Annotated in this window: 42 protein-coding genes and 1 tRNA gene (1 of these 43 running past the window's edge); 24 read left to right on the forward strand and 19 right to left on the reverse strand. The window is 43.5% G+C overall.

The genetic code is table 11. The features are described from left to right. Positions 1 to 203: 203 nt before the first annotated feature. On the forward strand, positions 204 to 698 hold the full coding sequence (gene rimI, locus I3249_RS04890) for a ribosomal protein S18-alanine N-acetyltransferase (RefSeq protein WP_238068927.1): 495 nt from the start codon (positions 204 to 206) through the stop codon (positions 696 to 698). A gap of 266 nt (positions 699 to 964) precedes the next feature. Here the strand turns inward: rimI and I3249_RS04895 are convergent, their stop codons facing one another. The 3 genes from I3249_RS04895 to trxB are packed head-to-tail and all read right to left on the reverse strand — an operon-like array spanning position 965 to position 3,258. Further along, the gene (locus I3249_RS04895; RefSeq protein ID WP_102078510.1) at positions 965 to 1,399 is read right to left on the reverse strand and encodes a MerR family transcriptional regulator; all 435 of its coding nucleotides are present in this window, start codon (positions 1,397 to 1,399) and stop codon (positions 965 to 967) included. A gap of 29 nt (positions 1,400 to 1,428) precedes the next feature. Next, the gene (gene aat / locus I3249_RS04900; protein ID WP_238068929.1) at positions 1,429 to 2,235 is read right to left on the reverse strand and encodes a leucyl/phenylalanyl-tRNA--protein transferase; all 807 of its coding nucleotides are present in this window, start codon (positions 2,233 to 2,235) and stop codon (positions 1,429 to 1,431) included. Further along, complete coding sequence (trxB, locus tag I3249_RS04905; RefSeq protein ID WP_057758497.1) at positions 2,236 to 3,258, reverse strand: thioredoxin-disulfide reductase; 1,023 nt, start codon at positions 3,256 to 3,258, stop codon at positions 2,236 to 2,238. A gap of 548 nt (positions 3,259 to 3,806) precedes the next feature. Here trxB and I3249_RS13115 point away from each other — a divergent pair. The 4 genes from I3249_RS13115 to I3249_RS04925 all read left to right on the forward strand — a co-directional run bounded on the left by I3249_RS13115 (position 3,807) and on the right by I3249_RS04925 (position 9,984). Then, positions 3,807 to 7,187 (forward strand): DNA translocase FtsK, encoded by a 3,381-nt coding sequence (locus tag I3249_RS13115; protein ID WP_238068930.1) that lies wholly within the window; start codon positions 3,807 to 3,809, stop codon positions 7,185 to 7,187. 309 nt (positions 7,188 to 7,496) lie between these two features. Then, the gene (locus I3249_RS04915) at positions 7,497 to 7,793 is read left to right on the forward strand and encodes an IS630 transposase-related protein (RefSeq protein ID WP_320158151.1); all 297 of its coding nucleotides are present in this window, start codon (positions 7,497 to 7,499) and stop codon (positions 7,791 to 7,793) included. Further along, entirely contained in the window at positions 7,720 to 8,286 is a 567-nt protein-coding gene (locus tag I3249_RS04920) for an IS630 family transposase (protein ID WP_238068931.1), read from the forward strand. The genes I3249_RS04915 and I3249_RS04920 overlap by 74 nt, the downstream gene beginning before the upstream one ends. A gap of 204 nt (positions 8,287 to 8,490) precedes the next feature. Further along, on the forward strand, positions 8,491 to 9,984 hold the full coding sequence (locus tag I3249_RS04925) for an amidase (RefSeq protein ID WP_238068932.1): 1,494 nt from the start codon (positions 8,491 to 8,493) through the stop codon (positions 9,982 to 9,984). Between the two features lie 31 nt (positions 9,985 to 10,015). Here I3249_RS04925 and I3249_RS04930 read toward each other — a convergent pair whose 3' ends face one another. From I3249_RS04930 to dapC, 8 genes are all read right to left on the reverse strand, one after another. Further along, entirely contained in the window at positions 10,016 to 10,906 is an 891-nt protein-coding gene (locus I3249_RS04930) for a class III extradiol ring-cleavage dioxygenase (RefSeq protein ID WP_238068933.1), read from the reverse strand. A gap of 79 nt (positions 10,907 to 10,985) precedes the next feature. After that, on the reverse strand, positions 10,986 to 11,474 hold the full coding sequence (gene rlmH, locus I3249_RS04935; protein ID WP_057758501.1) for a 23S rRNA (pseudouridine(1915)-N(3))-methyltransferase RlmH: 489 nt from the start codon (positions 11,472 to 11,474) through the stop codon (positions 10,986 to 10,988). Between the two features lie 85 nt (positions 11,475 to 11,559). Then, complete coding sequence (locus I3249_RS04940) at positions 11,560 to 12,096, reverse strand: YetF domain-containing protein (RefSeq protein ID WP_238068934.1); 537 nt, start codon at positions 12,094 to 12,096, stop codon at positions 11,560 to 11,562. Between the two features lie 185 nt (positions 12,097 to 12,281). Further along, on the reverse strand, positions 12,282 to 12,767 hold the full coding sequence (locus tag I3249_RS04945; protein ID WP_191114753.1) for an ABZJ_00895 family protein: 486 nt from the start codon (positions 12,765 to 12,767) through the stop codon (positions 12,282 to 12,284). A gap of 64 nt (positions 12,768 to 12,831) precedes the next feature. Beyond that, entirely contained in the window at positions 12,832 to 14,874 is a 2,043-nt protein-coding gene (locus I3249_RS04950; RefSeq protein ID WP_238068935.1) for a D-alanyl-D-alanine carboxypeptidase, read from the reverse strand. 151 nt (positions 14,875 to 15,025) lie between these two features. Then, complete coding sequence (locus I3249_RS04955; RefSeq protein WP_238068937.1) at positions 15,026 to 15,631, reverse strand: 3'-5' exonuclease; 606 nt, start codon at positions 15,629 to 15,631, stop codon at positions 15,026 to 15,028. An 82-nt stretch (positions 15,632 to 15,713) separates the two neighbouring features. Further along, positions 15,714 to 17,681 carry a DUF294 nucleotidyltransferase-like domain-containing protein gene (locus I3249_RS04960; protein ID WP_238068938.1) on the reverse strand — a complete coding sequence of 656 codons (1,968 nt, stop codon included), beginning with the start codon at positions 17,679 to 17,681 and terminating at the stop codon, positions 15,714 to 15,716. A gap of 153 nt (positions 17,682 to 17,834) precedes the next feature. After that, complete coding sequence (gene dapC, locus I3249_RS04965) at positions 17,835 to 19,064, reverse strand: succinyldiaminopimelate transaminase (RefSeq protein WP_238068939.1); 1,230 nt, start codon at positions 19,062 to 19,064, stop codon at positions 17,835 to 17,837. Positions 19,065 to 19,325: 261 nt separating this feature from the next. Here dapC and I3249_RS04970 point away from each other — a divergent pair, with 261 nt between their 5' ends. After that, positions 19,326 to 19,997 (forward strand): hypothetical protein, encoded by a 672-nt coding sequence (locus I3249_RS04970; protein ID WP_238068940.1) that lies wholly within the window; start codon positions 19,326 to 19,328, stop codon positions 19,995 to 19,997. A gap of 81 nt (positions 19,998 to 20,078) precedes the next feature. Here I3249_RS04970 and glnD read toward each other — a convergent pair whose 3' ends face one another. Together glnD and map are read right to left on the reverse strand one after the other, a co-directional pair. Beyond that, positions 20,079 to 22,835, reverse strand: a complete 2,757-nt coding sequence (gene glnD / locus I3249_RS04975) for a [protein-PII] uridylyltransferase (RefSeq protein ID WP_238068941.1) — start codon at positions 22,833 to 22,835, stop codon at positions 20,079 to 20,081. Between the two features lie 239 nt (positions 22,836 to 23,074). Next, a complete protein-coding gene (gene map, locus I3249_RS04980; RefSeq protein ID WP_101204961.1) occupies positions 23,075 to 23,869 on the reverse strand; it encodes a type I methionyl aminopeptidase in 795 nt (264 codons plus the stop codon). A 295-nt stretch (positions 23,870 to 24,164) separates the two neighbouring features. Here map and I3249_RS04985 point away from each other — a divergent pair, with 295 nt between their 5' ends. The 9 genes from I3249_RS04985 (at position 24,165) to I3249_RS05025 (ending at position 38,589) form a co-directional block, all read left to right on the forward strand. Then, positions 24,165 to 25,241: a triacylglycerol lipase gene (locus I3249_RS04985; RefSeq protein WP_238052054.1), complete on the forward strand. Its 1,077-nt coding sequence runs from the start codon at positions 24,165 to 24,167 to the stop codon at positions 25,239 to 25,241. A 46-nt stretch (positions 25,242 to 25,287) separates the two neighbouring features. Next, a complete protein-coding gene (locus I3249_RS04990) occupies positions 25,288 to 26,394 on the forward strand; it encodes a lipase secretion chaperone (RefSeq protein ID WP_238068942.1) in 1,107 nt (368 codons plus the stop codon). Between the two features lie 356 nt (positions 26,395 to 26,750). Next, positions 26,751 to 27,236, forward strand: a complete 486-nt coding sequence (locus I3249_RS04995) for an META domain-containing protein (RefSeq protein ID WP_238068943.1) — start codon at positions 26,751 to 26,753, stop codon at positions 27,234 to 27,236. Positions 27,237 to 27,554: 318 nt separating this feature from the next. Beyond that, entirely contained in the window at positions 27,555 to 28,526 is a 972-nt protein-coding gene (locus I3249_RS05000; protein ID WP_238068944.1) for a Xaa-Pro aminopeptidase, read from the forward strand. 142 nt (positions 28,527 to 28,668) lie between these two features. Continuing rightward, the gene (locus I3249_RS05005; protein WP_238068945.1) at positions 28,669 to 29,319 is read left to right on the forward strand and encodes a hypothetical protein; all 651 of its coding nucleotides are present in this window, start codon (positions 28,669 to 28,671) and stop codon (positions 29,317 to 29,319) included. Positions 29,320 to 29,602: 283 nt separating this feature from the next. Further along, on the forward strand, positions 29,603 to 31,678 hold the full coding sequence (locus I3249_RS05010) for a hypothetical protein (RefSeq protein WP_160023089.1): 2,076 nt from the start codon (positions 29,603 to 29,605) through the stop codon (positions 31,676 to 31,678). Between the two features lie 386 nt (positions 31,679 to 32,064). Continuing rightward, the gene (locus tag I3249_RS05015; protein WP_238068947.1) at positions 32,065 to 38,196 is read left to right on the forward strand and encodes a DNA repair ATPase; all 6,132 of its coding nucleotides are present in this window, start codon (positions 32,065 to 32,067) and stop codon (positions 38,194 to 38,196) included. A 31-nt stretch (positions 38,197 to 38,227) separates the two neighbouring features. Next, on the forward strand, positions 38,228 to 38,404 hold the full coding sequence (locus I3249_RS05020; protein WP_238068949.1) for a DUF2256 domain-containing protein: 177 nt from the start codon (positions 38,228 to 38,230) through the stop codon (positions 38,402 to 38,404). 38 nt (positions 38,405 to 38,442) lie between these two features. Beyond that, positions 38,443 to 38,589, forward strand: coding sequence for a DUF2256 domain-containing protein (locus I3249_RS05025; protein WP_238068951.1), 147 nt, complete (start codon positions 38,443 to 38,445; stop codon positions 38,587 to 38,589). A gap of 247 nt (positions 38,590 to 38,836) precedes the next feature. Here the strand turns inward: I3249_RS05025 and I3249_RS05030 are convergent, their stop codons facing one another. From I3249_RS05030 to metH, 3 genes are all read right to left on the reverse strand, one after another. Continuing rightward, positions 38,837 to 39,664: a hypothetical protein gene (locus I3249_RS05030; protein ID WP_238068953.1), complete on the reverse strand. Its 828-nt coding sequence runs from the start codon at positions 39,662 to 39,664 to the stop codon at positions 38,837 to 38,839. A gap of 561 nt (positions 39,665 to 40,225) precedes the next feature. Further along, on the reverse strand, positions 40,226 to 41,155 hold the full coding sequence (locus I3249_RS05035; protein WP_238068955.1) for a bile acid:sodium symporter family protein: 930 nt from the start codon (positions 41,153 to 41,155) through the stop codon (positions 40,226 to 40,228). Positions 41,156 to 41,353: 198 nt separating this feature from the next. After that, the gene (gene metH, locus I3249_RS05040; protein ID WP_238068957.1) at positions 41,354 to 45,157 is read right to left on the reverse strand and encodes a methionine synthase; all 3,804 of its coding nucleotides are present in this window, start codon (positions 45,155 to 45,157) and stop codon (positions 41,354 to 41,356) included. 572 nt (positions 45,158 to 45,729) lie between these two features. Between metH and I3249_RS05045 the strand changes: the two genes are divergently transcribed. Next, positions 45,730 to 46,284, forward strand: coding sequence for a fasciclin domain-containing protein (locus tag I3249_RS05045; RefSeq protein WP_057758533.1), 555 nt, complete (start codon positions 45,730 to 45,732; stop codon positions 46,282 to 46,284). A 423-nt stretch (positions 46,285 to 46,707) separates the two neighbouring features. Then, on the forward strand, positions 46,708 to 47,313 hold the full coding sequence (locus I3249_RS05050) for a fasciclin domain-containing protein (RefSeq protein WP_057758535.1): 606 nt from the start codon (positions 46,708 to 46,710) through the stop codon (positions 47,311 to 47,313). 598 nt (positions 47,314 to 47,911) lie between these two features. On the opposite strand, the gene I3249_RS05055 is transcribed toward I3249_RS05050, so the two are convergent. Then, complete coding sequence (locus I3249_RS05055; protein WP_238068958.1) at positions 47,912 to 49,459, reverse strand: alanine/glycine:cation symporter family protein; 1,548 nt, start codon at positions 49,457 to 49,459, stop codon at positions 47,912 to 47,914. Positions 49,460 to 50,414: 955 nt separating this feature from the next. Here I3249_RS05055 and I3249_RS05060 point away from each other — a divergent pair. The 4 genes from I3249_RS05060 to I3249_RS05075 all read left to right on the forward strand — a co-directional run bounded on the left by I3249_RS05060 (position 50,415) and on the right by I3249_RS05075 (position 54,151). Beyond that, entirely contained in the window at positions 50,415 to 51,047 is a 633-nt protein-coding gene (locus tag I3249_RS05060) for a LemA family protein (protein WP_057758539.1), read from the forward strand. 123 nt (positions 51,048 to 51,170) lie between these two features. Further along, positions 51,171 to 52,352 carry a TPM domain-containing protein gene (locus tag I3249_RS05065; protein ID WP_238068959.1) on the forward strand — a complete coding sequence of 394 codons (1,182 nt, stop codon included), beginning with the start codon at positions 51,171 to 51,173 and terminating at the stop codon, positions 52,350 to 52,352. 71 nt (positions 52,353 to 52,423) lie between these two features. Beyond that, positions 52,424 to 52,948: a TPM domain-containing protein gene (locus I3249_RS05070; RefSeq protein WP_101204947.1), complete on the forward strand. Its 525-nt coding sequence runs from the start codon at positions 52,424 to 52,426 to the stop codon at positions 52,946 to 52,948. A 204-nt stretch (positions 52,949 to 53,152) separates the two neighbouring features. Next, complete coding sequence (locus tag I3249_RS05075; protein ID WP_238068961.1) at positions 53,153 to 54,151, forward strand: adenosine deaminase; 999 nt, start codon at positions 53,153 to 53,155, stop codon at positions 54,149 to 54,151. 110 nt (positions 54,152 to 54,261) lie between these two features. On the opposite strand, the gene I3249_RS05080 is transcribed toward I3249_RS05075, so the two are convergent. Next, positions 54,262 to 55,062, reverse strand: coding sequence for an NAD-dependent deacylase (locus I3249_RS05080; RefSeq protein ID WP_238068962.1), 801 nt, complete (start codon positions 55,060 to 55,062; stop codon positions 54,262 to 54,264). 35 nt (positions 55,063 to 55,097) lie between these two features. On the opposite strand from I3249_RS05080, the gene I3249_RS05085 reads away from it, so the two are divergent. Continuing rightward, on the forward strand, positions 55,098 to 55,460 hold the full coding sequence (locus I3249_RS05085; RefSeq protein WP_238068964.1) for a hypothetical protein: 363 nt from the start codon (positions 55,098 to 55,100) through the stop codon (positions 55,458 to 55,460). Between the two features lie 245 nt (positions 55,461 to 55,705). Here I3249_RS05085 and I3249_RS05090 read toward each other — a convergent pair. Continuing rightward, a tRNA-Arg gene (locus tag I3249_RS05090) sits at positions 55,706 to 55,782 on the reverse strand. Positions 55,783 to 56,134: 352 nt separating this feature from the next. On the opposite strand from I3249_RS05090, the gene I3249_RS05095 reads away from it, so the two are divergent. Both I3249_RS05095 and I3249_RS05100 read left to right on the forward strand, forming a co-directional pair. Continuing rightward, positions 56,135 to 56,791 carry a c-type cytochrome gene (locus I3249_RS05095; RefSeq protein ID WP_057758606.1) on the forward strand — a complete coding sequence of 219 codons (657 nt, stop codon included), beginning with the start codon at positions 56,135 to 56,137 and terminating at the stop codon, positions 56,789 to 56,791. Between the two features lie 311 nt (positions 56,792 to 57,102). Continuing rightward, a protein-coding gene (locus tag I3249_RS05100) for an ABC transporter ATP-binding protein (RefSeq protein ID WP_101204942.1) crosses the window boundary here: on the forward strand, positions 57,103 to 57,671 show its 5' portion. Its footprint extends 394 nt past the window's final position; the window shows 569 of its 963 coding nt (coding positions 1-569); the start codon lies at positions 57,103 to 57,105; the stop codon falls past the right edge of the window.

Below are 57,671 nucleotides of genomic sequence, written 5' to 3' on the forward strand. Positions count from 1 at the left end.
ACTAATCATTAAGTCTCAGCAATGAGCTTATGAATTAGTCATAAAAAAGGCCATCCTATCTAGGGTGGCCTTTTTTTATTGAGAAATATTGATTGTATAAGTACGGGGCTACATGAATAAGCGTGTGGCAAGCTCTACACGTATCATCTAAGTATAATGTAATAATAAAAACAGCTTAATCATAATCGTGTAAAAGGAACGTCATGTTTGCGATAGAAGTATTACCAACGAATGCAGTAGAACTCGAATACGTCATTCAAACTGTCGCTAATATAGAAGCGACGGTGCAACCAGATGATGCTTGGAATCAGAAAACATTGGTTGAGTTGCTTGAGCAGGACAGTATTAGTTTACTAATTGCTTACGATCAAGCCAAAGAAGAGAGCGTCTCTCATCGTGAGATAGTTGGCTATTGTTTATATCAAACGACTTTTGAGCAAGCAGAGGTGTTGCGTATCGGAACTGATCCAGAGCACCAACGACAAGGCATTGCTTCGCAGGTACTGAATAGGCTGCATAAGCTATTACAGCTCAATCAAGTAGAGAGTCTTTTGTTAGAAGTACGTGCCGATAATGCAGCGGCGATATCGTTATACGAGCAACAAGCGTTTAGCGTCATTCATAGACGCAAAGACTATTATAAAATGCCACATAAACCAGCAGTCGATGCATTAATCATGCAGCATAATTATATTTAATGAAGTGAGTAAAGCTTAGGGCGTGTCCTCAATTCAAACGAGTGTCCTCTAAATGGGCTAAAAATAGCTAAATTTTGCCAAACATCGTCAAATAGTTGGTCAATATCTCGATATTATCTGCACTACTTTCCTCGTTTGACGGCAATTTATCTCATTTTTATCACCATTTTTAAAATGAGGACACGCCCTAATAAAAAATAAACGATTATGATAAAGGTGGCTACAACAGCTACGATATAAAAGCAGAATTAACTAAGATTTAAACTTTATTGCAAAGGAATTTTCTTTTTACAGACTTCTACATCAAGCTGATAATCACTATCTGCTTTCATTCGACCTAAAATATCCAAGCGTTCGCTCAGTAGCTCCACCATTATGCTGATATTGGCTTGTTGTTTTTTGACTTGTTCTAATTTTTGCTGAGTGAGTATGAGCTGCGAATCAATATCCAAGTGACCATCATAATAATCATTTAAGCTGTTTTTGATTTCAGTAAGGGTGAAGCCAATAGCTTGCGCACTTTTGATCAGCTCTATGCGTTCGATACACTCTGGATGAAATTCGGTATATAAACGTGAGCCTGCCTGACGCTTGCGAGATTTTAGCAGGCCTAATTGCTCGTAATGGCGAACCGTATCTTTGGTCGTATTGGCCTTTGCTGCTAGCTCTCCAATCAATAGAAACGATGTATCAAGTGCCATAATAACCTCTTATTTTTTCGCTATGATAATCATAGCTCTAGTTGCCACGGCGACTCGCTATCCAGTAGCGATACGGCTAACGATTTATGAGAGTGCTTTTGCCATGGTACAGACTGGCTGCCTGTCATGTTGTCTAACTGAGTTAAAAAATCAGTACGCGGTAAAGTAGTCGCACCCAAGCTCATCAAATGATCGTTCGGTAACTGACAGTCGACGAGTGCGACATCACTTTGTTCACATAAGCGCATCAGACCCCAAAACGCTAGCTTTGACGCATTAGACGCTCGATGAAACATTGACTCACCAAAATAGATGCCGTTTATTTTTAACCCGTATAATCCGCCAATCAGTTGACCTGCTTCGTCCCAAACTTCAATGCTATGAGCAAAGCCTTGCGCATGCAATTTGGTATAAGCTTCAATCATCTCATCATGAATCCAAGTATGCTCGCCTTCAGGCTGATTGTCATTAAGGCCATCACTGCGCGGTAAGCTACAGGCATGTATGACATCGTCAAAAGCTTGATTAAGCGTCACTTGCCAACGTTCGCGATTTGCTTGCTTACGTAGAGACTTACTCGGTTGATAGGCAGATGGGATGATCACACAACGCGGCTCGGGACACCACCAAGCAATAGGCTCATCTTCGTTAAACCAAGGAAACAGCCCTTGAGCATAGGCTGATATCAGCGTTTCGGGTGCCAGATCACCGCCCATAGCGACGATGCCAATGCCATCAGGATCGATAGAAATGGGATCAGGAAAGTCATAACGCCCAAGACTTTTTAAACTCTCAGGCGTGATGTGTTTATCGTGCTGTTGAATAAAGTTGCCCATTTAGGCTTCTTTATCTGCAGTTAAGGTTGAATCGTAAGTGTGATCACGAGCGACGGTTTCGCCCAGTGCATCCAAGTACTTTTCAGCATCCAGCGCAGCCATACAGCCTGTACCAGCAGAAGTGATGGCTTGACGGTAGACGTGATCGGCTACGTCACCTGCGGCAAACACACCTTCGATACTGGTCTGAGTGGCATTACCATTCAAGCCACTATTAACGATCAGGTAGCCATCCTTCATGTCTAATTGACCTTTGAACAAGTCAGTGTTTGGCTTATGACCAATAGCGACAAACATACCCATTGTATCTAATTGTTTGGTGCTGCCATCAATCATCGATTCGATGACGACGCCATTGACGCCCATATCATCACCGACCACTTCTTTTACTTGATGGTTCCATTCGATTTTGACATTACCATTTTTAGCTTTTTCAAATAGCTTGTCTTGCAGAATTTTTTCAGAGCGTAGGCTGTCACGGCGATGCACTAAGGTCACTTCAGACGCAATATTAGATAAGTACAAAGCTTCCTCAACCGCTGTATTACCACCACCAATCACCGCAACTTTTTGGTTTTTATAGAAGAAACCATCACAAGTGGCACAGGCTGATACACCAAGCCCTCTGAACTTAGTCTCTGATTCTAGTCCCAAGTACTGTGCAGAGGCACCAGTTGAGATAATGAGCGCATCACAAGTATAGCTACCGTTGTTACCTGTCAATTGAAAAGGACGCTCGTTTAGGTTTACTTCGTTGATATGATCGTAGACCAATTCAGTACCGAAACGCTCAGCATGCGCTTTCATCCGTTCCATTAATGCAGGACCTGTCAAATCATGCGCATCGCCTGGCCAGTTGTCGACTTCGGTAGTGGTAGTTAATTGTCCACCGACTTCCATACCAGTAACCATAACTGGCTTAAGGTTAGCGCGTGCTGCATAAACTGCTGCAGAGTAGCCAGCAGGGCCTGAGCCTAAAATAATGAGCTTTTCGTGACGTGGAGCAGTAGTGTCAGTTGCCATGAGTTGTTCCTTGCTAAATATACGAATTAAAAATGTAAGTTATAAATATAATAAAAGACGAATATCAAAAATGACTACGAATATGCTTCTTCTAATTGCTGTGTGATAATAACATAAGGGCACAGCGCACAAAGTGCAAGTTTGCTAAAACAAACACAGGTATCATTAGAATCAAAGAATAAATAGCTTTGGAATATAAGTGCGAAAAATTATGTGTATTTTATAGAATTTAGGCAATACAGTTAGCCATATTTTGCCACTCGTGTTTCGCTAACCAACTGTTTTCTTACGCAAAGTGTCTATTGATTTACTTTCTTACACGCTTTCTTGATAAGACTGTCGCCACTGTACCTATGTATTTGTTATTATAAGAAGTTATGCCAAGTGTAGTAGGAGCCAAGCGATAACGGTTGTTTCAAGGTTCTATGATCGGCACATGCCAAACAGACACTTCGCTCGGTACATTTATGTCAACACTTTATGTCAGCATGATTAGGCTTAGTCATGCATTGGCGACCATTTAGTATTAATAACAAGGCAGATCTTACGTGATATCAGCACCGCTTATTGAGTATTTAAAAAAGGGAATATTTACCCTCCTTGGGTTAATACTGGCCGTTTATCTGTTTGTCATTTTGATGACTTATACAGGCAACGATCCTAGCTGGTCGCACATTAGTAGTGATATGACCACGATTAATAACATGGGCGGCGAGGCAGGCGCATGGTTGTCCGATTTGCTTTATAGCTTTTTTGGGTTTGGTGCTTGGTGGTTTTTGGCATTTGTGGTTTATGAATCTATCTTGATTTGGTGGGAAAACAAGCCAACGTTTTGGCTCATGCGATTGGTCGCTTATGTGTTTTTGCTATTAAGTGCTAGCGCATTATTTGCACAATTGGTCTCTTTAGTTCAGCAAGTCACAAACCCTGACGCAATCGGCCTCGAAGGTGTCGCTGGTGGTATCATCGGGCTAGAGTTACAGGCGCGTTTGGCACAGCTGCTATCGCAGTGGGGGAGTGTGGTTTTCTTAGCAGTATTCGTTGTGATTACTGCTACGTTTGCCTTTAATATCCATTGGATGACGATATATCAAAAGGTTCGTGCGCTGTCGTGGCTTGGTTCAGGTGTAAAAAGTCAGGATGCTATCGACGCTACTGAACCGAGCACTGAACTACAAGCTGATACCCAGAACTTAGATGAACCGGTAGATAAAAAAGTAGAACATGAGCAGCTGCCACTGGAGTTGCAGTCCGCAAAAAATAATAGCGGTACTCAAGACGTCAGTAGTAGCGGACGTTTCGGTAGTGTATTGTCAGACTTTTTGGCAACATCAGGATTGGCAGATAGTGTCAAGGCCTCTGTCATCGCAGCAAAAGCAGCGGCGACACCTAATAGCTCAAAAGGTGAGCAGGCAAATACCGGCACAGAAACGCTTAACGCTGCTACTGATAATACAGCCAACCATACAGTCCAGCCATTAGTTTCAAACTTGACTGCACCTATTGCTCGCAAAGTTGAGCCAAGCTTTGCATGGAATGATGCCAATACGGTCGATGACTTACTTGCAAGTGAGCAAATGGCTTACAGTGCTAGTGGCATGGACAGCTCGGCTATGCCTGTACCTAACTATTCCCCAACGGGTACTAGTACCACAGCATCGTTAGAGAAAGCAGTACCTGCCACTATAGCAACTACAGTGACGGAGGCAGGTGCTCAATTAGATATACATGATAAAGAATCACTAGCTCAGCCATCAGTTGATGAGTCAGTGCACAGTGATTTGGCCAGTCAACCAGTCGTTGAACCTGCTGAGCCTAAAATCTCTACGACACATGAGATTGCAGAAGTAGATAAATTAGCAGAAGCATGGTTGGCAGAGCATGCTGATATATCAGAACATACAGAGTCTATTGTAGAAAAATCTGAAGACTCTAAGCCTGTTCAGGAAACTGTCGCAGCTGAGCCAATAGTACAAGAGAAGACTCTAGAACCTATCGTAGAAGAGCCTATTAGTTTTGTACAGGATTCAGCCAATCAGCTGTCTGATACGCCTGTAGAGTTGCCACAGACTAACAATGCATCAATAGTCTCTGAGCCTGAAGTTGCTCTGGTAACAGTAGAGACTGAGACTGCATTGTCAGATGTGTCAGATGTGTCAGATGTGTCAGATATGACACCAACCAACACGCCTCCTGCCAATCCAAAAGCAACGCCAACGGTGGAAGTGACTAGCCCAGTCTCAAATGTACAGCCTGATCAGAAAGCGCCTGTGCAACCATCTGTTAGTTTTGCTGTCCCAGAGGGCGATAGCAGCAACCATATCACTGATATGATGCCAGATGACGATAGTGATGACGACACCAATGTACCGGTCATGCCGCATATTAGTGATGACGCAGCCTTCAGTCAAAAGTCGCGCTCGATGCAAACGGCAGCTTATCGCAGCAGTCTAACGCCCATTCCAGAAGTCTCTATATTGGATAAGCCCGATCCTGATCGCAAGCCTAGCTATACTGTGGCTGAGCTTGAAAAGCTGTCTGAATTGCTAGAAATTAAGCTACAAGAATTCAATGTAAAGGCCTCTGTGGTTAATGCTATCCCTGGCCCTGTCGTCACCCGTTTCGAAGTAGAGTTGGCTGCTGGTGTGAAGGCTAGTAAAGTCACAGGTATCTCGCGTGATTTAGCGCGCTCACTATCGATGGCTTCTTTGCGTGTGGTAGAAGTGATTCCGGGCAAACCCTACATCGGTATCGAAGTGCCTAACAAGAAACGTGAAATGGTACGCTTGATTGAACTGCTCAATACCGAAACGTTCAAAGACCCTAAAGCGCAGATTAGCATGGCGATGGGTAAAGACATCGGTGGTAACCCAATCATTACTGACCTTGCACGTGCGCCGCATATGCTGGTCGCTGGTACCACAGGCTCTGGTAAATCAGTATTGGTCAACTCGATGCTGTTATCGATGCTACTCAAATATACGCCCAATGAGCTGCGTCTTATCTTGATTGATCCAAAGCAGTTAGAGCTTGCCAATTACAATGATATTCCGCATTTGCTAACGCCAGTAGTCACCGATATGACGGAAGCGGCTAGTAGCTTGTCATGGTGTGTGGCCGAGATGGAACGTCGCTATCAGTTGATGAGTTTGCTAAAGGTTCGTAAGCTCAATGAGTTTAATAAGAAAGTCATCGCGGCGGAGAAATCAGGCAATCCAATGCTCGACCCTCTATGGCGTCCAAATGACAGCGTAAGTATTAGCCAAGCACCTAAGCTAAAAACACTACCTATGATTGTCATTGTCGCGGATGAGTTTGCCGATATGATTATGCAAGTTGGTAAACAAGCCGAAGAGCTCATCACACGTTTGGCGCAAAAATCGCGCGCTGCCGGTATTCATTTAATGCTAGCGACTCAGCGTCCGTCCGTCGATGTCATTACGGGTCTGATTAAAGCCAACATCCCAGTGCGTGCAGCCCTACGAGTCAACTCAAAAGTCGATTCACGTACGATTCTAGATAGTGGCGGTGCTGAGGATATGCTAGGTAACGGTGATATGTTGTTCTTGGGACCAGGGCAGATTGAGCCGGATCGTGTACATGGTGCTTATGTCAGTGACGAAGAAGTTAACCGTGTCTGTGATGCGTGGCGTGAGCGCGGCGCCCCTGACTATATTGATAATATGGCAGGCAACTTTGAATTATCTAGCCCAGGCGGTGGTAGTACAGCCAATGCCTCTGGTGAAGATGATGATTTATATAATGATGCCGTGGCCTTTATCATGGAAACACGTAAAGTTTCTGCTTCAAGCATTCAGCGTAAATTCAGCATCGGCTACAACCGTGCTGCGCGTATTGTCGACTCTATGGAAGAAGCTGGATTGGTCAGCTCGATGGGCAAAAGTGGCAAACGTGAACTATTAATGTAGGATTAATTCTTAAGCTGATAACGAAAAAGCGAGTCATGACAATGGCTCGTTTTTTTGCTTTAAATTAAGATGACGATATGTATGTACTCTTCTAGCTGTTTATTAAACTGATATACTTTATATTAAAACAAGTATCGAGCTTCACTTATTAGAAGTGCTGTACGGTGCAGTGTATAAATATTAAGAGATCTATAGCCAAGCCCACTTAAAAGTGTTATAAACTAATAATCAAACCTAATTGTTGTCATAAAGACCATGACTTACTCACTAGATTTTCGTAGACAAGTTCTTAAAAGTATAGATGACGGTATGACCTTTGCCGGGGCAGCTGAGTTCTACAATCTCAGCCCAACCACCATACAAAACTGGAAGAGACGTGTTCATAGTAAAACAACAAGGCAAACTAAACCTTATAAAATACCAGATGACGTGCTACTTAATGATGTCAAAGAATATCCTGATGATTACCAGTATGAGCGAGCACGTCGTCTAAACTGTAGTAAAACAGGCATTTATCATGCCCTAAAGCGCCTTGGTATCAGTCAAAAAAAAGACCTTAGAGCATCCAAAAGCGTGTCCGATCAAAAGAGCGATATACCACAGTAAGCTTGATATCTTTAAACAACAAGGCTATCCCATTGTCTATATGGATGAAAGCGGCTTTGAGGCTGAAACCATTCGTTCTCATGGCTATGCACCGATTGGTAAACCCTGTATCGATAGCTACAACTGGCAAGCTTCGAGACGTACGAATGTCATCGGAGCTCTCTATGAAAAAATGCTATTTGCGCTTGATTACTTTGAACACAATATTAACAGCAGCATATTCTACGACTGGTGCAAGTTCACACTTATTCCAAGTCTTAAAACTAAATGCGTGATTGTCATGGATAATGCTCGATTTCATAAGAGTAAGCGTATTCAAAAGCTACTTAATAGACATGGTCATCGTATTTTATGGCTGCCGCCGTACAGCCCTGATCTAAACCCTATCGAGAAAAAATGGGCACAGGCTAAGTTTCTACGCCAAGGATGGATGGAGAATAATCTACCTAAACTGTTTCATGATATGGGCTGTATCGATTTTATAAAGACTTAACTATAACTATGCTGTGTTATTCCCATTAAAGTTCCATTTAGTAAAAAATGGAGCTATCTTTATCTCATGTTTGCTAGCATTTTTGACATTTGGTTATTTTATAAGTTTTTGATAAAAACTTAATATCTAGTGGTAAATATATATCCATTTTAAAAAGCAATCACTCCAAAATTTACGACAGTTACTCTCCAAGGAAGGTTAGTTATGTTTAAAGAATATACTCAGTATGATGGTCTCGCCTTAGCAGCATTGGTCAATTCAGGTGAGGTAAGCGCGAAGGAATTGCTAGATGCTGCTGTCCATCAAGCCAATCAAATCAACCCTAAGCTAAATGCTATCGTGCATCGATTTGATGAGCGTGCTTATAATGCCGCGCAGGCAGGTTTACCTTCAGGTGTATTTACTGGCGTGCCGTATTTACTAAAAGATTTATCTTTCAGCTTTGCCGATGAGCCGATTACGATGGGCAGTCGCAGTGTCAATATCATTTCAGAGAAAGACAGCGAAATCGTCAAAAGGATGAAAGCGACAGGCGTTAATACCTTTGGCAAGACTAATACTCCTGAGTTTGGTTTGATTATCACCACTGAGCCAAAAGCGCATGGTGCTACTCATAATCCTTTTAAGAAAGGCTATAGCTCTGGCGGCTCGTCAGGGGGCAGTGCAGCAGCAGTTGCGAGCGGTATCGTACCGATGGCAGGCGGCGGTGATGGTGGCGGCTCGATACGTTTTCCCTCTGCTTGGTGCGGTACGTTTGGGTTAAAGCCAAGCCGCGGACGTAATCCAATGGGCCCTAATCTTGGTGAAGGCTGGGAGGGTGCAGTGGCTGACCACGTGATTACGCGTTCAGTACGCGATAGTGCAGCGATGCTAGATGCCACTAGCGGAGCAGAGATTGGCGCCCCTTATGTTATTGCTCCGCCAGACGGCACTTTTTTGCAAGCGGCGATGCGTGCACCGCGAAAGCTAAAAATCGCTTTGCATCAGCAGCCATTGATAGCCAATACGACAGTGGACAAAGAGGTGCTAGCGGTACTTGAGCAAACGGCTAAGCAACTAGAGTCTATGGGTCATGAAGTAGTACCAGCCGAGCCAAACATCAATATCGAGCAGTTTTGGCATGACTTTATCGTTGTAGTCTGCGCGCATACTGCTTTTACGATTGATAATATCGAGCGTGAGTTTGGTGCTGATCATATTAAAAACCTAGAGCCACAAACTTACAACATGGCACTGCTTGGGCGTTCACTATCAGCGGTTGATTTAGCACACGCCAAACATGGTTGGCATTATAGCCAGTATCAGACAGGTCTATTACTAGAAGACTACGATATGATTTTGTGTCCGACTGTGCCCACGCCTGCGGTAAAGCATGGTGTGCTACCGCCCAGTCGTATGGATGAGATGATGATGCGTAGCGCCGAGGTGCTTAACAAGGGCTTTAATATGGGTAGATATGCCTTTAGCTCAGGCATGATAGAAAAGCTTAGTGCCCCTGTATTAGGTAAGATGGGTTTTACGTTATTGGGTAATGTTACGGGGTTACCCGCGATGTCAGTACCCGTTGGTATGAGCAAAAAGGGTCTGCCAATTGGTATGCAGTTAATCGGGCGTATGAATGATGAAGCGACATTATTCAGTGTGGCGGGCGAGATGGAGCGCGCAGGTTTATTTACCAAACACGCTTTTGAGAAGTAGGATTGAATTCTATGGTTTGGATTGTTAGCACTCAATCAAAGCGATAGATATCCATACCCAAGCTATGATGGGCCATACTTTGATGAACGACAGAGACGCGCTGACCAGTACCTAGTGCAAAAAACAGCGGTAGCAAGTGCTCATCACTTGGATGAATGTCCTTGTAGTCTGGATATTGCTGCCAATCGAGCGCCGTGGGAATGTCTATTTTGAGCTGCTGTAACAACCATTGCTTAAAAGTTTTGGCTGCTTGATCGATGCTGTTAGCTTCCCAGCGCAGTGCTTGCAAATTATGCGTAATGTTACCTGAGCCAATGACGAGGATTTGCTCATCACGCAGATGTGCCAACTGTGCACCTAACTGATAGCAGGCGATACTGTCATAATGCTGCGGCAGTGATATCTGTACGATAGGCACATCGGCTTCTGGATACAGATGTCTGAGCGGCGCCCACACACCATGATCACAGGCACGTACTGGATTGACACTACAAGTAATGCCACGTGCGGTCAGCTGCTGAGCAAGTGTCTCAGCTAGCGCTGGTTGGCCTGTAGCAGGATACTGAATGTCGTAAAGTTCAGGCGAAAATCCTGAGAAATCATGCCACGTCTTTGGCTGTGGATTACTACTAATCTCTAGCTTTGCTGACTGCCAATGCGCTGACATAATGACGATGGCACGTGGCTTAGGTAAGTTTTGACCGATACGTGCCAGTGCACTGGTCGTCGCAGACTGCTCAATTGCAAGCGTAGGTGCGCCATGCGAGATAAAGAGCGCTGGTAGCTTAGATGTATTCGTCGCTACATCAGATGTATTTTCCCATGCGGCAGCCGCTGTGATAGGCGTCTGCACACTATGATGGTCATCACGTTGATGAGAGGGCTTAGAGGCGTTGGGTGTCGCACGTTTTGGATATTTCATGTTGCATTTATTAGGGCGTGCGCCAGTTTTTCAATCTACTTTAGGGTTAATGTTTTAAATCAAAAAAATAGCTCAGTATTTAATTACCACGGTGATAAGGGTGATTATTGTTGATACTCATCGCGCGATATAATTGTTCCATAAGTACGACGCGTACTAGCGGATGCGGCAATGTCAGTGCTGATAGTGATAGTTTTGCATCGGCCTTTGCCAATACTTCTGGTGAGACGCCATCTGCACCGCCAATGACCAAGGCAATATCATCGCCTTGCAGCATGCCATCTGCGAGCTTATCAGCCAGTCCTTCGGTCGAAATCATCTTGCCTTTGACATCTAATACCCATAACTGCTCACGGCTTGATGCATTATGAGCGGCTAATATAGCCTGACCTTCTTGCTCACGGTACTGTGCCAAATTAGCATCTGAAGGATTTTTTGCCCGCTTGGCTGCCGCAATCTCGACAATTTCTGTGCTTAGCATCGGTTGAATGCGTTTGTAATATTCGTCAAAACCCGTCTGTACCCAGCTAGGCATTTTATTGCCAACGGTCAAAATCCTTACTTTCATAATGCTTACCATCTCGATAATTGAATTCAAGCTTACTAGGGCGTGTTCTTAGTAATTGTATCGTTCATTGTTTATTGTCTGCAATTTACATCAGAGGATTAATCGTCTCTGATACGTTGCTACTTGCGCTTTGATCGTCCGCTTGGCTTGGCTTTGGAATGACAGTCAGCTTTGCATCAGACTCAAAAACGATAGCTTCGACATCATCAAAACTATTAATCCCTTCAGAACGCATGGCACATTCGATTTCTTGACGCGTCAAGCGCTCATCACGCATGGCATCTGGCAAAAACTGCCCTTGATAAAAAACGATACGCGGCTCTGATAAAATAAAGCTACTAAATTGCGGTGAAACAGACGCATATTTGGTCACCACAAATTGCAATAGGTACAATACTAAAATAGACGAAACCCCTTCAACAAAGGGAATGTCTTTGAGCAAAATCGTACTGGCACCCAACGAGCCGATCATGACCGTCACGATCCAATCGAAGTTATTGAGCTGCGACGTCGAGCGTTTGCCAGAGATTTTGGTGACTGTCACGATCAACACGTAAACCATAACAGTCGTCAAAACAATACGACCAAGCTTGTCTATGTTGTCAAAAAAGATCATGTCCATAATGTTCGCTCCTATTATAAAGGTAAAACAAGTCATCGCTAAAACTTTACTTACTAGGGCGCGTCTTACTTTGTCTCATTTTTAGTACTATTCTTAAAATAATGACACGCTCTAAACTTAGCCTAACGGATTTTACGCATTAGCAGGGGAAAACTTTGTAGCACCTTGTAGATGATGGTTTGTACTTACGTTGATTTGCGTATAGGGTCTAATAATCGATTGATAGACCATAGACTGATTCGCGCACTGACTAGAGTAAGGACCAGCATCAGCATTAGTGATGAAAGTAGGGGCAGTGGACGCTGCATCGCCATCTCAAACAGTACCTCACGGCTTATCGTATCAAACAGCCAAAACCAGATGGCTGAAAAATAAATGACCGTCAGCATCCAGACAATCACAACCCCACCAAACATCAATTTATTAATCTCATCTCGCGCTAATGCTCGCTTCTGATGTTTGATAAATTTACTGACAGCGATATAAGCACCCACGATAATAGAAACCACCATGACCAATTGCGGATTGAGCGCAAGTTTGGTCTGTATCATCATAAATATGGTACTGGCAAGCGTGTATCCAATCGCAAAAAAACCGACATATCGAGCCAGTTTAGGCTGCACTTGTATAAGCGTCTGGGGTTTGTTGAGACTGGTTGTCTGGCGTGACATAAGCTAACCTTTATAAAGGTAAAAAATAGAGTATGGATAATAAGTCGACTTAAAGCGTTGGAAATCAACGCTGTGCTGTCCAGTCGAGCATGGCATCTAACACAGGTCTTGCGGCATAAGGATTTAATGCTTGATCAGTATTGATTATGCCGACGACAACGTAATCCTGTCCTGACAGTCCTTTAACGTAACCTGCCATTGAGGTGACGTTATTTAACGTGCCAGTTTTTATCCATGCACGGCCAGTGGCTGTTGATTCAGGCAAGCGATCGCTATGGGCGGCAATAGTGCCACTAACCCCAGCGACACCTAACGAATCGACATAAGCATCAAAATTTGGTCGACTATAAGCATAAGTCAGTAGCTCGCTTAGGTTGGCGGCAGTGATGGTACACTCACGGCAAAGTCCTGAGCCATTGGTCAAATGAGGCGGCGGTGTACTGAGATTGGTTTGCCACCATTGATTGATGGTTTGTAAGGCCGTAGGATAGTCTGTTGTAGCAGGTTTACCAAACTGATATAAGCTATCAGCCTTTTTGCTACTAGATTTATCAGCCGTTACTTTATTATCCACCTCATTATTAGTGCTGGCTTCATGACTACTTGGATTAGTGGTAGTTGTGCTAGCAGGTATTGTTTGAGTCAGCCTTCCTTTACCGTAAGCGCCTATAGATAGCGCCACTTGCTCAGCCATGACATTGTTTGAGAAGTGGTTAATGTCATGAATCTGCTCGGTTAGATTCAACGACGGATAGCTGACCATAGGCAATGGCGACATCGCGATAGCCGTAAGCCCGTGCGCTCGTTTTATCGCCTTGCTCATATCGTAAGGGGTTTCTTGCGAAATTACTTGTCCACTCAAAGTATTCCCTAATGCTTGCCATTTGGCAGCGATGACGTGTGCGGCAAACTCTTTGGCATTAGGATATGCCACGTAAAAAACATGCTCACCGCAGCTCTCTGGCAGACTGGCATTTAATACGAGCTGCGTGTTTTGCCACTGCGGCGCTAGGCTATAGCTTGCTTGCCCACAACTGGCTGCACGGGTATTGATTGTAGCAGGCAGCTGATAGTTGGCTAACCGCGGCTTATAGGTCACGCTTGCTTGGCCGTTATCTTGAGGGTAAGTTTTGATACCAATGGTGCTAAAGTTAACCAAAAACCCATCAGGGCTAGCGTTATAAGGGCGTAGAGGTGAGTTATCAAAGGCGGCAGGATCTTTACTAACATTGTTAAAAACCGTGCTGTCGATGATGATGTCACCATCGATATGACGAATACCGGATGCTTGCACTTTATACAGTAACTGCTTCAAGCGTTCGTGGGTCATTTTCGGGTCGCCACTTCCTTGAATAATCAAGTCACCATGTAGACGGTTGCCGATGACAATACCTGTGTGATACACCCGTGTATGCCACACAAAATCTGCCCCTAGAGTGTCCAAAGCGATAAAGCTAGGCACGAGTTTCATGGTGCTGGCAGGCGTCCGAGGAATATCGGACTGGTGATCTAGCAAAGGCGAAAATGAAATCTTTATAGAGGCTTTATTATTGCTCGCAGTATCTTGGGCTTTGGTGTTCTGATCAAGCGTATGCTGAGATTCATCAGGAATAACTGTTGGAATGCTCTCTACGCTCTGATAAGTATAAGGGTCATCGGTATAAGCATGTATTTTTTGCTCGTGCTTTTCAATGGTGCGCTGCTCTATGGTAACTAAGGTGTTCTGATGGCTCGGATCGCTGGTACTTGTATCCGTAGAGGCGTTAGTAACTGGGTGTTCAGATACTGTAGTAGATGCATATTGGCTGTCAGGTTCATCACTATCAATGACTTGAATAGGAGTAGGCAGACGGCTGGCAGCCTTGTAACCCACAGGTGTAATCACGATGCTGATATCCGCTTCTATTAGGTCGGCACGCGTCAAGGCTTTTTGAATAGCTGCTGGCAACACGGCTTGTGCATGTATCGGTGTGACTATAACTGCTGCCAATAACGCTAACCTAGGTAGACGTTTATTAGGTTGGTTAAGCGGTCGTAAATAACGACAAAGCGTGGTGATTTTGGTTGCAGCAGTAGAGTAATGACGGCGTTTAGAAGGGTATCGCATGAGCATCTTTCATCAGGTGGCAAAAACAGCCTATGGTAACATGAGTTGCTGTTTTCGCACACGATGTCAGCAGTACAATTTTAGCAATAACAACGCCTTTATTTAGATAACTAACTCTAACTATAGATTGAACTGCGAGCATGACTTGCTGCTAACGCACATGCAAAAAAGCCATCGCAGTCATGACAGCATCGTTATAAGCATCATGCGCGCCCAGTTCAGGAATATTGTAATGGGCTAATATGCGATTCAGATGTTGGGCTTGGCCAGAAAGCCCTTGTGTATGTCCGCTGATACGCCGACTGTACAGGTGCCGCAAATCTATGACTTCGTTTGGTAGCGAGGTTCCTATATAGCGTTTAACCAAAGGGTTCAAAAAAGCCATGTCTAGCTGTGTGCAGAATCCAACGATTGGTCGATTACCTATGAATGGTAGCAGCAGTGCCAACATGTCATCGTAACTCATGCCATGTTCAACATCGGCGGTACGCAAGCCATGAATGACAATAGTGTCGCGGTCTGGCATGACAGGAGGTCTGCAAACCAAATGCATGCCATTACCCGTGTCGATGGTATTGCCATTAATATGTATCGCTGCTACAGACAACAGGTGATGCTTTTTGGGGTTCAGTCCTGTCATTTCGCAGTCAATCGCCACCCACTGCTCAGGCGAAGGTGTTGTAAACATTGAGGCCAGCTCTGGACGCTGCAACTGCGTCTTTTGCCAAGCGCAAGATAACTGCTGTAACCAGCTCATATTAGTCGTTCATCCATATATGCTATTTTTATACTTGAGACTTTTCTGTATTTATCAAGCCTCTGTGTTAAGACGGCCACATTTATGCGATTTCTAATTGATAGTGTTGACGCAACTGATTTTTAAAGCTTTTGACTACGGCCAGACACTCTTTGAGTAGGTCACGTTCAAGTGCAGTCAAAGTCGTTGGATCTACTTGCCGAGCATGCTTATCGTCGGTTGAAAGAGCCACAGATAAGCGCTGCGCCATAAAAAACTCTAATGCTTCAAGCAAAGTATCGGCGCGCTCTTGGGTCATAGCGTCAACCTGCACCAAAGCCTTTAAACGCGCCTTGGTACTAGGCACGTCGAGCACATTGTTTTCTAAAGCTAAGGTACGGATGCCATGCACCAAGGGAAATATACCGGCTTTTTTTAGGTCGATATCAGATGATGCTGATTTACCACCCAATAAAGGGACAAACTTCTGCCACCATTGATTAACATCGCCAAACTGTAGCGCTGCCCGTGCAAACTGCCTGACAAACATAGGATCTGCCTGTTGATGAGCAAGTTCTAAGTGCTGACGTACTTGAGTAAGCAGTGACTCATCGCCGCAGACGTATTCACCATCTAGTATCGCAGACAAGTAAATACCATGCATCGGGTCGGAATTCCTAAACCATAGGCCAATTTGCGCAGTGAATTGCTTAAGTGATTGTCGCCACATAGGATTGGTCATCATAATATTGCCATCACACAGTGGGTAGCCAAGCGTTGCTAAATGGCTATTAAAAGTATCAGCAAACTGTTCTAGGTCAGGATGCGTATAGCCATCACGAATGATGAGCGCGTTGTCTTGATCGGTACGCATGATTTGCTCACCGCGCCCTTCCGAACCCATAACGATAAGGCAGGTATTGGCCATCACCTCATTAGGTATGATTAGCTGCCATAGTTTGGTAAATACCTGCGCATTTAGCGTCTGTACCATACGACTGATATTGCCAATTTTGACACCATTGTGATGCTGTGCTCGAATATAGCGCCCGATCAGCTCAACAGCGGTATCTAGGCTAGATAAGTCCTGTGCCTGTTCGATTTGAATACTAATTAGCTGCGAATGATGGCCAATATGAGCGAGCATATCACTTTGCCCAAGCACACCGACGACATCGCCACTCTTATCAATGACTGGCAGTCTATGAATACGATAGCGAGTCATGGTCAGCATCGCATCGCCAATCTCATCACTGGCTTTGATCGTGCGCAGATTAAAATTCGCATAATGCTGGCAAGGAGTAGTAGCAGGATCTTGTCTGTCACTCACCGCGCGGCAGATATCAGTATCGGTCAAAATCCCTAAGAGTAATCTTGTCTCATGTTGCGCTGTTTGTGAGCCATCTAAGTCATTCAAATCATCTAAGCCATGTAGCGGTCGGACCAGTACATGTTTTAATCCAGCTTTGGTCATGATGCGGGCCGCTTCGTACAAGCTGTCATTGGCATCGACGATATGCACTGGCAACAGATGAATATCTATCACTGGTTGTAGCATGATCTGCTGTACTTCTTGTTGGTTGGTGTAGCTGTCAGGCTCTAGCATTTTATTATGACGTCGCTGGCGCAATGCTTTTAATCGTTCGGGCAGCTTGTCTGATAGCATTTGGCGTACCAAATGATTTTGCGCGCTGATTTTATCGATAGCATCACCAGCGACTTGAAGTAGTAACGTCTCTTCATTGGCTCGGAACTGATAGGGTTGTATAGGTGTACTTTCAGGCTCTAGCTGATTGTCCTTGACCAGTGACTCAGGCAGGCGGCGGCTATCAAACCAATCATTATTATTCAGACCGTCAGCATGATTGCTACCGACATAGGACGCGACAAACTCACCATTTAGTGATTGCTCGATTTGCCCTTTGACGACGACATATAGACATTGTAGTTCTTCTGCAGGCAAGCTTTCATTTTTGGCAAGGTAGCGTATCTGGGTGTTTTTTCTAATGCTTTGACGCTCGGCTAAGCTCAGTACATCAAAGGGCGGTTGGCTAAAATCAAGATGGGGCATGGCATCATCCTTGATGGCATATTTTCGGCAGAGACTTTACTATAGCATTAATAAAACAAAAAGCCTCCAATAACCCTATTTATATTGTGGTTATTGGAGGCTTTTTGCTACTGTGCCATTTATCCTAGCTACATTAGATTTTTTTAATTAACTCTAAGCGCCTAATAGTCTGCGGATACGACTGATTGCTTCTCGGCTCTCATCGACACTCGCGACCAAAGCGATACGCACATAACCTTGTCCAGGATTATGACCATTAACTTCACGTGACAAATAGCGTCCTGCCAATGCATGAATATTGGCTTGCTCATACAACGCTTTGACAAAGATTTCATCATCATTGCCGAATTGCTCAGGTACTTTGACCCAGAAGTAAAACCCAGCATCAGGCATACGTAACTCTAGCAACTCACCAAGCTCAGACATCCATAGGGCAAACTTTTCTTGATATAGCGCTCGATTATGAGCGACGTGTTTTTCGTCTTGCCACGCAGCGATAGAGGCCAGCTGATGAGGTATCGGCATCGCACAACCTTGGTAAGTACGATATTGCAAATAAGCCTGCAAAATTTTGGCATCACCAGCCACAAATCCAGAGCGCAAACCCGGTAAGTTTGAACGTTTAGATAAAGAGTGGAACACGATACAGTTTTTGAAATCACGGCGACCAAGGGCCGCACAGGCTTGAAGCAATCCAATCGGAGCTGTATCAAAATACAGTTCGCTATAACACTCGTCACTGGCAATAATAAAACCGTACTGATCTGACAGACGAATAAGGTATTCCCAGTCATCCATTGTCATGACGGCGCCTGTTGGATTGTTTGGACTACAGACAAACAATAGCTGCGTACGCATCCAAACGTCTTTTGGCACCGCGCGATAGTCACCTTTATAGCCATTATCTGATGTACAAGGGACAAAGTAAGGCGTTGCCTGTGCCAGTATCGCTGCGCCTTCATATATCTGATAAAACGGGTTGGGCATGATAACCGTAGGCGATGTATCAGACGCTAAAGAATTGCTCTCTTTGTCAGCTACATCATGATCAACGACCGCTTGTACAAAGCTAAAAATCGCTTCTCGTGTGCCCATCACGGGTAATACTTGAGTATTGGCATCGACGTGATTAAGAAAAAACCGCTTCTCTAACCAGTGGGCGATAGTTTGGCGCAGCTCAAACATACCGTTTGTTGTTGGATAACGACTTATTTTGTCCAAGTTTTCGCGTAGGACGTCCAGCACAAATGCAGGGGGCTCATGTTTTGGCTCACCAATACCGAGCTTTATTTCACTGTAACCGTTGGCAGGCTTGCTATCAGCAAGCAAGGTTGCCATCTTTGCGAATGGATAAGGATGTAGATGCTTTAAGTTGTGATTCATAAGTGTGATAACTATAATAGACAATTAATAATAAAGTTATAAAGAAAATTTACATTAGAGCAGTGTAGCACCTCTCTAATTTTTTGTCCTTTTCTTCTTATATCGTGAATAGGCATTTACCAAACGTAAGCTATTCATTGTATGACTACCAAATAGGTAGTCGCTCAAAAGTCTTTTGAACCTTTCATAATTTATAATCTATAACAATATAAAAAATGACTACATCACAAAAGTGGTAGATCGTTTTAAGGATAGTTTGATATGTCTAGTGTGCTAAATAATGATGATCTCATCGCTAAAGATATCAATAATGAAAAACTTGATAACAGTGTGCAGCGTTCTAACCTGTATAAGCTGCTCAAAGAGCGTGAACAGAGCTGGTGGCAAGCGCGCCAACAACTGATCGAACGTCAAGAAAAGAAAATGTTTTGGTATGGTGAAAACAGCCTCATTATGTGGCTGTTATGGCAATTGGTCGGCTACGTGGTAGTGGCAATGGCCTTGATGCTGCTCAATAATATATTTGGTATCTCATTACCGCTATGGCAATACATCTCTTTGTTTGTAATACAGACCATATTTTTTGTCAGCGCACTTGCTGCTAAAGGCCAGTTGGAAAACAAACTGCAGCGCAAAATAGACAACGATGAGCTGATGCGCGAAGAGGCGCTCAATGAGATGATTATTTTGGCAGAGGATAGCCTGTATCCTGATATACATGCCAAGTCGCCTATTTCTTTAGAAGCATTAGACGATTATCTAGATGGACAGTTTCACCTAGCAAGCTTGCAATGTTTGCTACAAAAAGAAGTCGATGCTGGACGATTAATCATGGAGCAGCAGCCACTTGAAGTAGGTGTTTTGCCGCCAGATCTTGCTGACGATGAATTGAACGAACATGCTAGCGAGATAACTTATAGAAGTACGTTATAAAACGTACTTCTATGATGACTATCAGACTACTTTTGCTAGTTAATATTCAAAATAATGGCTAACCAAAACTATCTAGCCGTATCAAAAATATATTACGCTATTATGCTCTTTCTGAACGGTAAGACTGGCTAATAGCGCTTCCTTTAATGCTTCCAGTCTATCAGGTGAGAGTGGCTTATCGTTTTGATCACTGATAGAAAACATATCCTCAGCACGCTCACCTAGAGTAGTAATACGCGCAGCATGTACTTCGATTTGCTCTTGCAAGAAAACTTGCCCAACTCGCGCCAATAGCCCTGGCTGATCAAGCGTTTCTAAGCTCATGATGTGCTGGCCTGATGCTTCATTGAATTCGAAGTTAATCACCGTTTTTACTTCAAAGTGTTTTAACTGACGCGGCATACGCTTGTTCGTCAGTTTAAGTACGGTAGGGTCTTTGAATGAGTCAATTAAGCGTTGTTTTAGCTCTTGTTGGCTCTCCTCATCGACCAGCAATGTGCCACTAGGATCTAGCAATACATAAGAATCCAAAGCAAAGTCACGGGTCGCTGTGATAATGCGTGCATCTAAAACATCTAGATTCATCTGATCAAATACCGCCATGGTGACGGCAAACAGGTTCATCTGATCTTGGGTGTAAACAAATACCTGTACCGCATCAAGCGCCAATTCGCGATGCTCACGCAAAACGACCAATGGTGGACTATCAGCATTAGAAGCAAGCCCAATCGGTGGGTGATTCAAAATAGCTTCGGTATGCCATAAGATATCTTCTGCAATCTCTCGCAAGAAATACTCATCGCCCAAGTCATCCCACAGACGCAATACTTCATCGCGGTTCATGTGTTGGTTATTGACATTATCTAGCATCGTCAACGCTTGCTTACGTGTGGCACTAATCATATCTTGACGATTGGTGGGCGCATCGATATCAGCGCGCAAGATGCGCCGAGTTTGTGAGTATAGCTGTCTCATGAGGGTTGCCCGCCAGCTGTTCCATAGCTGTGGGTTGGTCGCATTCATATCAGCCACCGTCAGTACATACAGATGGTTTAGATGAGTTACATTGCCAATGAGATCAGAGAAAATAGTCACCACTTCAGGGTCTGAGATATCTTTTTTCTGTGCAGTAATTGACATGAGAAGGTGATAGCGTGTGAGCCAACCTACTAAGTTCGCATCCGCCAAGCTCATACCATGCGATAAACAAAACTCAATCGATTCAGTTTGACCAAGCTCACTATGGTCACCGCCACGGCCTTTAGCAATATCATGGAACATCGCTGCCAGTACCAAAATCTCTTTACGCTCGATACGCTGAAAGATAGAGCTGACTAGCGGAAAATCTTCTTGAAAGGTTGGATCTGTAAATCGATGCAAAATTCTAATCAAAAACAAGGTATGCGCGTCTACTGTATAACGATGGAACAAGTCATATTGCATGAGGCCAGTGACTTGCGCAAACGCAGGAATATAGTTACCCAATACCCCATAGCGATTCATGGTACGTAGACGATGAAACAGGTAGTTTTGTTCTTTTAAATTCGATAAAAACAACGCTTTGTGAGTAGGGTTGTCTCTATATATCTGATCGATGCCTCGCGCGGCAATTTTGAGTGCGCGTAAGGTGTGGGTGCGAACTTTATCGATGCCATGCTGACCCATCAATAAAAACATCTCTAAGATAGAATCTGGGTGCTGTGCAAACACTCGATGATGCGCAATGGCAATCTGGTTACCAATGCGGTTGAACCGTGCATTTATAGGCTGTTTTTTTGGACGTTCATCGTCAGGCAGCTGTGGCTCTATGATCGTTTCATAATAGTGATTGGTCAGCATCTCAGACAGCGTTGATATCTGCATCGCACAGCGATAGTAGTCGCGCATAAACCGTTCGACCGCAGCATTAGGCTGGTCATCAGGCTGGGTCTCGTAGCCCATTAGCTGAGCAATCTCACGCTGATAATCAAACAACAGCTTGTTTTCATTACGGCCCGTCAGTACATGCAAGTAATGACGAATCTGCCATAAATACCCTTCGGCAAAGCTCAACTCATCAAATTCTTTTTCGGTCAAAAAGTTCTGTTGCACTAAATCATATAGCTTGCTCACGCGAAAATAACGCTTAGTGACCCAGCCGATGATATGGATATCACGTAGCCCGCCCGGTGCTGTTTTGATATTGGGTTCAAGGTTGTACTCGGTGGCATTGTGCTGCAAATAACGCGCTTTGGATTCTTCCATTTTTACATCAAAAAAGGCGCGCGGAGACCACTGTTTGTTGACGATTTGAGCAGGCATGTCTTGCAATGCTTCGTTGCCGATTAGGAGTCGAGCCTCCAGCTGAGCACTGGCAATCGTATGATCAAGCGCAGCCTCTAGCGCATCATTGATACTACGTACAGAGAGCGCAGGCTCTAATCCTATATCCCATAGTAGAGCGACCAGTTTGTCGATCTTACTACTCGCCTCAGCACCTATTTCACCAGGAGACAGAAGCAAAATATCAATGTCTGAGTAGAGTGATAGCTCACCGCGCCCGTAGCCACCAGTTGCAAAAAACGCCAAATCAGTCTTATCTAACTCAAACCATTTAAACAACGCAATCAATAGGCTGTCGATAGCGCAAGCACGTGCTGCAACCAGTTGGCGAATATTGGTGCCGCGTTCTAGTGAGCGGCTGATATCGTCGTTGATCTGGGCCAACCATTCAGGAATGCCAAGTAGATTCTTGTCTGTCACATTTTTAGCTGACAGTGGGGATGAGTCTGTCGCCACCTCACTTGGTAGTATCGGTAAAGGCGTCAAATCAACAGAGGCGATATCACAATTAAACATGAGTGTTATCCAGTTAAGAGTTTAGAAATAGAACGTTTAAGCTGAGCGCTATTGGGCAACTAATGTGCTAATGGCTAATAAAAGTCACGAATAGCAATTATCAATAAAGGTGCTGATAAATATATCAATAGAAGTTATCAGGTCATCTGAGTATAAAGACAAAGCGCCTATAAGCACAATACTCAATATGCCCTAATTAAAGACCAAAAAAAAGACCGCCTAAGCGATCTTTGATTGTATTACTGCGTCAAAAAACTTAAATCTTCTTCGGGGCGAGTGGTAAACACTTCACAACCATTATCTGTTACGACCATGGTGTGCTCCCATTGAGCAGACAATTTGCGGTCTTTAGTAATCGCCGTCCACTCATCTGGCAAGATCTTAGTTTGCCACGTGCCTTGGTTAATCATAGGCTCAATGGTAAACGTCATGCCTGTTTTTAGCTCAAAACCAGTGCCTTTTTTGCCATAGTGCATGACTTGTGGCTCGTGGTGGAATTCATCACTGATACCATGACCACAGAACTCGCGAACGATACTAAAGCGCTCAGGTTCGACAACGGCCTGAATAGCAGCGCCGACATCACCTAGGCGAGCACCGTTTTTGACCACGCTCATACCTGCGTAAAGGGCGTCTTGGGCCACTTTGCAAATACGCTGTGCCATGATAGAGCCGTTGCCGACAATCCACATTTTTGAGGTATCGCCATAGTAACCATCTTTGATAACAGTCACGTCGATATTGATAATATCACCATCTTTTAGCAGCTTGCTTTCAGTTGGGATACCGTGACAGACAACATGGTTGACTGAGGTACAGATAGATTTTGGAAAACCATTATAGTTAAGTGGGGCAGGGATAGCCTGTTGCACATTAACAATATAGTCATGGGCGATCTGATTGAGTGCTTCGGTACTGACGCCCACTTTGACATGCTCATCGAGCATGACAAGCACATCACTAGCGAGCTTACCGGCCACACGCATTTTTTCTATGGCTTCTGGAGACTGGATAAGGGATTTTTTAGTCATCATCGTATATCTTATAATTATGGGTTCATTGTGGATAGATTATACCATAAACGTACTAGTGACACTTTCACGTTAAGTGATAGTGTACCTATTATTATCATTGATAATAATTGCTTTACAGCATGGTGAGGGCTTATATGACTCATTAGTCAGACTAATATATTCATATTTTGACAAATTAGTTGAATGTTGCAAGATATATAAGTAATGTAATTTTGCCTGCTAACGGAATTAGCAGCAATTTTTACTGTAGTTGTGCAGTAAAAATAACCAAATCAATGATAACAAGGATGTTGTTATGACGCTTTCTTTGTACATTCGTGCAGCTCTCACACCAAAGACATTGTTACCGATACTGGGTTCAATCAGTGCTGGTGTACTTCTAATGACCATGCAAACTACTTCTGCTCAAGCTGCAGGACAATACTATAATTGTGCCAATGCTAACGGTTGCAAGTTGGTGGACAGTAAATATTTCACTTCTAGTTACACTAAAACTCAATATCCGGTCGTCTTAGCACACGGGCTTGGCGGCTTCACAACGCTATTTGGAGTCATTGACTATTTTAACGGTATTCCAGAAGACTTGATGAAAGGTGGCTCAGAGGTATATACCACCAAAACGTCAGCGGTCAATAACAGCGAAGTTCGAGGTGAGCAACTGCTACAACAGGTCAAGACCATTGCCGCGATTTCAGGTGAATCTAAAGTCAATTTGTTTGGACACAGTCAGGGCGGTATAGATATCCGTTATGTCGCTGGCGTCGCGCCAAAGTACGTGGCTTCAGTAACCGCGGTATCAAGTCCAGAGCAAGGATCAAAAACCGCTGATTTTGTGAAAAATGTCCTTGAGCCAAATAATACTTCTGGACAGCCATCTAATGTCACCACCCAGCTAGTATCAGGCGTGTTTAATCTGATCGGTGGCTTTACAGATATTGGTTCTGGTATCAGTTTCAATCAAATTCAACAACAAGATGGCTGGCAAGCGCTCGTGGCTCTATCGACCGATGGTGCTGCTAAGTTCAATGCCAAATTTCCTGCAGCAATGCCAAAAAACTATTGTGGTCAACCGACTAGTACTGCGGTCAATGGCATCAAATACTATTCATTTAGCGGCGTTGGGCAAATAACGAGTGCACTTGACCCTAGCGATTATCTATTGGCCGCAACGGGCGTACCGTTTGCAGGTGAGTCTAATGATGGATTGGTATCTGCTTGCTCAAGTCGTCTTGGTTATGTGATTCGTGATAATTATAGAATGAATCATTTGGATTCCGCCGATCAAGTCTTGGGTCTGACGGCATGGGGAGAGTCTGAGCCAAAATCTATCTATCGTACCCAGGTAAACCGTCTGAAAAACGCCAACCTATAAGCTGAACTACAAAATAATAATGCTCATTGATTGAGAAATATCGTTTATGTCAAATAACTGCCGTCCAGCCTATGCAACAATTGCTATCATCGCCGTGGTTATCATTGCCACAGCGGCGGTTATTTTGTGGTTCAAGCCTAGTAACGATGTAAATTCAACTTCAACCAAACCGTCGGTCTCTGATAATGAGAGTAGCGAGTCAGTGACAACTGAGCTGGCTGCGGGACAAGTCGTGAAAGCGACAACGCCACCCAGCCAGTCTCACTTTGTCACAGGATTAGAAAATTTACCACGTTCATTAAAGGGTACCCAAATTGATGGTGAAATCATCATCGATGAAAATAAACAGTTAGTCGTCACTGAAGGTCTGCGGCGTTTGTTTGATTATTTTTTATCAGCCCTAGGTGAGGAAGAAGAAGCGGTTATATTTGCCCGTGTGGAGAATTATATTCGCCATCACACACCAGAGCCTGCCGCTAGCCAAGCGGTCACTATTTTTAATCAATATGTTGCTTACCTTAAAGCACTTCCTGAGATAGAGAAGCGTTACGGTAATCTGCAATTACAGGCGACCAAAAGTGGTGAGCTGGACTTGAATGCAGTTGCCCAGCAAAAACAAGACATCGCTAATCTACGTCAGCAGTACTTTGATAAACCAACCATTACAGCATTTTTTGGTGCAGAGGATGATTACGATAATTATAGTATAGAGATGGTCAGAATTGACCAAAATAAGCAGATGTCTGACGCACAGAAACAAGCTGCCCGTCAGGACTATATCAGTCGATTGCCAGATAATGCGACTAAAACCAATATCATACAACAAGCCAATATTAGCGAGTTGATGACTCGTACTGAACAGATGAAAGCTCGCGGTGCAACGCCCGAGGAGTTATATAATATGCGCCAAGAGCTAGTAGGCGCACCAGCAGCAGAAAGGCTGGCACAAGTAGATCAAGAAGACGCTAATTTTGACCAACGCTTCACCCAGTATGAAACTCAAAAGAATCGCTTATTAAGCCAAGGTGTCGATGCAGCTCAAGCGCAAATTCAGATAAATCAGCTTGAAAAGCAGCTATTTAATGACACTGAACGTAAGCGTCTGGATGGTTATGCGGCATTGCAACGACAGCAAGCTGTGAATAATCCCTAATTACCGTCACTAGCTACCATCAATAACCATCAATAATCATCGTTGATAGGGATGAACAGAGTTAGCAGATTGTATTTAACAGCTCATTTAGATACTGGCAAGAGCAAGTAGCTAGATATTTGCAAAGTAGTACAAAATGCATTCCGAATAACTACCCAGTTTATGATGACACCTCCCTGTGAGTCATGCACAATATTGCCATTGTTTAGAGCATTAAATAAAACAATAAATGAATCATAATAAATCTGAGCTTTTACTATGTCTATTAGAGCTTACCGCCTGTCTATTAGCGCTGATGGCTCAAGCAGATAGGATGTCTAGTAAAAGTATCAGATGCAATAAAGCGAGGAATTGATATGAAGAACATGACTAAAGTAATGATGGCCGCGACATTGGCAGTTGGTATACTTGCTGCGGGTTGTCAGACGACGAATTTGCCTGCGCCAGTTAACCAACCAATCACTGCAGATGTCTTGCAAGCGCATAACTGGCAGCTAGTTGATGCCAAACGTAGCAATGGTGATAAAGTAACGCAGCTATTTTTTGACCCAGCCAAGCCATTAACTTTAAATTTTATGAATGATAACGGTAGAGATTACGTGGCATTTATGAATACCTGTAATAACATGGGCGCTGGATATAGCGTTGCAAATGGTGAAGTCGAGATTAAAAACGGCATCAGTACTATGATGGCATGTCCTGAACCGCAAGCTAGCTTTGATACTGCTGCCTTAGCTACTGTAAAAGGTAAATATAGCCTTAGTAAGAATGCCAACAATGTGCCTATTTTGACCATTAAAAATGATGCTCAAGTCGCTTATTTTAAAGCCGTTGCGAAGTAGCTTAATGATTGAGTAAACAGTTTGACTGGTTCGTAAACTTAAACAATTGTAACTACTTTTCTAGAGTTGCTCGTCTGAAGTTACTTATTTAAAGTTACTTATTTAAAGCTACTCTTCTTGAAACGCAACATGCCTCGCTATCAAGTGGGGCATTTTTTTATCCAAAGTTTGACTCAGTTTAGGCTACACTAGAGCCATAACCCTATAATACCTTTGATATCGTAAGATATTATCTATGGCGTTGAGTCTGCAACAGTGACGATAGTTTTTTAATTATTCACAATACTTTTATCATTAGGATCTATTGGATACCGCGCTATGTTTGAAACCATAAAAGTCATTACTACGATAGCTATAGTTACCGTCCTCACTGGCTGTCAGACATTACCTAATACTTCAGTAAAAAAGCCAACCAGTACAGTCGAGACCAATCCGCTGACTGCACGTATGCCAGCGATTGATCGCCGAGGATACATTGCCTATGTAGAAGAGCAGGGCGCAGGTACGGCAAAAGTATCGACCCTCTATAGCATTCGTCCTGACGGTAGCGCTCGTCAGCTAATTGATCAGCTTAATGGCTATATCTATGCGCCAGCATGGTCGGCAGACGGACAACTGCTTGCCTATAGCAAACAAGCCCCGCGTGAGCATCCCAAAATTTATATTTATGATCGTAGTAGCAATACGCGCAACCTAGTGGTAAATGCTGAAGGCAGCAATATGTCAGCGTCATTTTCACCCGATGGTCAAGATTTGCTTTATAGCTCTACTGTCGGTGGTAATGCTGATATCTATAAGATGCGTCTGAGTAATGGTAATACCCAGCAGTTAACGACTCTGCCGAGTACAGAGGTACAGCCCAGTTATGCTGCCGATGGCAAGAGCTTTGTCTATACCAGTGATAAAGTCCGTGCTGGACGACCGCGAATTTATCGTTATGACTTCGCTACGGGCAATGCGACAACTGTATCAACAAATGGGTATGTGGCCAGTCCTCAGCTTAGCTTAGATGGTCAGCGTATGGCTTATCTAAATGGTCGCAAGGCGGCTGTCATGACCTTGACGACTGGGCAAGTGGTCAACTTGGCAGAAACAGGGCTTGATGAACCCGCACGTCTATCTCCCTCTGGCAATTATGCCGTCTATCCAACTCGCCGTTTGAATGTGGGCGGGCAAGTAGCAAGCCAAAATGGTGGTAGTCTAGTTATCCATTCGCTGTCAGGCAATATCAGCTATGCCATTAGCGGCCAAAATGGTGGAGTCGTGCGCTCACCGATATGGGGTCGTTAGAGAAGTATGTCTTATGCCGTGATATGTATATAAACTTATTTGTAAAACAACATAAGTTTATAAATATTAAGTGAAGAGCCTTAGCTTTTGTAGTAGGTTATTACACATAGAAGATTAGATTCACAAAGGGAGAACCCGCGTAATGCAAGAGGCTTTTTTCGCGTTCATCACCAAAATAAGTTTATATCCAACGATTGTTTTCACAGGTCTTGTGATGTTCGTTACTCTATACTGGGTGGTATCTTTACTCGGCATGGCAGATATGGACAGCGTGGATGTTGGAGAGTCAGGTAGTGATGCTGCTGTCTCTGATTTATCATCGACCGGTTTTTTTACAGGCCTCATGCTGAAGTTTGGTCTCTACGGTGTGCCTTTAGTCATTATATTGAGCTTAGTTAGTTTAATCGGTTGGTTATTGAGCTATTTGTATACCAGTTTCTTACATCAAAACTTTGACTCTGGTGTTTTGTATTACGTGTTTGGCACAGGGGCACTAATATTCGTATTGGTCGTTTCTATGTGGCTGACAGGCATGATCATTTCACCCATCCGCAAAAACATTGCCAGAATCCCCAAACGTAATTCTGCTAATAACGTAGGCAAAATCGCGATTGTGCGCACACTTAGTGTGACGGACAAGCACGGTGAGGCAGAGTTGAATGATGGCGGTGCAGGTTTGATACTCAAAGTTCGTTCAGACAACAGCACTAGCTTACTGAAAAAGGGCGATAGAGTGATGTTGGTCGCGTATTTAGAAGAAAAAAATACCTATCAAGTCGCTCGTATCGACTAAATAATTATAAATTATTTAGTCGATACGACTTTCTATCATCGCTTTTAGCATAGAGTAAACTCGAAAATAAGATAAACCCTGATAAATAATAAGCAGCCATTGAGCTAAAAGACCTCTATTTTTACATCATACGAACGGTTTTAAATTTAGTTATTGTTGGTTCAACTAGTTCAGGTATGAGAAAGGCAAGTGAAAGTGCTACATAGAGTAGGCTAAGCGAACCCTACAGGGCATCTGATGTATCTAGGATTGACCATAGAATGTTTTAATTAAAGGAATGGATATGGACATACTCATTATTGTCGGCGTGGTTGTGGTGCTGGCGTTTGTTTTCATTATGGCAGCACTGTTGATGCTCAAAGCCTTTTACTTCAAGGTTGAGCAGGGCAAAGCACTAATTATTAACGGTGTGAGCAAAATAGCCGTACGTTTTGATGGTGGCTTTGTTTGGCCAGTTATTAATAAAAAAGAGCTGATGAGAATCTCGCTCATCACGTTAGAAGTTGATAGACGCGGTAAAGAAGGGCTAATTTGCGCCGATAATATGCGTGCTGATATTACAGTCGCATTTTATCTACGTGTCAATGAAACCGAAGAAGATGTATTAAAAGTTGCCAAATCGGTTGGAGTTGAGAGAGCATCAGATAAAGTCGCTGTTAATGAGCTGTTTAATGCCAAGTTTTCAGAAGCGCTAAAAACAGTTGGTAAGCAAATAGATTTCGTTAAATTGTTTGAAAACCGCAGCGAGTTTCGTGACAGTATCGTCCAAGAAATCGGTAACGATCTAAACGGCTATGTCTTAGAAGATGTCGCGATCGATTATCTAGAGCAAACACCGAAAGTATCATTGGACTCAAGTAATATCCTAGATGCTGAAGGTATCAAAAAGATTACTCAACTAACGGCTTTTCAAAACGTTATTACCAATGAGCTTGAGCGTGATGAAGAGCTAGCGGTTAAGAAAAAGAACGTTGAAACCAGAGAGGCGATGCTAGAGCTTGAGCGTCAACAAGCCGATGCTGAAGCCAAGCAAAAGCGTGAAATATCGTCAGTGATTGCCCGTGAAACGGCTGAAACTCGTAAGATTGAAGAAGAAGAGCGTAAGAAGTCAGAAACGGCCGTCATCATGGTTGAGCAGGACTTAGCGATTCAGCGAGAGAATCAGCAACGTGAAATTGAAGTAGCAGGTCAAAATCGTCTGCGTGCAGTTGTCATCGAAGAAGAGAAGGTTACGCGTGCTCGTGACTTAGAAATCGTCTCTCGTGAGCGTGAAGTTGACTTGCAACGTATCGAGGCTGAACGTGCGATTGAACTTGAGAAAAAAGAAATCGCCAATGTCATCCGCGAGCGTATTGCGGTCGACAAAACAGTGGCGCAAGAAGAAGAGCGTATCAAAGAAGTTCGCGAAGTTAGTGAGGCTGAGCGTTCTAAGCAAACACGCGTGCTAGCTGCTGAAGCGGATGCTGAAGAAATCAAAGTACGTCAGGTGAAAAAAGCCGAAGCCGAAGAGTTGTCAGCCAAGCATAAAGCCGTTGAAATCACTACGCTTGCTACGGCTAACCTTGAAGCCTCTGCCAAAGAGTCAGAAGCCAAAATCAGAATGGCTGAAGGTATTAAAGCCGAAGAGTCTGCACATGGCTTTGCTGAAGCTGCTATCCAAGAAGCTAAGTCGGTCTCTATGGAAAAAGAAGGCATTGCTAGAGCTAATATTATTAAAGCGACTGGACAAGCTGAAGCTCAGTCAGAGCGTGAAAAAGGTATGGCAGATGCTGAGGTTATCGCGGCTCGCGGTGAATCTAAGGCGAAAGCTGAGCGTGACATTGGTATGGTCGATGCAGAGATTATTGCTGCTCGTGGTCAATCTACTGCCAAGGCTGAACGTGAAAAAGGTATGGCAGATGCTGAAATCATCGCAGCACGCGGTGAGTCTAATGCCAAAGCAGAACGCGAAGTTGGACTGGCAAAAGCCGAAGTCACTCGCGCACACTTCCAAGCCGAAGCAGATGGTTTGGTCGAGAAATTCAATGCAATGGGTAGCATGAATAAAGAAGCGCGTGAGCACGAAGAGTTCCGCATGAGTCTTGAGACAGCCTTGCAAGAAGCACTGGCATCGATCGACGCAGGTAAAGAGATTGCCAAAGAAAATGCTGAAGTATTGGCAGTAGCACTACAAAAAGCCAAAATCGATATTGTTGGCGGCGAAGCGCATTTCTTTGATAACTTTGCCAAGTCACTATCTATCGGTAAAGCCATCGATGGCCTAGCAGGTAAGTCAGATACGTTGAGCGGTATTATCAATGGCGTGATGGCTAGTCAAGCTATGAAAGCAACCAAGCAAAATGATGATAAAACCATTTAATATTAAGACATGTCTTTATAGATTGAAGACATGCGCCAAAATTAATGCATTTCTCTCTTGATAACTAGCCTGTCATTTAGGAGGCAGGCTGATCTAACCAACTCGTTCTATACATCTTAATAGAGCGATAGCCAACTTATTATTAATAATGAGTTGGCTAATCTAAAAAATCAGCCGTGACCACTCGTTTTTTTAGATTAGCCAAGTGCTTCTTTACTTTCAACGATTCTTTATTGCCCAAAATTCTCTTATAGTGGATTCAATTTGAAAGAGATACAAGGCAACCGAGTGCAGATGTATATGTGATACTTCAAGCGAGGTTAACGCTGTAGCTCTTTTATAAAGGATTGACTATATTATGTAAAAACAGAAACGGACGAGCAACAATGGCGGACACGCAAAACCTAACCACTCCAGATAGCAATGACAACCCTAATGCTAGTCAAGCAAGCCAAACTGATCAGGCGGTTGCCTCGGGCAATGCTTATGAGATCATCAAAAAACGTTTGACAGAACAAGGTGCTCGTTTAGAGCAACAGACGGCCACGCTAAATACTGCACGCCTTGAAGAGTTCGGCAGTACTCAAATGCAAGTCATCGCCCGTACGCGTATCCGTACCGAACATAACTGTGTGGCGCAGGATATGGTGCAAGTAGGCGAATATCTACTGTTTGGCTACAACGTTTTTATGGGACTCAAACGTGCAAGCAATGTTAAGGATGTATTGTCGCTATATCGTTTGATTGAGCCAGTCGAAAGTGAAGAAGAGTACCAACTTGAAGAGGTCGATTTAACAGGCACTTTTTTGGGTCAAGATGCCTTTGTCCAAGACTTCAATGAGCTGTATCGATATTATAAGCAAACGCGCTTAATTCAAATAACCGTCAAAGACAGCAAATTGCTATTGGCGTTTCAGATTGGTGAGCGCATCACTGATATTCGAGTGTTCCGTTTCGCGCTAGATTTTAGCCAAGGCACACCAGAGTCTGCTCAAGTCGCTTACGTCGACAATCGCGGCGAGCGTGATATTGAGCTGCCGCCTGCCTATGATTTTGACTGGATAGAAACCACACGCGATCAGATGATCAACGGCAAATATCCGCATATGAATATCTTGGATACAATATTTGTAGAGACGGTCGGTGGAGATCTGACCATCAAGATTGAGGATAATACGCAGTCAGGGCAGGGTATCTATAGTGAGCCTGTCGAAGATCGTACTCAGTCGTTGACCGATGCCGAGATTGCTTATGCCAAAGTTGGCAGTTTAATCCTGCTCAAAATATTGCCCTATCGTGAAGAGGACTACCGTTATTTTGTTTATAACACCTTGACCGAAGCGGTGCTACGATTGGATGCGATTGGACAGTCGTGTGTTCAGCTACCAGAAGACCATGGCATCATATTTCCGGGTGGTTATTATCTACAGACGGGTGAGTATAAGCTGTTTGATGCCAATAACGTGGACGCCAAAGACTTAAAGTTCAAACGCAAAATCATATCGCCAAATGGTGAAGACGTTTTATTCTTATTTTATGATAGAGACTTGGGTATCACGGGGCTGTTTCCTTATAATTTGATTAAAAAGCAATTGGCAAATCCTATCTATTGCAATGGTATGGCTTTGGCTGAGAATGGCCGTTTGGTGCTGTTTAGCGATCAAAGTGAGCCATCTCGTATTCACCCGATGCAGATATGGCATACCCCTTATGCCTCATACGAGTATGTGAGTGAGCTGCCAGAAAGCACGAGCTTCTATGGCAAAATTGGCAATAAAGAACTGGTACGTGGTATCTCAGACCTGTATAGCATTACTCGCCTGATTGACAATCAAAGCGTCTCTCAAAAGCTCTATGAAGAGTTGGCTGACAATACCAGTCGTCTCTTTGACAGCTATTATTGGCTGTCTGAGCCTGAGCTGAGCGAAGTCGCCAGTAGTATCAAGGAAGTGACGGCCACGGCTGAGCTTGTCATCGATGAGTTCGCCAAAGTACAAAGTATCCAAAAGCAAACCCAAACTGCGCTAGCCGATGCTGATACGCTGCAAAGTGAGATTTTGCGGCAGATACGCGTTACTAGTTTTGAGTCTGCCAGTGATTATGTCGATCAGTTGTCAGCGTTAAGACGCCAAAAAGGCCGTTTGGTCAGCTTGGAGGATTTGCGTTATCTAGATGCTGATAAGTTACAAGCATTGCAAAAGCAATTAGAGGAAGCAGAGAGCGAGCTTGCTGAAAAAACGGTGCTGTTTTTAAGTGGTGAAGAGGCGCTATCAAGCTACGAAGGCATATTGGTCGATGTCAGTGAGCGCTTGAATACCGCTGAAACCAATGCTGAGCTAAAACCCGTACTGGAAAAAATTGATGAAACAGCGCAAGGGTTAGATTTATTAACCGAGCTGTTAGGTACGTTGGATGTTGCCGATGCCACGGTACGTACGCAAATCATAGATGACATATCGACCATTTATGCCAGCCTAAATCAGAGCAAAGCCAAGCTTAATCATAAACGCAAAAATCTAGGCTCTGCTGAGGCCGTTGCGCAATTTGGTGCTCAGTTTAAGCTGTTTGGTCAGTCCATTGCCAACGCCTTATCGATTGCTAATACCCCTGAGAAATCAGATGAGCAAATGGCAAAGTTATTGGTACAGTTAGAAGAGTTGGAAAGCCAGTTCGCTGATCCAGAAACCAATAGTGGCGATCAGTTTTTAGCTGATATTATCAGTAAACGTGAAGAGATTTACGAAACTTTTGAAAACCATAAGCAGCAATTGCTCGATGCTCGTAATCGTAAAGCACAAAACTTAGGTGATGGCGCGCTGCGGATGCTTGAAAGTATCAAAAAACGTACGCAAAGCACGGGTGTCACGGGATTTACAGAAGAGGAAGCGTTAAATACGTATTTTGCGGCTGATGGTCTGGTGCAAAAGGTGCGCAACATCGCAAAAGAGCTGCAAGCGATGGGCTTTAGTGTCAAAGCAGATGACATCGATGCCCGTCTAAAAGCCATCCAAATCGAGAGCTATAAGAGCTTAAAAGACAAGTCGGACTTGTTTGAAGATGGTGGTCAAATCATCAAACTGGGTAAGCATCGTTTTTCAGTCAATACTCAGCCATTAGATTTGACCTTGTTGAGCCGTCAGCAGTCAGATGGCAAGCGCGTGCTGAACTTGCATCTAACGGGTACCGACTATTATGAAGTGCTTAATAATGCTGAGCTAAACGCCTTGCGCCCGTATTGGGACATGAATATTGCCTCCGAGTCTGACAAGGTGTACCGCGCCGAGTACTTAGCCTATAGCATTATCGAAAGTGCTAAGAACAGCCAAGATGGACTGACTGAAGCGCGCCTATATCAAGCATACGATGCGACTGTCATTACGCTCGATGTTAATGGTGATATTGATAATGACAGTCCATTGTCCAAACTGGTCAAAGCTTACGCCACCCCTCGCTATCAGCTTGGCTATGACAAAGGCATTCATGACCATGATGCCACGCTATTACTGATGCAAATCCTGCCGACATTGCGTGAGGCAGGGCTACTGATTTATACCCCGCAAGTACGAGCATTGGCGCAATTATTCTATTGGCAGTTAAAGATCGTGCAAGCACTTGGTCTAGACAGTTTACGTCAATTTGGTTATGACGCTTGGTTAAATGAATCAGTGCTGACACGCGCAAATAACTGGACAGATAGAGCCGCGACCGCCGAGCAACTGCGCCGTGCATTGGGCAGCGATACGGCTAAATCTTTACTGGTCGAGGACATGAGCCAAGTGATGCGTCATTTTGTTATGGCTCATAATGATGACAGTCTTAGCGCTGATAAAGATGGTAGCGTTGATAAAGGCGCTAACATCTTCAAACCAAGCTACGTTCAGCTTGCTTGTGAATATTTGGTGAGCGTCATGGGACAGTCGGCTGAAACCAATGCCGGCGCACATAACACAATAAAATGGCAAACCAGCCAACAAGCGCAGCAGTTGTGTGAGCAGCTAAGCCAAACGCTAAATAGCGCGTCAGGTAGCACGCAAAATACCGCCAGTTTTGATCAACTACAGTCTTCTATCAGTAAGCTTGGATTCCAACCCAAATCAGCCTATGAGCTATTGGCCACATGGTTTCATGCACTACTTGATAAGACTTATGGTGGTACTGAATCGGCTGATGGCACGGATGAGGCAGGCGAGGCACTCAGTGAAGAGCAGCTTGCCGAGATTGAAACACAAAACGCGCTACGCAAGCAGCAATTAGAAAGTGGCCGTCATTATGTGCCTGAAGCCATTGCTGTCTTGCTTACCCAATTAAATGATGCCCAGCGTGAAGCTTTGGTGCAACGATTGATTGATTCAGGTGCTAGCTTTAATAAAGGGGCTTTTAATAAAGGGCTAAGTGCTAAAGGATTGGGCAATCAAGGTTTAAACAGTACAGGCGCAAGTGGCACACCATCGGCCTTGTTATTTTCCTCAATCACCTCGTCGGCTACGTCATCGACTACATCATTGACCAGTATTAATAATCCGCTCAATCAAGTGCAAAGTTTTGAACGTAGCACGGGTAAGGTATCGCTTGAGATACAAGTCAATAATTTGCTGGGTGAGCATATACGTATTCATCAGCAGACCTTAACCTTTGCCGTTGATGATTTCTTAAATCGTCTACATCATCATGATACCCAAGTTATCCCTGCCTATAGACGTTATCTGGCCATGCGCTCAGAGATATTGCATGATTCAAAAGAGACGTTGCGATTGGACGAGTTTATGCCGCGTCCATTGTCTTCGTTTGTGCGTAACCGTCTGATTAACGAGAGCTATCTGCCGCTCATCGGTGACAATCTTGCCAAACAGATGGGCACGGTTGGTGAGGATAAGCGTACTGATCTGATGGGTATCCTCATGATGATATCGCCACCAGGGTATGGTAAAACCACCTTGATGGAGTACGTGGCAAATCGTCTCGGCCTTATCTTTATGAAGATTAACTGTCCGTCACTTGGTCATGACGTCACCTCATTAGATCCAGAAAAAGCACCAAATGCTACCGCCCGAGAAGAGCTGAATAAAATCAACTTGGCATTTGAGATGGGCAATAACGTCATGCTCTATCTCGATGATATTCAGCATACCCATGCGGAATTTTTGCAAAAGTTTATCTCGTTGGGTGACGGTACACGCCGTATCGATGGTGTCTGGCAAGGCAAAACCAAGACCTATGACATGCGTGGCAAAAAGTTCTGCGTGGTCATGGCAGGTAACCCGTATACCGAAAGCGGCGAGGCTTTCAAAGTGCCGGACATGCTCGCCAACCGTGCCGATATCTATAACTTAGGCGATATCATGAGCGGCATGGAAGAGGTGTTTGCACTCAGTTATATTGAAAACTCGCTGACCTCTAATACCGTCCTCGCACCAATGGCCAACCGTGACTTAAGCGATGTGCATCGTTTGATTAAAATGGCAAAAACGGACAATGCGAATCTTGCTCAAGCACAAAGCAGCGATTTGACGTATCCGTATAGCACTTCAGAAGTTAACGAGATTGTCGCTATTTTGCGCCATATGTTTAGGGTGCAAGAAGTCATTCTGGACGTCAACCAAGCCTATATTGCCTCCGCCTCGCAAGATGATAAGTATCGTGTTGAGCCGATATTTAAGCTGCAAGGCAGTTATCGTAATATGAATAAGATGACCGAAAAGCTATCAGCGGTCATGAATGAAGAAGAGCTGAATCAGCTGATAGACGATCACTATCTGGGCGAGTCGCAGCTATTGACCCAAGGCGCAGAGAGTAACTTGCTCAAGCTTGGTGAGATGCGTGGTGTCTTAACCGAATCAGAAAAAGAGCGTTGGGCGCAAATCAAAGCCGACTTCCTACGTAACAAAGCCATGGGCGGTGAAGATGGCGATACGGGCGCACGTATCGTCGCCCAGTTGGTCGACTTGGCCAGTGGTTTCAATGCCATCAGTAGCCAGTTTGAGACATACTTAACGAAAAATGATCCTGAACAAATCGCTCGCTTACGAGAAGCAGGTCAACAAGCGCAACTCGATGCCCAGCTAAACGCCCAATTAGAAGCACAAAAAATACTTGCCGATAGTGTCATTAACAATGCCAAAGTCGTCAGCGATAGTATCGATAATGGCTTTGAGAAAAGTGTGAGTCAATTGCTACAAATATATAAGCACGATCATAAGTCAGAAGGCGAGTATCTCAAGCAAAACCAATATGCACAAAAACAGCTCATGGTGCAGCTGGTCAACGCTGTTGAACAACTGGCGCAAAAAATGGCGGATAGCTTGGTTAGCAATAATGATAATCAAACAGCCGATAGCGATATCCCTGATATTCATCAGCAAACGGCACTGATGGCAACTGCCCTCAAGCAAGCGTTAGAGCCATTGACGATGCGGATGGATGAGAAGTTGGCGATTGATACCAGCGCCGATCAATCTGGTAAGTTAATCGTTAATAGTCTCAATCGCCTAAATAAAATATTTGACGACTATGACCAGTGACTAATGTAGTAAACAAACCAATGAGAAAATTATGGCGCACAAAAAGAAGAACGTTCGCAAAAAACTCTGCCCTGTCTGCGAGCGCGAGTTTAGTTGGACTAAGAAGCTTGATAAAAACTGGGAGAGCATGGTCTATTGCTCCGACCAATGCCGACGGGTAAAAAAATATGAAGGGCTGGATCATCAAAAGAAGACAAGTAGTCGTTAGTAATGAAATAGGGTTATATAGATATAAGGGAGTAGACGATGGCACATAAAAAAGTAAACCTACCGCAAAAAATCTGCCCCGTCTGCCAGCGCCCATTTACATGGCGTAAAAAGTGGGAGGAAGACTGGGAGCAGGTGATTTATTGTTCTGAGAAGTGTCGGCGAGGGAAAGCAAAAGATGAATAGACCAAAATATAAAGCTTCAGCCGATCATAGATTGGCTGAAGCTTTATTAAGTTGATGGCTTATTATTAGTAATGTTCTTTCATAAGTACTTCTTCCATTCGACACCGTCGTCTAATTTACAGAAGATGAGATATAGGTCGTTTACTTATAAATACTTTTGCCTAAAAAGACTAAAGTCATTCTCACTAGAAAATAGAGAATAACTCTAACGTTTTTATTGGCTATCAGTGGCTATTACACTGTTGGATTAGGGTCTTGAGAATTTAAACATCTCTTCATAGTCTATGACATCGTCTTGGTTATCGTCCACTTCAATAGTAAGGGCAGTATTACCTGTTACTCGAGCGTAACGCGTGCGTGGTTCTGATAATCCAGTCCCCGCATTGCCATCATAAATTATAGTAGTAGTTAATTGACCAGTAACAGCATCAACAGTGTAGTTACCCCATTCCATACCATTTTCGGAATTATCGACTGACCTATCCTCGTCAACTTGCACGTAGATATAAGTACCGTTTTCTAAGAATGCTAAGCCCAGTAGTTCGTTGTCATCAGCATCATCGAAATCCCAAGGTCCTAAAATACTTTCAGACTTAGTTTCTGAGAAACGATAGCTTTCGTTACTATCAATGATGCCATTTCCGTTTTCATCTACTTTCAGGATAAATTTACCGTTAGATACCTGAGCATAACGCATGACAGAATCTGATAATCCAGAGGTACCGTTTTTATCAAAGATAGGCGTAGCGGTCAGTTTGCCTTCTGTACTACTGACGCTATAACTGCCTAATTCCATACCATTTCCAGCTTCACTGGTTGATTGGCTACTATCGACTTGGGTCTGTATATAAGTCCCATCATCCATGAATATAATAGTTGATAACTCTCCACTAGCGGTATCGTCGCTACTCCACATGCCGACGATTTCAGTATCAATATTGGGCTGATCAGGTTGTGTAACATCTGGTTGATCAGGTTGCGACGTCGGTGATTCATCAGAATCAGAGTCACTACCACATCCCTGTAAAATCAGTGCTGTTGTCATGGCTAATAATGCTAGTTTAAATGATTTCATTTTTATCTCTCCTTGATTTAAAAATATAAAATCTCACTCAGCTGAAAGTCAGTGCCTTGCATCTCCTTATTATGTTAATTAAAGAATATATAAATCAGTATTTATGAATATAACAAACATTTTTCAGTTAATCCAATCCAAAAAGTATTTTCTAAATGAGTAAAATGGAGAGGTTGGTTATGAAATAAAAAGAGTGTAAAAGCGAGAAGAAGCTGTAAAAAGTAAATTTATTAGCGAAAAGGTCAAAGTATTAAAGGTTCGAAGAGCTTTTTCGAGATACTGTCGCTGGAAGATAGTGAGCAATAAAAGTATTTATTTAAAAAATTGGCAGATATATAATTAAACGCCGTCTCCTTTATTGACTGCATTTCTACTGAATGAAAAAGATAAAGGAGACGGTATATTTAAACGTCATAGCTACATATATTTTTTGAAATCGATTTAAACGTAAGAAAGTTAGTTACTACAAATTGGGTTTCAACCATTTTTTAGCAGTTTTTATATTCTAATTTTCACACTCAGTATAAATTTCTAATTGATCACGACTGAATTTACCGCTGGTTAATTACCATCTCTCTTAGCAAAAATATTCGCAACCAACGCGCCACTAAAGTTATGCCAGACACTAAATATCGCACTAGGTAAGGCCGCGACAGGATTGAAATAAGTTGCCGCAAGGGCAGCGCCCAGACCAGAGTTTTGCATGCCCACCTCTACCATAATGGCGCGGCGTTGTTTCTCCGTAAAGCCGGACAAACGAGCGATTACATATCCTAAGGTATAACCCATCATATTGTGTAAGGCAACTACGATAAAGACGATTGCACCACTGTCTAAGATAGTCGCTTTAGATACTGCCACCACTGCCGCTATAATAATAGAGATACCCAATACCGACACCATCGGCAATACCTCGGTGACGAACTCGATTTTTTTACCCAAAAACTTATGAAAGATAACACCCAGTAATATGGGCAAGATAACGATTTTCGTAATGGTCATCATCATACTGGCTAGGTCGATGTCGATCAGCTGACCAGCAAACACATTTAATAGAATCGGGGTCAGAAAAGGCGCAAGCAGGGTAGAGATAGAGGTAATCGCCACACTCAATGCCACATCACCTTTGGCTAAGAACGTAATCACATTACTAGAAGTACCACCCGGGCAACAACCTACCAAGATAACACCGACTGCGATTAAAGGATCAAGGTTGAAGATGACCGTTAATAGGTAAGCGATCAAAGGCATGAGCGTGAACTGTGCTAATAGCCCTACCAGTACAGGCTTTGGTCGTTTGACAATTTCTAGGAAATCTGCCGTTTTGAGTGTCATGCCCATCCCAAACATAATGATGCCAAGTATGGGAACGATTAAAAAAGCCAACGAGGCAAAAAATTCAGGAAAAATAAATCCCAAAACAGCACTGACCAATGCCCAAATTGCAAAAGTTTTGCCAATCCAACTAGAAAGTAATGCAATCTGATTCATAGCCTGTCTCAAAATAATAAAGTAGACAATAATCTAGCATGGTTCTTGTCAGTAAATGATAAAAGTATTTTGCTATGAACGTAGCGATAAGTTTGCTGATAACAAATAAAGGATGCGCCATAAAAAATGGCTTACCCATATTAAATAAGTAAGCCAAAAAATAACTATCAGGTTTCTATAACTTTATTAGCCAATCGACTATAAATTTGGATTTAACCACTTCTCAGCTGTTTTCATATCCCAGCCTTTACGCTCAGCATAACTCTCTAACTGATCACGACTGATTTTTCCGACGTTGAAGTATTCACTGTCAGGATGTGAATAGTAGAATCCGCTGACCGATGACGCAGGCCACATCGCATAGCTTTCAGTCAAAGTCGTACCGATCGCATCTACTGTACCAAGCCAGTCAAACAATTTGCCTTTTTCGGTATGCTCAGGACAGGCAGGGTAGCCAGGTGCAGGGCGGATACCGACGTATTTTTCTTTAATCATCTCATCATTGGTAAGTGATTCGGTTGGTTGGTAGCCCCAGTACTCTTTACGTATTAGCTCATGTAAATGTTCGGCAAATGCTTCAGCTAAGCGGTCAGACAGCGCCTGTACCATAATGGCATTATAGTCATCGCCTGCTGCTTTGTATTGCTCAGCCAGTGCTTCTGTACCGACGATAGAAACAGTAAAGCCGCCCAAGTGATCAGTGTGGGTGTCTGATGGTGAGATAAAGTCTGCCAAGCTAAAGTTAGGCTTGCCGCTTGCCTTGTCGCTTTGCTGACGTAAGTGCTCAAACTGGTAGGTCGGTTTACCACCATTTTGTGGGTCATTGTCATATACAGTGACGGTATCTGCGCCAGTACGGCGCGCGGGCATCAGTTTAAACACCCCTTTCGCTACGATTGATTTTTCATCAATCATTTTGTGTAGCAGCTCTTCGGCATTTTCAAACAAATCGCGAGCCGCTTCACCAACCACATCATCTTGCAATATTTTCGGGTATTTACCGGTCAGACCCCAAGAGATGAAGAATGGTGTCCAGTCAATATAAGGCAGCAGATTCGCGATTGGATAGTCATCCAATATCACTTGTCCTAGTTTATTTGGCACTGGTGGCACATAGGTTTCCCAATCATACTGAAAGCCAATCTTGACTGATTCGGCATAGGTGACTTTGGCAGCTTTTGGTTGACGCTTAGCCAGACGCTCACGCACTTTGACATACTCTTCGCGTGTCTCATCGATGAGCGCTTGACGGTGTTCTTTTGATAGTAATTTGGTCACCACACCGACTGAGCGCGAAGCATCCGATACATAGATGACGCCATCGTTTTGATATTGCGGCTCGACCTTGACGGCAGTATGCGCTTTCGACGTCGTTGCACCGCCGATCATCAATGGTAGTGTCATGCCGCGCTCTTGCATTTGCTTGGCGACATAGACCATCTCATCGAGACTTGGGGTAATCAGACCAGACAGACCGATGATATCAACTTTTTCTGCGATGGCAGTATCGAGGATTTTTTCACATGGCACCATGACGCCCAAATCGACGATATCATAGCCGTTACAGCCGAGTACCACACCGACGATATTTTTACCGATATCATGGACGTCGCCTTTGACGGTTGCCATTAGGATTTTACCTTTGACTTCGCCTTCGACTTTTTCCGCTTCGATATACGGGTTTAGCCATGCGACCGATTGCTTCATTACACGGGCAGATTTTACGACTTGCGGTAGGAACATTTTACCCGCACCGAATAGGTCACCGACGATATTCATACCGTCCATCAGTGGCCCTTCAATGACTTCTAGCGGTTTAGGGTACTTCTCCCATGCTTCTTTGGTATCCGCTTCGATAAAGGTCGTCACGCCTTTGACCAGTGCGTGGGCGATGCGTTCTTCTACCGTGCCTTCGCGCCAGCTCATATCGACAGTACTGTCTTTTTTCTTGCCGCCATCTTGGTAGTTTTCAGCGACGGTCATTAGACGTTCAGTGGCATCTTGACCAGTTTCACCTTGATTGCGGTTGAGCATGACGTCTTCGATAGCGTCACGGGCTTCCTTTGGAATATCATCGTACAGCTCAAGCATGGCTGGGTTGACGATACCCATGGTCAGGCCGTTTTTGATCGCGTGGTATAAGAATACGGAGTTGATCGCTTCACGGATTGGATTACCACGGAAACTAAATGAAACGTTGGACACACCACCCGAGACCATCGCATTCGGTAGGTTTTCCGTGATCCAGCGTGTGGCATTGATAAAGTCCGCGCCGTAGTTGTTGTGCTCGATGATACCCGTGGCGACGGCAAAGATATTTGGGTCAAAGATAATGTCCTCGCTAGGGAAGCCCACTTCATTGACCAATACATCATAACTACGCTTCGATATCTCAATTTTGCGCTCGTAAGTGTCAGCTTGTCCGTCTTCATCGAACGCCATGACGATAATGGCAGCACCATAGCGCATGCACAGTTTGGCGCGCTCGACGAACTCAGCATGACCTTCTTTTAGGGAGATGGAGTTGACGACAGATTTACCCTGCGTGCGTTTGAGGCCTTCTTCGATGATGTCCCATTTAGACGAGTCAATCATCAGCGGGACGCGACTGATATCTGGCTCACCTGAAACTAAGTTGACGAAATGAATCATCGCCTGCTTGGAGTCGAGCATGCCTTCGTCCATATTGATATCGACGATTTGCGCGCCGCCCTCGACCTGATCGCGCGCGACATCAAGAGCTTCGGTATAGGCTTCTGTTTTAATCAAACGTAGGAATTTTTTGGAGCCTGTGACGTTGGTACGCTCACCAACATTGACGAACAAGCTATCAGAATTGATGGTAAATGGCTCTAGACCTGATAGTCGGCAGGCAGGCGCTATCTCAGGAATAACACGCGGTGGATAATTCGCCACGACTTTAGCAATTTGACGGATATGCTCAGGCGTCGTCCCACAGCAGCCGCCCACGATATTTAGGATACCTGCTTTGGCAAAACCTTCGAGTAGGGCAGCGGTTTCTTCAGCGGTTTCATCATACTCACCAAACTCATTGGGTAGACCAGCGTTTGGATGCGCAGAGACAAAGGTATCAGCGATGTTTGACAATGTCTGAATATGTGGACGCAGCGCATCAGCACCTAGCGCACAGTTAAAGCCAACAGATAATGGCTTGGCATGGCGGATAGAGTTATAAAACGCCTCGGCCGTTTGACCCGATAGCGTACGACCTGACGCGTCGGTAATCGTACCCGAAATCATAATTGGCAACTCAAAGCCAATATCGTCAAACACACCAGTGATCGCAAATATCGCGGCTTTGGCATTTAGTGTATCAAAGATCGTCTCAATCAAAATAATATCGACGCCGCCTTCTATCAGGCATAAGGTCGCTTCACGGTAGTTGAGTACCAACTCATCAAAGGTAATATTACGAAACGCAGGATCATTGACATCAGGCGATAGCGAACACGTACGTGACGTCGGGCCCACGACGCCCGCAACGAAGCGCGGTTTCTCAGACGTTTTTGCGGTAAATTCATCCGCCGCTTCTCGAGCAATCTTGGCCGCTGTCCTATTTAGTTCTGGCACTAGATACTGCATGTCATAGTCAGCCATCGACAGACGCGTACCGTTAAAGGTATTGGTCTCGATGATATCAGCGCCCGCTAGCAGATGATCGTGATGAATGTCTTTAATCATGTGCGGCTGAGTCAGTACCAGCAAGTCGTTGTTGCCGCGTACATCTTGGTCAATATCAGCAAAACGCTCACCACGATAATTCGCTTCTTCTAGTTTATAGGTCTGAATCTGCGTACCCATCGCACCGTCTAACATCAAAATGCGTGATGCCATCTGCTCAGTGATACGTGCACGTGCGGTTAGCTGCTGCTCTTTAAACGGAAATACAGCAGGCGGCGTTAATATAAAGTCATTAGCGGATGAGGAGTTAGAGGCGGTATCGGTATGAGAATCGGTTGGTGAGGTCGTCGTTGGAATCATAGGTGTGCTGCTTATATCGTAATTATTAAAAAAAGAAGGAATAACAAACCAGTAGCGTGCAGAGTCTCACGAAGAGGACCGCAAATTTGCATTATTTTAGCATGAAAAGTTTGCTACATAGGGATACTGCATATTCCTCTTTGGCAATAGATAAATAAGAGGAGAGCTGAGTAACAAATCAAGGTATTAGAGTCTATTTCATAAAGCAGATACGCACAAATGAATATCATTTCGCTAAGGGCTTACATAAAGCTTTTCTTTTGCAAATGAAAGCCAACGGGAATGCTCAGAAGTCAAACAGAGTTTACACCCGTACCACAAAAAATTGCGCAAAGTCAGGTTGATAAAGATTGTTTACATGTTAATTTAATTTCAGAAATACAAGGTCTTAGTAAGCCCTACTTATAAATATAGGCTCATTTATTAGCAATAACTGGTACTAAGAGTATCAATGTTAGCAGTATAGTGCAGTGAGCAAATGGCATTAGCAGGCAGGATGATCTGTAAGACAGTAATATCATAGTTGAAACAATACCAACGTCAAAGAAATTCAAATCATTAAGGAAAATGTTATGAAACTTACTAAAATTGCCACCATCGGTACATTGGCTATCTCAATCGCAGGTCTAAGTGCTTGTAATAATATGATGCCAGCGAAGACAGGTGATATGAAAGCACCAATGCACAGTCAGAGTATGGCTAAGATGAATGTTGTACAAATTGCGCAAAGTAATCCTGATTTTTCAGTATTGGTAGAAGCGGTACAAGCAGCAGGTCTAGTTGATATGTTGTCTGATCCTAACGCTCACTATACGGTATTTGCACCGACCAATGCTGCCTTTATGCAAGCATTGCAAGAAACAGGTATGACTAAAGCACAGTTATTTGCCAATAAACCACTATTGACTAAAGTATTGGGTTATCACGTAGTCGCTGGTGATATGGCTATGTATGCCAAAGATGTGAAGCCTGGTAACGTAATGACCGCTAGCAAAGACACGTTGATGGTAACCAAAGAAGGCAAATTGATGGATGAGAATGGTCGCACGACGAATATTGTGAAGACTGATATCGCTGCCAATAATGGCGTCGTTCATGTAATTGATAGAGTATTGTTGCCCAAATAAGTATTAGCTGAGGCATACCCACTGTATTTATTGCAAGACTAAACAGCCATTGTTTGTGATGATTTCATTATCAGACAATGGCTGTTTTAGACTTTAGAGCTTTATCTATATAAATTTCTATTTAGGTTGGAATTTTCTAAATAAAAATCCGAAAATAGTTAATCCACATCATTTTGTCTCAAATATCGCAATAACCGATATACAAGCAAACAATGCTATATACGTGATTGATACAGTGTTGCTACCTAAGTAAATACCATTTGAAAATTAAACAGTTAGACTGAGAACTATCAATATAACGGCCTAAATAGTATGACTAAGTAATTGGTACATCTATTGGTTGTCAGTCGCTATTATATTTATCGAAAATTATTAATTTAAATAAATCCCTTAATCGATTATTTATCCAAAAAGGAATTACCTATGTTAAAGAAGAACTTGTTATCTATCGCAGTTGTAACCGCAGCCATGTCACTAGCAGCGTGTAACGATACTGAAACTGTTGCAGAACCAACTGAACCAGAAGCCACTGAAGAAATGGCAGTTGAGCCAGTTGCTGAGACAGAAGCTGTTGAAGCAGAACCAATGGCCGAAATGGATATGGAAGCGACTCAAACTATTGCTGAAATCGCAGCAGAAAACGAAAACTTAACTATCTTAACCGCTGCGCTACAGGCTGCTGGTCTTGATACTATGCTAATGGAAGAAACTAAGCATACTGTATTTGCCCCAACTGATGATGCGTTTGCGCCAGTGTTAGAAAAACTAGGCGTAACTAAAGAAGAATTATTGGCCAATACAGACTTGCTAAAAACGGTTCTTCCTTACCATGTACTAGCAATGGAAGTTAAAGCGGCTGATATCCCATACGGTACTGAGATCGAAACAGCGAATGGTAAAACCATTACTATTAGTGAAGATAATGTAATTACTGACGCTACTGGTAATACAGCAAATATCACTGGTACAGATATCATGGCAACCAATGGTGTGGTACACACTATCGATGCAGTATTAATGCCTGAATAAGCTATTTATTAACGCGTAGATTCATAATCTATAAGTTAGTTAAAGAAAGCCTAGCCATCGTGCTAGGCTTTCTTACGTCTATGAATTAAGGACGCAGAAATCAAGAATAGGGAAGTTAAGGCGCAGAAGTTTAAGCGATGAGATAAGCTATGGGTTAACTATACGTGTGCGGCTACCTAATTAAAATAAGGGGTGGTGTGTCAAAAAGTATGCTGATTAAAATTTGAACAATTTTTGAAGCCTTGAAAGCCCTATAGAATCAGAGAACTTAGCATAGATTTCTTATTGACTTTTATCGCCAGCATACTTTTTAAAACACCACCAAATAAGGTTATAAAATGCTAAAGCGAGCTCTATAAAGAAGACAGGCAAAATACAAAATAACAGTTATATGTTATTTCAAAGACAGGTTGATTTTGAGAGATAAAGGGGTGATTTTAAGGTATTAAATCAGTTTTTATGAACGTAGGTTTTGATGTTTTTTCGGTAAGCTATTCTGTAGTGGTGTAGAAAACTATCCAAACAAAAAAGTCCGAGACCATGGTCTCGGGCTTTTTGTTTATTCAATAAGATTAAATAGCAATCTTATTAAATCGACTTACACTTTATCTTTACGTAATGGATCAGCGTTCATGCTTCTTTGCTGTGCTAGATGACGTTCTTCCCAATACGGTGCGTTTTTGATGCCGAATTTAGCAGGATCAAAACTATAGCGAGTGACGCCAGCTTTACGCTGAGCTTCATAGTCTTTAAGCATAGTAAGGGTTGGACGAGCCACGATGAAGATGACAAGAATACCAACAATGTTAAGCCAAGCCATAAGACCAACACCGATATCACCGATTGCCCAGATATAACCAGCTGAGTTTAGACCACCATAAGCAACCATCGCCATGATAAGCACTTTCACTAGGAATAGACCAGTTCTGTTCGCACTACGACCGAGGAAACGTGTTAAGTAAGCGACGTTTACTTCAGCGATGTAGTAGTAAGCCAGAATTGTCGTAAAGGCAAAGAAGAATACAGCGATTGCGATAAAGACATTACCAAACGTACCGTATACAGATTCCATTGCCATTTGCGTGAAAGCAGGAGCATTGATTTCAGTAGCAGCGGCGACGTTCTGTACGATGAACTGACCATCTGGTAGCGTACCTTGAATGTTGTACATACCAGTAGATAAGATCATGAATGCAGTAGCAGAACATACTAGTAATGTATCAACATATACTGAGAATGCCTGAACGAGACCCTGCTGTGATGGATGCTCAACTTCAGCAGCAGCAGCAGCGTGAGGACCTGTACCCTGACCAGCTTCGTTGGAGTAGATACCACGTTTCACACCCCAACCGATCGCAGCACCAAAACCTGCTTGTGCAGTGAATGCATCACCAACAATCATACCAAATACATCTGGAATCAAGCTGAAGTTGCTGAACATGATGATTAGCGCTAGGGCAATATAACCTAATGCCATGAAAGGTACTGCAAACTCAGTAAAGGTTGCAATACGCTTAATACCACCAAAGATGATGATACCTAGCACCACTAATATGATAGCCAAGCCGACCAAACGCATAGAGCCAACTTCTAGGCCTGCAACGTTCATGATCGTACCTTCACCCATTACCTGTGCAAATGCACTGATAACACCGTTCGCCTGTACACCAGGTAAGAACATACCACATGATAAAATAGAAGCGATTGCGAAGAGGATGCCGTACCACTTTTGACCAAGGGCACGTTCAAAGTAATAAGCTGGGCCACCGCGATATTCGCCAGTTACCACATCTTTTTCTTTGTAAATCTGAGCAAGAGTAGATTCGACATAGGCTGTAGATGCGCCTAGGAAGGCTACGATCCACATCCAGAAAACGGCACCTGGGCCACCGAAGCCGATAGCAGCAGCTACCCCAGCGATGTTACCCATACCCACACGACCGGCGAGTGAGACGGCAAGTGCCTGAAATGATGAGATACCCTGTGCACTAGATTTACCAGTGAATAGGAGTTTGATCATCTCACCGAATAGACGTACTTGTACAAAGCGCGTCATAATGGAATAGAACAGACCAGCACCCAAGCAGAGATAAATCAGCGCTGGGCTCCAAATAATTCCATTTACTAAGTTAACTAAACCTTCCATATTTATGTTCCTAGTACTGTCTCAAGGTGGCACTGTTTGCTAGGAGTAAACTAACTGGTTAACTTACTTATTTAAGTTAAGCAGTTAAAGTCTCTGCATCGACTTATTTGTTGTCTAAGTCTCATGTGCTTGGCCACCAAGAATGGACTGTAGTTGTCTGTATTTACCCGCGTATCTCGTCAGTAATACGGACTATTTGCATAGCGCTTATCACTGACAATATAAATATCAGCTGCGTTTACTATTATTCTACAACCTCAACTACTGCGGTCTTCTATCATCATGTTATACATCAGATGAATCATAAGTTAACCGGCGGATAAAACAGGCGGTTATATAATTAAATACCCATCACCATGATGGCATTCAACTTACTATGAGCTGTCTTGAATGAATCCATGACTGGTATGGCGAATTGACAGTATTTAGCGATAATTTGACAGTTAATTGATGTTTTTATTAAGAAATTAACAACTCGCTAATACTAATCAAACTATAAGTCCACTACCAAATGTATTCAAACCGTACGGCTACGTAACTGCAATTTGCCATATTTTTGTACTAATTACTAGAAATTTCTTTATAGACGGTAGATATATTCGTATTTTATTTGGCTGATACATTAGCAAGATTTGGATTATTTATAAATAATTGTTTGTACTCTCATAACATTTTGTCTAATTCCTCTAGACTGCTAGATTTTTGCTCTATATCTATCATGATAAAAACGCGTTATCGTTGACGTTATGCGGTTGTGTTTTGGTAACGGTCAATTGTAAAAAGCCGTATATAACGCCATCATTAGGACAACTTCTTTTGATATCATGCTGATAGAGTGATGCGAGATATACAATATATAGAGTGCATGACTGCCGTATGAATACCAAGAAAACTTAAAAATATTAAAAACGTGGTACTGGATATTTGTTATTTATCATTATTAGGAGAATCAACAATGACGCGTAAATCTATTATGAAGCCGATGTTGCTAGCCGCTTTATTAACAACTTCTACGGTTGGTCTCAGCGGCTGTGGCTACAACAACCTGCAAGCACAAGATGAGCAGGTCACTGCTTCATGGTCAGAAGTGGTTAATCAGTATCAGCGCCGTTCTGATCTGGTGCCAAACTTAGTCAAAGTCGTACAGCAGTATGCCGAGCAAGAGCAAGAGGTATTTACCCAAGTGGCAGAAGCTCGCTCACGTGCGGGCGGTATCACGGTGACGCCAGAAGTGCTTAATGATCCAGAAGCGATGGAGCGTTATGCAGCAGCGCAAGAGCAGATGACAGGTGCATTGTCACGTTTGATGGCAGTATCTGAGCGTTATCCAGATCTAAAATCAGATGCACTGTTTCAGGACCTGCAAGCGCAGTTAGAAGGTACTGAGAACCGTATTGCTGTGGCTCGTAACCGTTATATACAAGAAGTGCAGGGATACAATACAACGGTGCGTCAGTTCCCAACCAATATCACTGCAAAAGTATTTGGGATGGATACTAAGCCCAACTTTAGTGTGGCCAATGAAGAGGCTATTTCAACCGCACCAAGTGTTGATTTTGGCGACTCTACAGAAAAGTCTGCTGAATAAAATTTAGAATGAACGTGACGACAGAGCAGCATAGGCAGCTCTGTTCATTTAGCTAATGGTTCAATGATGATTAGTTAGAGTCTATCAATTGGTAAAGATGTTATCTGAGGTGGTATAGATTAGATGAATAATTCAAAAACAATCTTATCAGCATTACTGTTTACGTTAGGTGTCGTCAGCGTGCCTGCATTGCACGCTGCACCCAATGATACAACGGTGGCGACAGATAGCACCTCGAATCTGCAAAACCGTAGTGTCGAAGAGTTGGTGGCCGTTGCTAAAGCAGGCGAGTCTAACGAAGCAATCAATGATGCTGTATTAAATAACGATGCTATCAATGAAGCGGTGCTCGGCAACGACGCTATCAATCAAAACGCAGATAACCAAAGCGCAGCAAATGGTACTGCCAATGCTCAAACCGATCAGCCACCAGTACGCTCCAGTGCCGAGGGTGTTGACGCTGATAAGTTGATACTCAATGAACCAGTCGTTGATCAGGCTAATATCCTAAATCCCCAAGAGAAGCTACGTCTAGAGGCTCAGCTTCGAAGTATTTATCAGCAAGGCTTAGCACAAGCAGCGGTGGTTATCGTACCAACTACCAATGGCGTACCAATATTTGATTATGCCTTGCAAGTTGCTGAGAAGTGGGAACTGGGTGATGAAGCTATCGATGACGGTCTGCTAATTGTGGTCGCTGTCAATGACCGTGATATGTATATCCTAACGGGTTACGGGCTAGAAGGGGTGTTGCCAGATGCTGCGCTCAACCGTATCATTCGTGAAGATATCACGCCGCTATTTAAACAAAATGACTATGGTGCGGGGATAATTGCTGGTGTCGATGCACTCAAAACGCGCCTAACGGCTGATCCTGAGGTCTTGGCTCGTGCTGATGAGCAAGCTGCAGAGCGCACTGCTCAACAAGGCTCAAATGAGCTACCATCACCTACTTTCTTATTTATTATGGCATTGGTATTTGGTGGTGTTATTACCAGTATCTTTGGGCGCGTGTTTGGTTCTACTATAACCGCTGGTGGTTTTTTTGTGGGATCATTAGCCTTGGGTGGCAGCTTCATTATGACATCTATTATGACGATATTTATATGGCTGTTTTTGATATTTGCTAGTGGTGGCGGTGGAAAAGGCGGCGGCGGTAAAGGTGGGCGCAGAGGCGGCATAATTTTCTTACCCGGTATGGGCGGTGGCAGTGGAGGCGGCTTTGGCGGTGGTGGTTTCGGAGGCGGCGGCTTTGGCGGTGGCGGCGGTGGTTTCGGCGGCGGCGGTGCAGGTGGCTCGTGGTAAGTATTCCACATACGCAAACAAAATAAACTCTACATAACCATCGAAAACGACGTACTTGAGGAAATAATATAATGGTAGAAGACAACGCTTCAAACCCCAGTTTTGCCCGCTGGTGGCGCCAAGTTTTGTTCGTCCCTTTATTACATAGTAAGTGGCTAACAACAGAATCCAAGGCGCGTCTAACAGATGCTGTGACACGAGCCGAACGTGGGCATCGTGGTGAGGTGTTCTTGATTGTAGAAAACCATCTGCCTATCCAAGAGGCCTATCGCATGAACTGCCGTGAGCGTGCGATTGATTTGTTTAGCGAATATCGCGTCTGGGACACGGAAGAAAATACGGGCGTCTTGATCTATGTCAATGTATGCGAGCGTAAACTAGAGATTGTCGCAGACCGAGGTATCAGCGCTCACGTGAGTCCAACGGTATGGAATGCAATGTGTGAAAAGGCGGTATCTGGTATTGCTACCCAAAAGACAGAAGAGAGTTTGGCTGAACTGCTGGATGAAGTGGGGCAAGTACTACGTCAGTATTATCACCTAGAGCATGATCCAGAAGGCAATGAGCTGTCCGATACAGTGGTATTTCTAAAGTAGTGTGTGTCTGGTGTGGTTTTATTAAGACGCTTACTTTTATAAACAGGTTATCTATACGGTCAAAGGGTTTTGTTTTAGGCAATATACTTTTAGTGTTAAAATAATGGTTCTGGGACAGATAGTGCCTTGTATATGCATGGTTTGATTATCTTACTTTGCAACATTTACGATGGCTCGTCCCGATAACGCCATTATTGGAATACTATGATTGAGTTAATAAAGAAACTACCGAAAGCTGAACTTCATCTACATATTGAAGGTTCGCTAGAGCCTGAGCTGATGTTTAGATTGGCCAAAAAGAACAACGTAGAGATACCTTACAAAGATATCGAAGATGTACGCAGTGCTTATAACTTCACCAATCTACAGACCTTTTTAGATATCTATTATGCGGGCGCAAACGTTCTGCTCACAAAAGATGATTTTTATGATTTGACGTGGGAGTATATTCTTAAATGTGTCGAAGACAATGTCATCCATACAGAGATATTCTTTGATCCGCAAACGCATACCGAACGCGGCGTGCCTTTTGAAGCGGTCATTACAGGTATCAAAGAAGCGCTCGCAGATGCCAAAGCAAAATACGGTATCACGTCATGCATCATCATGTGTTTCTTGCGTCATTTATCGCAAGAAGAAGCGTTTGAAACGTTAGAGCAAGCGCTGGATTATAAAGAAGACATTATCGGTGTTGGTCTTGATTCATCAGAGTTGGGTAACCCACCATCGAAATTTAAAGAAGTCTTCCACAAAGCCAAAGAAGAAGGCTTTAAGTTGGTCGCTCATGCAGGCGAAGAAGCGGACTTTTCATATATCTACGAAGCGCTAGATTTACTGAATATCAATAGAATCGATCATGGTGTGCAGTCTATAAAAAGCCCAGAGTTGATGCAAAGACTCAAAGATGAGCAAATGCCATTGACCGTTTGCCCGAACTCTAATATCGAACTACGAGTTTTTGATAATTACAAAGAGCATAATATCAAAGAGCTTTTGGATTATGGGCTGAATATCAGCGTTAACTCAGACGACCCAGCTTATTTCAAAGGGTATGTGAATCAGAACTTCATCAATCTATATGAGAATCTACCGATTACGGAAGATGATGTTATCACGTTGGTAAAAAACTCGTTTAAATCGGCATTTATCAGTGATGAGTTAAAAGAAGCTTACTTAGCGAGAGTTGATCTTGCATTGAAATAACTTTCACGAGTTTATTATTAGTAGCAAGGGCTTAATGATTTATATAAATCGTTAAGCCTTTTTTATTGTCTATCACTCATTCATTCAGCAATATCTATAAGTAGTAGCAATTATAAAGCCGTAATCTCTGTTATAAGCAGTGGCAAAACGATTCCTGCTTTTTCTGCTAATGTGATATCGACGATAGTATTTGGCGTTGGGTCAGGGTTTATCTCAATAACTTGCGCGCCATTTTGTTTGGCTAGTTGTGCCAATCCAGCAGCAGGATAAACCAAGCTTGAGGTACCGATACTGATAAATACTTCACAATTAGCCGCAGTATCTTCGGCAGTCTGCCATGCCTGTACAGGTAGAGCTTCGCCGAACCAAACAATATCTGGTCTAATATAACCGTCGCAATGCGGACAGCTAAGCAGTGTTTTGTCAAAGCTCATGGTGCCTTGATTATTGTACGATGCTCTCGATTGATCTTGATAGGGTATCTCACACTGACCACAGCGATTGCGCCACAGATGACCATGCAGGTGAGTCACTGCGCTACCAGCTTGCTCGTGCAAATCATCGACATTTTGGGTGATAAGTGTCACCTGCTGATCAGAGGTTTGCGCATGATACTGCCATTGGGCCAACGCATGATGGGCAGGATTTGGTGCTTTGTCTGCGACCATTTGCCGACGCCATTGATACCATGACCACACCAACTTTGGATCACGAGTAAACGCTTCAGGAGTGGCTAGGTCTTCGACACCGTAATTCTCCCACAGTCCTGTTTGCTTATCTCGAAACGTTGGGATGCCGCTTTCTGCTGAAATACCAGCCCCAGTCAAAATGCAAATACGCTGTTTCGATGCCAGTAGTTGGGCTGCAAGTTTTACTTCTGCTATTAACGCTGGTGATAATTCTGCTAACATGAGCCAACCCTTGCTAATAATGGATATTTTTACTTATGATAGACGGAATTTGGTGGCTTGTCATATTGTTCGCTGTCATCGCAGCTTTATGGTTCGTGGCAAAATCGCGCGGCGCAAAAGCAGGCGAAAAGCATGGCGGCATAAAATCAAAGAATGCAACACCGAATGATGCGCTGCAAAAAACATCAGCGATATTAAAACAGCATTTTGCTGATTATCGAGTCACACGTAAGGCAAATCATTTGCTCGTTAGCAAACAAGATAAAAAAATTGCGATGATTACGATTGATAAAAAGATTGCTGAGGGTCAGCGCCGTTTGGGTGATATGCCAGTGATTAATTATCACCGTATACCTAGCCGTGCTCAATTGACTGCCAATTTACAAGATGCAGAGTAATTTTGCTATATAGTCAATCCTCTATAAATTGGCTACGGTGTCAGTCTCGCTCAGTCTACTACTTATAGTACTTTCACTCGGCTTCCTTGTATCCAAATTATACTGAATCGACTATAGGTGAGAGCATTAAAAGTATACAAGCACAGAAAAACCGCAAACATTTTGATATGTAGGTTTGATGAGTATAGACAGTTTATTTAGGGTAGTGCTAAGGAAGTGATAGAGCAAGGTTGGAACATAATGATTGGTGCGCTCGGCGGGAATCGAACCCACGACCCTCGGCTTCGGAGACCGATACTCTATCCAACTGAGCTACGAGCGCATATGATAACGATATGTCTGACTGTCACGCTTAGATGCGCATGATAATTAGCATAAGGTGTCTAGAAATAAAGACCGCTTAGTCTAACAAATAAAAAGCATAAAGCCAATAAATGACAGTCGCGATTGAGGTTTTTTAAGAAAAAACAGTCAAGTCATTAAACAAGCATGGCAATTTACCTGCCTTTTCCCTTATAATGTTGGGGAGAATTCATATTTATAATCACCGATTGCAAGTGCGCTGGCACGCGGGATGGCTGTCTGCTATTGAAGACTTAGAGGTCGTCAAAGGAGGACAGACAGAATGTCCGAGCCGTGCTAGTCCTTGTATACGTAATAAGAGAACGTGACGAATGAGAAAAGTAGTTATGTTATCGGCAGCTGCCATTCTAGGAATCGCTAGTATCGCGGTGAGCCAAGCTGAAGATGTTGTAGACACTCCTGTAACTGCGTCAGACGTAGCAGAAGGCCAAGAGGTCGTAGAAGCTGCTCCTGAAACGCTAGGTGACGATACCCAAGCTGCTGCAGATACGACAGATGGTGCTGCGTCCACTGATGAAGCCGCTCCAGCAGAAGGTGAAGAAACTGCCGCTGCAGCGCCTGCCGCTGATGAAGAGCCAATTCCACAAGATACGCCGCAAGTACAGAAGCTAATTGCTTTGTATCCTAATCTGATTGCGCGTATCCAGCCTGTTGCTAATATCTGTTTTGAAGACGGTGAAGCTTGTGACGTAACGGCACGCTCATCTGGCCCAGCTGCTGGCGACGGTCCTCGTGACGGTAAAGCGGTATATAACGCCGTATGCCATACTTGTCATACAGCAGGCCTGCTAGGCTCTCCTATCTTTGGTGATGCTGGCGCTTGGGGGCCACGTATCGCAAAAGGTAAAGATACGCTATATACCCATGCTATCAATGGTTTCAATGCGATGCCTGCCAAAGGTGGTGCGGATATTCCTGATGAAGAAGTTCAAAATGCCGTAGATTATATGGTCGCAGAAGCAAGCTAATCTTTAATGATTACCTTCCAAGCTTTTACGATAATTATCTATAAAGCGCCTATTTCAGTGATGAGATAGGCGCTTTTTCATGATGAGTATTATTAATATGGTACTTCGAATATAAGGCAGTTGAAATTCGCCATTAGTAGCCTCATTTTATGAGATTAATTCGTTTATTACCGTACATTGTCACCTTTAGATAGTAGAGTGTGTTGAACATTCTTATATGGCTTCTGCCTATATGATAGTCGAATGTTCAACACGGCCTATTATTCTAAAATCGCATTTTGTATAAATTGATAACAAATAAAGAGGTCTTCATGTCTGATGCACCAGCACTCTCCATAAAAAACCTATCCAAAACCTACGACAATGGGTTTTCGGCATTGAAAGGGGTTGATTTAACGGTACCACAAGGTGGATTCTTTGCGTTACTTGGGCCAAATGGCGCAGGTAAATCTACCATGATTGGCATTATCAGCTCATTGTTTAAGCCAACCACTGGTAGCGTCCATATTTTCGGTACAGACTTATTAGAGAACCCTTCGATTGCCAAGCAATACCTTGGTGTTGTACCGCAAGAATTTAACTTTAATATGTTCGAAAAAGTCGAAGATATCTTGATTACGCAAGCGGGTTATTTCGGTATTCCGGCAAAAGAAGCCAAACCACGCGCAAAGAGACTATTAACCGCGCTAGGACTATGGGATAAACGCGACAGTAAATCACGTGAACTATCTGGTGGTATGAAACGCCGCTTGATGATTGCCCGTGCCTTAATTCACAAACCAAAACTATTGATTCTAGATGAGCCAACGGCGGGTGTCGATATCGAGCTTCGCCGCTCGATGTGGGAGTTTATGCAGCAGATTAATATCGAAGAAAACAC

Origin of the sequence: Psychrobacter sp. Ps1, from assembly GCF_022129425.1 — a bacterium.
GTDB lineage: Bacteria > Pseudomonadota > Gammaproteobacteria > Pseudomonadales > Moraxellaceae > Psychrobacter.

Excerpts from the sequence above, each read along its gene's own strand:
- rimI (WP_238068927.1), top strand. The coding sequence starts at position 204 with ATGTTTGCGATAGAAGTATTACCAACGAATGCAGTAGAACTCGAATAC.
- I3249_RS04895 (WP_102078510.1), bottom strand. The coding sequence starts at position 1,399 with ATGGCACTTGATACATCGTTTCTATTGATTGGAGAGCTAGCAGCAAAG.
- aat (WP_238068929.1), bottom strand. The coding sequence starts at position 2,235 with ATGGGCAACTTTATTCAACAGCACGATAAACACATCACGCCTGAGAGT.
- trxB (WP_057758497.1), bottom strand. The coding sequence starts at position 3,258 with ATGGCAACTGACACTACTGCTCCACGTCACGAAAAGCTCATTATTTTA.
- I3249_RS04915 (WP_320158151.1), top strand. The coding sequence starts at position 7,497 with ATGACCTTTGCCGGGGCAGCTGAGTTCTACAATCTCAGCCCAACCACC.
- I3249_RS04925 (WP_238068932.1), top strand. The coding sequence starts at position 8,491 with ATGTTTAAAGAATATACTCAGTATGATGGTCTCGCCTTAGCAGCATTG.
- I3249_RS04930 (WP_238068933.1), bottom strand. The coding sequence starts at position 10,906 with ATGAAATATCCAAAACGTGCGACACCCAACGCCTCTAAGCCCTCTCAT.
- rlmH (WP_057758501.1), bottom strand. The coding sequence starts at position 11,474 with ATGAAAGTAAGGATTTTGACCGTTGGCAATAAAATGCCTAGCTGGGTA.
- I3249_RS04940 (WP_238068934.1), bottom strand. The coding sequence starts at position 12,096 with ATGGACATGATCTTTTTTGACAACATAGACAAGCTTGGTCGTATTGTT.
- I3249_RS04945 (WP_191114753.1), bottom strand. The coding sequence starts at position 12,767 with ATGTCACGCCAGACAACCAGTCTCAACAAACCCCAGACGCTTATACAA.
- I3249_RS04950 (WP_238068935.1), bottom strand. The coding sequence starts at position 14,874 with ATGCGATACCCTTCTAAACGCCGTCATTACTCTACTGCTGCAACCAAA.
- I3249_RS04955 (WP_238068937.1), bottom strand. The coding sequence starts at position 15,631 with ATGAGCTGGTTACAGCAGTTATCTTGCGCTTGGCAAAAGACGCAGTTG.
- I3249_RS04960 (WP_238068938.1), bottom strand. The coding sequence starts at position 17,681 with ATGCCCCATCTTGATTTTAGCCAACCGCCCTTTGATGTACTGAGCTTA.
- dapC (WP_238068939.1), bottom strand. The coding sequence starts at position 19,064 with ATGAATCACAACTTAAAGCATCTACATCCTTATCCATTCGCAAAGATG.
- I3249_RS04970 (WP_238068940.1), top strand. The coding sequence starts at position 19,326 with ATGTCTAGTGTGCTAAATAATGATGATCTCATCGCTAAAGATATCAAT.
- glnD (WP_238068941.1), bottom strand. The coding sequence starts at position 22,835 with ATGTTTAATTGTGATATCGCCTCTGTTGATTTGACGCCTTTACCGATA.
- map (WP_101204961.1), bottom strand. The coding sequence starts at position 23,869 with ATGATGACTAAAAAATCCCTTATCCAGTCTCCAGAAGCCATAGAAAAA.
- I3249_RS04985 (WP_238052054.1), top strand. The coding sequence starts at position 24,165 with ATGACGCTTTCTTTGTACATTCGTGCAGCTCTCACACCAAAGACATTG.
- I3249_RS04990 (WP_238068942.1), top strand. The coding sequence starts at position 25,288 with ATGTCAAATAACTGCCGTCCAGCCTATGCAACAATTGCTATCATCGCC.
- I3249_RS04995 (WP_238068943.1), top strand. The coding sequence starts at position 26,751 with ATGAAGAACATGACTAAAGTAATGATGGCCGCGACATTGGCAGTTGGT.
- I3249_RS05000 (WP_238068944.1), top strand. The coding sequence starts at position 27,555 with ATGTTTGAAACCATAAAAGTCATTACTACGATAGCTATAGTTACCGTC.
- I3249_RS05005 (WP_238068945.1), top strand. The coding sequence starts at position 28,669 with ATGCAAGAGGCTTTTTTCGCGTTCATCACCAAAATAAGTTTATATCCA.
- I3249_RS05010 (WP_160023089.1), top strand. The coding sequence starts at position 29,603 with ATGGACATACTCATTATTGTCGGCGTGGTTGTGGTGCTGGCGTTTGTT.
- I3249_RS05015 (WP_238068947.1), top strand. The coding sequence starts at position 32,065 with ATGGCGGACACGCAAAACCTAACCACTCCAGATAGCAATGACAACCCT.
- I3249_RS05020 (WP_238068949.1), top strand. The coding sequence starts at position 38,228 with ATGGCGCACAAAAAGAAGAACGTTCGCAAAAAACTCTGCCCTGTCTGC.
- I3249_RS05025 (WP_238068951.1), top strand. The coding sequence starts at position 38,443 with ATGGCACATAAAAAAGTAAACCTACCGCAAAAAATCTGCCCCGTCTGC.
- I3249_RS05030 (WP_238068953.1), bottom strand. The coding sequence starts at position 39,664 with ATGAAATCATTTAAACTAGCATTATTAGCCATGACAACAGCACTGATT.
- I3249_RS05035 (WP_238068955.1), bottom strand. The coding sequence starts at position 41,155 with ATGAATCAGATTGCATTACTTTCTAGTTGGATTGGCAAAACTTTTGCA.
- metH (WP_238068957.1), bottom strand. The coding sequence starts at position 45,157 with ATGATTCCAACGACGACCTCACCAACCGATTCTCATACCGATACCGCC.
- I3249_RS05045 (WP_057758533.1), top strand. The coding sequence starts at position 45,730 with ATGAAACTTACTAAAATTGCCACCATCGGTACATTGGCTATCTCAATC.
- I3249_RS05050 (WP_057758535.1), top strand. The coding sequence starts at position 46,708 with ATGTTAAAGAAGAACTTGTTATCTATCGCAGTTGTAACCGCAGCCATG.
- I3249_RS05055 (WP_238068958.1), bottom strand. The coding sequence starts at position 49,459 with ATGGAAGGTTTAGTTAACTTAGTAAATGGAATTATTTGGAGCCCAGCG.
- I3249_RS05060 (WP_057758539.1), top strand. The coding sequence starts at position 50,415 with ATGACGCGTAAATCTATTATGAAGCCGATGTTGCTAGCCGCTTTATTA.
- I3249_RS05065 (WP_238068959.1), top strand. The coding sequence starts at position 51,171 with ATGAATAATTCAAAAACAATCTTATCAGCATTACTGTTTACGTTAGGT.
- I3249_RS05070 (WP_101204947.1), top strand. The coding sequence starts at position 52,424 with ATGGTAGAAGACAACGCTTCAAACCCCAGTTTTGCCCGCTGGTGGCGC.
- I3249_RS05075 (WP_238068961.1), top strand. The coding sequence starts at position 53,153 with ATGATTGAGTTAATAAAGAAACTACCGAAAGCTGAACTTCATCTACAT.
- I3249_RS05080 (WP_238068962.1), bottom strand. The coding sequence starts at position 55,062 with ATGTTAGCAGAATTATCACCAGCGTTAATAGCAGAAGTAAAACTTGCA.
- I3249_RS05085 (WP_238068964.1), top strand. The coding sequence starts at position 55,098 with ATGATAGACGGAATTTGGTGGCTTGTCATATTGTTCGCTGTCATCGCA.
- I3249_RS05095 (WP_057758606.1), top strand. The coding sequence starts at position 56,135 with ATGAGAAAAGTAGTTATGTTATCGGCAGCTGCCATTCTAGGAATCGCT.